The sequence below is a fragment of the Enterococcus gallinarum NBRC 100675 genome (assembly GCF_001544275.1).
Classification (GTDB): domain Bacteria; phylum Bacillota; class Bacilli; order Lactobacillales; family Enterococcaceae; genus Enterococcus_D; species Enterococcus_D gallinarum.
This window is the reverse complement of record NZ_BCQE01000027.1, coordinates 1-52,846: the sequence shown is the minus strand read 5'-3', so window position 1 is coordinate 52,846 and position 52,846 is coordinate 1. Positions and strand designations below refer to the sequence as shown.

General features: G+C 37.5%; 49 protein-coding genes. 31 read left to right on the top strand and 18 right to left on the bottom strand.

The genetic code is table 11. The features are described from left to right. Positions 1 to 332: 332 nt before the first annotated feature. The 4 genes from EG2_RS14205 to EG2_RS14190 all read right to left on the bottom strand — a co-directional run bounded on the left by EG2_RS14205 (position 333) and on the right by EG2_RS14190 (position 3,182). A complete protein-coding gene (locus EG2_RS14205) occupies positions 333 to 1,535 on the bottom strand; it encodes a tyrosine-type recombinase/integrase (protein WP_010729379.1) in 1,203 nt (400 codons plus the stop codon). Positions 1,536 to 1,537: 2 nt separating this feature from the next. Then, a complete protein-coding gene (locus EG2_RS14200; RefSeq protein WP_002351139.1) occupies positions 1,538 to 1,732 on the bottom strand; it encodes a DUF3173 domain-containing protein in 195 nt (64 codons plus the stop codon). A gap of 46 nt (positions 1,733 to 1,778) precedes the next feature. Continuing rightward, on the bottom strand, positions 1,779 to 2,627 hold the full coding sequence (locus EG2_RS14195) for a rolling circle replication-associated protein (RefSeq protein WP_010729378.1): 849 nt from the start codon (positions 2,625 to 2,627) through the stop codon (positions 1,779 to 1,781). 204 nt (positions 2,628 to 2,831) lie between these two features. After that, on the bottom strand, positions 2,832 to 3,182 hold the full coding sequence (locus EG2_RS14190) for a hypothetical protein (RefSeq protein WP_010729377.1): 351 nt from the start codon (positions 3,180 to 3,182) through the stop codon (positions 2,832 to 2,834). Positions 3,183 to 3,359: 177 nt separating this feature from the next. Here EG2_RS14190 and EG2_RS19750 point away from each other — a divergent pair, with 177 nt between their 5' ends. The 7 genes from EG2_RS19750 (at position 3,360) to EG2_RS14155 (ending at position 11,970) form a co-directional block, all read left to right on the top strand. Beyond that, a complete protein-coding gene (locus EG2_RS19750; protein ID WP_060815144.1) occupies positions 3,360 to 4,223 on the top strand; it encodes a helix-turn-helix domain-containing protein in 864 nt (287 codons plus the stop codon). A gap of 623 nt (positions 4,224 to 4,846) precedes the next feature. Then, a complete protein-coding gene (locus tag EG2_RS14180) occupies positions 4,847 to 5,839 on the top strand; it encodes an ABC transporter permease (protein ID WP_005233042.1) in 993 nt (330 codons plus the stop codon). A gap of 15 nt (positions 5,840 to 5,854) precedes the next feature. Next, complete coding sequence (locus tag EG2_RS14175) at positions 5,855 to 6,739, top strand: carbohydrate ABC transporter permease (protein ID WP_005230433.1); 885 nt, start codon at positions 5,855 to 5,857, stop codon at positions 6,737 to 6,739. A gap of 48 nt (positions 6,740 to 6,787) precedes the next feature. Then, positions 6,788 to 8,395 (top strand): ABC transporter substrate-binding protein, encoded by a 1,608-nt coding sequence (locus EG2_RS14170; protein WP_060815143.1) that lies wholly within the window; start codon positions 6,788 to 6,790, stop codon positions 8,393 to 8,395. Then, complete coding sequence (locus EG2_RS14165) at positions 8,396 to 9,880, top strand: glycoside hydrolase family 32 protein (protein ID WP_010729374.1); 1,485 nt, start codon at positions 8,396 to 8,398, stop codon at positions 9,878 to 9,880. Between the two features lie 176 nt (positions 9,881 to 10,056). Beyond that, positions 10,057 to 11,049 (top strand): LacI family DNA-binding transcriptional regulator, encoded by a 993-nt coding sequence (locus tag EG2_RS14160; protein WP_060815142.1) that lies wholly within the window; start codon positions 10,057 to 10,059, stop codon positions 11,047 to 11,049. A gap of 51 nt (positions 11,050 to 11,100) precedes the next feature. Then, positions 11,101 to 11,970 (top strand): ROK family protein, encoded by an 870-nt coding sequence (locus tag EG2_RS14155; protein ID WP_010729372.1) that lies wholly within the window; start codon positions 11,101 to 11,103, stop codon positions 11,968 to 11,970. Between the two features lie 512 nt (positions 11,971 to 12,482). Here EG2_RS14155 and EG2_RS14150 read toward each other — a convergent pair. The 8 genes from EG2_RS14150 to EG2_RS19745 form a co-directional block, all read right to left on the bottom strand. Beyond that, complete coding sequence (locus tag EG2_RS14150; RefSeq protein ID WP_010817835.1) at positions 12,483 to 13,685, bottom strand: tyrosine-type recombinase/integrase; 1,203 nt, start codon at positions 13,683 to 13,685, stop codon at positions 12,483 to 12,485. Beyond that, on the bottom strand, positions 13,678 to 13,899 hold the full coding sequence (locus EG2_RS14145; protein ID WP_029676951.1) for a DUF3173 domain-containing protein: 222 nt from the start codon (positions 13,897 to 13,899) through the stop codon (positions 13,678 to 13,680). Before EG2_RS14145 ends, EG2_RS14150 begins: the two co-directional genes overlap by 8 nt. Further along, positions 13,892 to 15,097: a Rep family protein gene (locus tag EG2_RS14140; protein WP_010817837.1), complete on the bottom strand. Its 1,206-nt coding sequence runs from the start codon at positions 15,095 to 15,097 to the stop codon at positions 13,892 to 13,894. The genes EG2_RS14145 and EG2_RS14140 overlap by 8 nt, the downstream gene beginning before the upstream one ends. Positions 15,098 to 15,370: 273 nt before the next feature. Continuing rightward, complete coding sequence (locus tag EG2_RS14135) at positions 15,371 to 16,003, bottom strand: hypothetical protein (protein ID WP_010817838.1); 633 nt, start codon at positions 16,001 to 16,003, stop codon at positions 15,371 to 15,373. Further along, positions 16,004 to 17,074 carry a P-loop NTPase family protein gene (locus EG2_RS14130; RefSeq protein ID WP_010817839.1) on the bottom strand — a complete coding sequence of 357 codons (1,071 nt, stop codon included), beginning with the start codon at positions 17,072 to 17,074 and terminating at the stop codon, positions 16,004 to 16,006. Beyond that, complete coding sequence (locus tag EG2_RS14125) at positions 17,074 to 17,391, bottom strand: hypothetical protein (protein WP_010817840.1); 318 nt, start codon at positions 17,389 to 17,391, stop codon at positions 17,074 to 17,076. The genes EG2_RS14130 and EG2_RS14125 overlap by 1 nt, the downstream gene beginning before the upstream one ends. A gap of 270 nt (positions 17,392 to 17,661) precedes the next feature. Continuing rightward, positions 17,662 to 18,189, bottom strand: a complete 528-nt coding sequence (locus EG2_RS14120) for a hypothetical protein (RefSeq protein WP_060815141.1) — start codon at positions 18,187 to 18,189, stop codon at positions 17,662 to 17,664. Continuing rightward, positions 18,146 to 19,048 carry a helix-turn-helix domain-containing protein gene (locus tag EG2_RS19745; RefSeq protein ID WP_249024300.1) on the bottom strand — a complete coding sequence of 301 codons (903 nt, stop codon included), beginning with the start codon at positions 19,046 to 19,048 and terminating at the stop codon, positions 18,146 to 18,148. Before EG2_RS19745 ends, EG2_RS14120 begins: the two co-directional genes overlap by 44 nt. A gap of 354 nt (positions 19,049 to 19,402) precedes the next feature. Here EG2_RS19745 and EG2_RS14110 point away from each other — a divergent pair, with 354 nt between their 5' ends. The 7 genes from EG2_RS14110 to EG2_RS14080 all read left to right on the top strand — a co-directional run bounded on the left by EG2_RS14110 (position 19,403) and on the right by EG2_RS14080 (position 26,584). Then, a complete protein-coding gene (locus tag EG2_RS14110; RefSeq protein ID WP_010817842.1) occupies positions 19,403 to 20,185 on the top strand; it encodes a helix-turn-helix transcriptional regulator in 783 nt (260 codons plus the stop codon). Positions 20,186 to 20,560: 375 nt separating this feature from the next. Beyond that, positions 20,561 to 22,714, top strand: a complete 2,154-nt coding sequence (locus EG2_RS14105; protein ID WP_010817843.1) for a peptide cleavage/export ABC transporter — start codon at positions 20,561 to 20,563, stop codon at positions 22,712 to 22,714. A 53-nt stretch (positions 22,715 to 22,767) separates the two neighbouring features. Continuing rightward, positions 22,768 to 22,929, top strand: a complete 162-nt coding sequence (locus EG2_RS18905) for a hypothetical protein (RefSeq protein ID WP_010817844.1) — start codon at positions 22,768 to 22,770, stop codon at positions 22,927 to 22,929. Continuing rightward, on the top strand, positions 22,929 to 24,242 hold the full coding sequence (locus EG2_RS14100; protein ID WP_010817845.1) for a GHKL domain-containing protein: 1,314 nt from the start codon (positions 22,929 to 22,931) through the stop codon (positions 24,240 to 24,242). The genes EG2_RS18905 and EG2_RS14100 overlap by 1 nt, the downstream gene beginning before the upstream one ends. Continuing rightward, a complete protein-coding gene (locus EG2_RS14095) occupies positions 24,242 to 24,991 on the top strand; it encodes a response regulator transcription factor (RefSeq protein ID WP_010817846.1) in 750 nt (249 codons plus the stop codon). Before EG2_RS14100 ends, EG2_RS14095 begins: the two co-directional genes overlap by 1 nt. Positions 24,992 to 25,643: 652 nt before the next feature. Further along, entirely contained in the window at positions 25,644 to 25,874 is a 231-nt protein-coding gene (locus tag EG2_RS14090; RefSeq protein WP_010817848.1) for a Blp family class II bacteriocin, read from the top strand. A 476-nt stretch (positions 25,875 to 26,350) separates the two neighbouring features. After that, a complete protein-coding gene (locus tag EG2_RS14080; protein WP_010817850.1) occupies positions 26,351 to 26,584 on the top strand; it encodes a hypothetical protein in 234 nt (77 codons plus the stop codon). Between the two features lie 1,475 nt (positions 26,585 to 28,059). Here EG2_RS14080 and guaA read toward each other — a convergent pair. Together guaA and coaA are read right to left on the bottom strand one after the other, a co-directional pair. After that, positions 28,060 to 29,625: a glutamine-hydrolyzing GMP synthase gene (gene guaA / locus EG2_RS14070; protein WP_003127931.1), complete on the bottom strand. Its 1,566-nt coding sequence runs from the start codon at positions 29,623 to 29,625 to the stop codon at positions 28,060 to 28,062. 81 nt (positions 29,626 to 29,706) lie between these two features. After that, positions 29,707 to 30,630 (bottom strand): type I pantothenate kinase, encoded by a 924-nt coding sequence (gene coaA, locus EG2_RS14065; RefSeq protein ID WP_003127932.1) that lies wholly within the window; start codon positions 30,628 to 30,630, stop codon positions 29,707 to 29,709. A 316-nt stretch (positions 30,631 to 30,946) separates the two neighbouring features. Between coaA and EG2_RS14060 the strand changes: the two genes are divergently transcribed. The 13 genes from EG2_RS14060 to EG2_RS14000 all read left to right on the top strand — a co-directional run bounded on the left by EG2_RS14060 (position 30,947) and on the right by EG2_RS14000 (position 44,731). Beyond that, on the top strand, positions 30,947 to 31,549 hold the full coding sequence (locus EG2_RS14060) for a class I SAM-dependent methyltransferase (protein ID WP_003127934.1): 603 nt from the start codon (positions 30,947 to 30,949) through the stop codon (positions 31,547 to 31,549). A 244-nt stretch (positions 31,550 to 31,793) separates the two neighbouring features. Next, a complete protein-coding gene (locus EG2_RS14055; RefSeq protein WP_003127935.1) occupies positions 31,794 to 32,813 on the top strand; it encodes a LacI family DNA-binding transcriptional regulator in 1,020 nt (339 codons plus the stop codon). Between the two features lie 123 nt (positions 32,814 to 32,936). Beyond that, entirely contained in the window at positions 32,937 to 34,238 is a 1,302-nt protein-coding gene (locus EG2_RS14050) for a pyrimidine-nucleoside phosphorylase (RefSeq protein WP_003127936.1), read from the top strand. Positions 34,239 to 34,250: 12 nt separating this feature from the next. After that, a complete protein-coding gene (gene deoC / locus EG2_RS14045; RefSeq protein WP_005470021.1) occupies positions 34,251 to 34,913 on the top strand; it encodes a deoxyribose-phosphate aldolase in 663 nt (220 codons plus the stop codon). Between the two features lie 21 nt (positions 34,914 to 34,934). After that, positions 34,935 to 35,333: a cytidine deaminase gene (locus tag EG2_RS14040; RefSeq protein WP_003127939.1), complete on the top strand. Its 399-nt coding sequence runs from the start codon at positions 34,935 to 34,937 to the stop codon at positions 35,331 to 35,333. Positions 35,334 to 35,399: 66 nt separating this feature from the next. Continuing rightward, positions 35,400 to 36,521: a BMP family lipoprotein gene (locus EG2_RS14035; RefSeq protein ID WP_003127940.1), complete on the top strand. Its 1,122-nt coding sequence runs from the start codon at positions 35,400 to 35,402 to the stop codon at positions 36,519 to 36,521. 267 nt (positions 36,522 to 36,788) lie between these two features. Beyond that, entirely contained in the window at positions 36,789 to 38,330 is a 1,542-nt protein-coding gene (locus tag EG2_RS14030; RefSeq protein ID WP_369915288.1) for an ABC transporter ATP-binding protein, read from the top strand. Beyond that, positions 38,323 to 39,474 (top strand): ABC transporter permease, encoded by a 1,152-nt coding sequence (locus EG2_RS14025; RefSeq protein ID WP_021150638.1) that lies wholly within the window; start codon positions 38,323 to 38,325, stop codon positions 39,472 to 39,474. Before EG2_RS14030 ends, EG2_RS14025 begins: the two co-directional genes overlap by 8 nt. Then, complete coding sequence (locus EG2_RS14020; protein WP_003127943.1) at positions 39,474 to 40,427, top strand: ABC transporter permease; 954 nt, start codon at positions 39,474 to 39,476, stop codon at positions 40,425 to 40,427. The genes EG2_RS14025 and EG2_RS14020 overlap by 1 nt, the downstream gene beginning before the upstream one ends. 171 nt (positions 40,428 to 40,598) lie before the next feature. Continuing rightward, positions 40,599 to 41,765: a phosphopentomutase gene (gene deoB / locus EG2_RS14015; RefSeq protein ID WP_005470022.1), complete on the top strand. Its 1,167-nt coding sequence runs from the start codon at positions 40,599 to 40,601 to the stop codon at positions 41,763 to 41,765. A 10-nt stretch (positions 41,766 to 41,775) separates the two neighbouring features. Beyond that, complete coding sequence (locus EG2_RS14010; RefSeq protein WP_005470023.1) at positions 41,776 to 42,594, top strand: purine-nucleoside phosphorylase; 819 nt, start codon at positions 41,776 to 41,778, stop codon at positions 42,592 to 42,594. A gap of 55 nt (positions 42,595 to 42,649) precedes the next feature. Continuing rightward, positions 42,650 to 43,354: a purine-nucleoside phosphorylase gene (deoD, locus tag EG2_RS14005; RefSeq protein WP_003127946.1), complete on the top strand. Its 705-nt coding sequence runs from the start codon at positions 42,650 to 42,652 to the stop codon at positions 43,352 to 43,354. A 189-nt stretch (positions 43,355 to 43,543) separates the two neighbouring features. Beyond that, a complete protein-coding gene (locus EG2_RS14000) occupies positions 43,544 to 44,731 on the top strand; it encodes an iron-containing alcohol dehydrogenase (RefSeq protein ID WP_003127948.1) in 1,188 nt (395 codons plus the stop codon). 87 nt (positions 44,732 to 44,818) lie between these two features. Here the strand turns inward: EG2_RS14000 and EG2_RS13995 are convergent, their stop codons facing one another. The 4 genes from EG2_RS13995 to rpiA all read right to left on the bottom strand — a co-directional run bounded on the left by EG2_RS13995 (position 44,819) and on the right by rpiA (position 47,934). Continuing rightward, the gene (locus EG2_RS13995) at positions 44,819 to 45,466 is read right to left on the bottom strand and encodes an SGNH/GDSL hydrolase family protein (protein ID WP_227173404.1); all 648 of its coding nucleotides are present in this window, start codon (positions 45,464 to 45,466) and stop codon (positions 44,819 to 44,821) included. A gap of 131 nt (positions 45,467 to 45,597) precedes the next feature. Further along, positions 45,598 to 46,284 carry a 2,3-diphosphoglycerate-dependent phosphoglycerate mutase gene (gpmA, locus tag EG2_RS13990; RefSeq protein ID WP_003127950.1) on the bottom strand — a complete coding sequence of 229 codons (687 nt, stop codon included), beginning with the start codon at positions 46,282 to 46,284 and terminating at the stop codon, positions 45,598 to 45,600. A 231-nt stretch (positions 46,285 to 46,515) separates the two neighbouring features. After that, positions 46,516 to 47,100 carry a recombinase family protein gene (locus EG2_RS13985; RefSeq protein WP_003127951.1) on the bottom strand — a complete coding sequence of 195 codons (585 nt, stop codon included), beginning with the start codon at positions 47,098 to 47,100 and terminating at the stop codon, positions 46,516 to 46,518. A 159-nt stretch (positions 47,101 to 47,259) separates the two neighbouring features. Next, positions 47,260 to 47,934 carry a ribose-5-phosphate isomerase RpiA gene (gene rpiA / locus EG2_RS13980; protein WP_003127952.1) on the bottom strand — a complete coding sequence of 225 codons (675 nt, stop codon included), beginning with the start codon at positions 47,932 to 47,934 and terminating at the stop codon, positions 47,260 to 47,262. A 328-nt stretch (positions 47,935 to 48,262) separates the two neighbouring features. Here rpiA and rpsL point away from each other — a divergent pair, with 328 nt between their 5' ends. The 4 genes from rpsL (at position 48,263) to tuf (ending at position 52,715) form a co-directional block, all read left to right on the top strand. Continuing rightward, entirely contained in the window at positions 48,263 to 48,676 is a 414-nt protein-coding gene (gene rpsL, locus EG2_RS13975) for a 30S ribosomal protein S12 (RefSeq protein ID WP_003127956.1), read from the top strand. 65 nt (positions 48,677 to 48,741) lie between these two features. After that, a complete protein-coding gene (gene rpsG, locus EG2_RS13970; RefSeq protein ID WP_003127957.1) occupies positions 48,742 to 49,212 on the top strand; it encodes a 30S ribosomal protein S7 in 471 nt (156 codons plus the stop codon). Between the two features lie 81 nt (positions 49,213 to 49,293). Then, a complete protein-coding gene (fusA, locus tag EG2_RS13965; protein WP_060815140.1) occupies positions 49,294 to 51,378 on the top strand; it encodes an elongation factor G in 2,085 nt (694 codons plus the stop codon). A 149-nt stretch (positions 51,379 to 51,527) separates the two neighbouring features. Further along, on the top strand, positions 51,528 to 52,715 hold the full coding sequence (gene tuf / locus EG2_RS13960; RefSeq protein ID WP_003127959.1) for an elongation factor Tu: 1,188 nt from the start codon (positions 51,528 to 51,530) through the stop codon (positions 52,713 to 52,715). The last annotated feature ends 131 nt before the right edge of the window (positions 52,716 to 52,846 follow it).

Below are 52,846 nucleotides of genomic sequence, written 5' to 3'. Positions count from 1 at the left end.
TTCTGAAAATTGCTAAAAAACATATTAGCTCTTTTGATTTTCTTTCATTTTATTAAGAATAGTATACAAAATTAATTTTTATTTAAAAAGCAGAAGTTGAACATGTAAAGTAATACGACTAATCTCAGACGATGATATGATAACTGTTTCTCTATAGTATCTTTTCTTCAGTAAAAGAACTTCAAAAGCAAAAAAGAACCGTGAATCCCTTTAGTATCAAAGGATTCACGGTTTCTTTTATTATTCCCACTCAATATGAGTAGCCTCGTAAAGAAGCTATTATATCAGTGCTTTTTCAGCCTATTCCTCATTTTGGTAGGGAAATGGTAGGGTTAGATTTTTACTGCTTGATTTCCATTAAAGTTTGCAACTTTAGATTTTGTTGCACAGGTAAATTTAATGTTTCCTGTCATTTGTTCTGCAATTCCTTCATCATTACGGCTCCATAGATGAGCGTAGTGCTTTAAAGTGATTTCAGGGCTAGAATGGCCTAACCGTTGCGACACGACCAGAATGTCTGCGTTAAACTCATTGATTAGGTAGCTAACATGAGAATGACGTAATCCTTTTCCTTGTATTAGGGGTACCTTAGCTAGTTTGGCATAACGCTGAATAATTCGTTGAACAGTTGAACGATAGAGTGGGAGGTCAGTGTAGCTAAGAATAAATTGTTCTACACCATGATTTTTTTGAATAACTTTCCACTTTTTTAGCACTTCAATTGTATCATCGTCCAGAGAAATGATCCGCAAGCCGCTTTCAGTTTTTGTGTAAGGTTTCCGAATAAAATCTTTTTGATTTGTCATTTCCAAGGTGTGATGAACCCTCAACTTTTTACGTTTGAAGTCCACGTCATTCCAATTAAGTGCTAATCCTTCGCTTACACGAACACCAGTCATGTAATATAGCCAAATCATTAAAAAACACATATGTTCGTAGAAATCATCTTTATAAATTTTTGCCAAAACTTCTTCAAATTCTTCTTTTGTCCAGTAAGGAACGATTGATTTTCCTTTTGGAATTGCTTTTGTTCTTTTGGAAATATTCTCATTCAGAAATTGCAGGGTGACCGCATAGTCTAATGATTTACGAAACATACCGTACATAAGTGAACTGTATGCTTGTGAGTATCCGCTATCGTTCAATAACCAAATTCGATAATTTTCACAATCTCGCACATTGATTTCACGAAGCTTCTTATCACCGAAAAATTCAGTAATCTGAATCAATCCACACTCACGAGAACTCCAAGTACTTTTTTGTACGCTAGCTTTGTAGTGTGGAACGTAAGACTGCTCCATAAATTCTTTGTAAGTTAAATCATAATTCGCAAATCCATTTACAACCATGTATTCATTTTTTATACGCATGACTTCTTTGTGTGCTTCACGAGCTGATGAGAATCGTTTTCCTAGAGAATCTTTTGTTCCTTTCTTCTGGATCCTCTTTCCAGTCACTTGATCTGTTCCTAACTCAACTAGATAAGAAAAGCGACCATTTTTATCTTGATACACACAAGGGTATTTTGTTTTCATAGTTATTCCTCCTGTGAAAGAGGAACACCTATAATTTCTTCAATTACTTGTCGGGGTACTACCCCAACTCTTTTATTATTATAATATGGATATCCCTGATTTACCATTCTTGTTTTTGCTTGTCGGATTATTGTGGTAGCTTGATGTGTTTTAAATCCTAGAGCCTCTAAATCTTTTCGACAAATTGTATTTTTCATTGTATAAACTCACTTTCAAAGAAAACACTATCATTGGGTAATAGTGTTATTTCTTTATTTTTGTATAATGAACGGTACTTTCTTGAAAATCCATCACTTGTTCAGGACTTCCCAACTCATTTAAAGCTAAAGCATTGTAAAAAAATGGACGTCTAACTATATATTCGCTTGTATATAGTATATCTTGATTCGTGGAATCATAGGGTTTCTTTACCATCTTTTTGGTGACAGTTGGTAGTTTGAGATTCCGGGACTTGAAAAAAGCTTTTTTCTTATGCTCTTTCAATTCCAGCTCTTTATCGAAATATTTGCTGATATAGCGCCCGCGATTTTCGATACTGTCTACATCGATCTTGTTGATCTTAACGAAACCCTGACCCCAAATCGTAGTTAACCGGTTAAATGAGATAAAGGGGAAATCAAACAAGATAATATGGTAGTGGATTGCACCGCGTTGTTGCTTTTCCCACGTGGCGAGATACTTTAAATTTGCTTTTTTAGTTTTATAGAGGTCATAATTCAGTCGTTTGATAAATTTTTTAAATTCATTATTTGCATACTCAATGTCTTGAATGTTTTCTTTGAAAGTGAGAGTTAAAAATTTCGTTTGATTGTCAAAATTCGTGTCTACAAGGCGGGCAATCTCAAATCGCATACTTTGATAATGTTTCTGTTTGCGTTTTAAACTGTCATATTGTCCTTGAGCGGATAATTCATCATAGTTTTTTCTTTTTTCAAGAGTAATATCATTTTCATAAATCCAAGCTAATTTTTGTTTTCGTTCCAGATTTACTTCGTTTTCGATCGTTTTACGTTTGGGAGTAATGATTGCTTCATAATCATAAATTTCAATATACGTGGGAGTTTCAATGATTTTCTGATTATAAGCTTGCAAAAATCATCACTCCTTGTTGCGTATTCGATTGTCAAAGAACCAGTCATTTTCTCCTGATGTTGATCTATAAATCAAGTTAAGGGGGAAGGCCTGCGTAGCAGCCCTTCTAGCCTATGGGGTGTTGGGCGGTCTTAACGGACAGAAACGGCTCTGTGGGCGCTGCCCCGCCGTTTCGTCCTAACCACCCAACACTCCATAGTATAGTTAGTTTTGTGTAGTGGTACCTTGTTTTCTGGGAATCAAAGTTGCCGTATCAGCGGTTGCCGATAACCCATAACTGACAAATTGTCCATTCGAGCGTCCCCAAGGTACAATCACCAAATTGGTAAATGTAATTATGGCTAAACCTTGTTGGGTAAGTTCTTCCGGCGTGATCACAGGATGTTCAGATTTGACTTTGACACTGATTTTTTCGTAGCGAAGTTTTGGTAGGATACATTCGTAGCTCCAACCTAGAATTTCGCCTTCCTTTTGCCAGCGAGTGACATTGACGACTTGGTATTCTTTTTCGAGTGTTTCTTTTGGTAAACTGAGATCGGTAATTTTTATTGGCATCACAATTCTCCTTTTTTATACGAAAGTTTATACGATTTGATTAAAAAATATAGATGGCCATCTACGACTTGTATTATATACGAGAACTTATACGTAGTCAAGAGATTTTCTAAAAAAATATATACGATTTTTTATACGAGTGTTATAATGAAAAAAATGATAAGGAGGAATTTGAATATGTTTGGTTTAGTACAACCTAATAAAGTGAAGGTGGGCCAACGAATCAAAGAAATAAAAGACGGAATGTCTCTCTCTTTTACAGAATTAGGGAATCGATTAGGTTTAAAAAAGCCGACGATCAGTTCCTACGTTCAAGGCTATGCGTTGGCTCCTAAGAGTGTGATCAACCAATTATCTAGTATCAGCGGAAAACCTGTCGGCTGGTTTTATTTTGGGCATGTGGAAGAATATATCCGAGAGTATTTGTTTCTCATTGGTCAGAAACAAATAGTGGACGATTATCCTGAAATCATTGAGAAAATAAAGCAAGAATTTTATACGGGCGAGTTCAAAAATCCTGCTTGGGAGAATGAGCTAGGCTATCCTTTGGAGGAATTTATCCAAGAATGTTTTGTAGAATATTCGAGTGAAATCATGAAGGACTATGTCGTACAGATTACGAAAGAGGTACTTGAAGAATCCAAAACGCTAAACAAACTATCATCAAAAGCAAAAGAAGAAGCTGTCACGATTCTTTCATCTGGGATCATTGACTATATCGAGATGAGTGGTGAGATCAAGTATGGAGAGAAAGATCGCATTGCGAAAATGGTGAAAGAATCAATAAAAACCTTTGATGTGAAACAAGACCTGACATTTAATGATTCCTATTTGATTGGAAAGTTGATCAATATTCTTGGTACAGATGAAGATACGGAGCTGTTTCTTTCTTCTTTATCAATGATATTTACTGATAAGCATTTTTCCACTCGATTTGGTGGGGAAGAATTAGTCGAAATATTTCAATCGATGCGACCAGCGTTAATCAAACTCTATCGGGAGAAAACACCAGATGAATTTTATGATTGGTTTGAGAAGTAAAATAAGAAAAGTGGCTTAGATTACAAGTTGGTGAAAAAATTTTTTTCAGCATAACATCAGTAATCTATAAAGGGGTTGTTGATTATACTGTAGAAGTTAAGTACTCAAGAGATTTTTTGTACGTAAACAAAGCAAAAAAGGGTGCAGTTTCACTAGAAAATGTACTCTTTTTTGTGATTTTTCTTAGTTATAGAGTTTTTTTGAAACTTTAAAAATGAGAAAACATATTGATTTTAAAGAGTGTAGACATAGCTTCTTTTGCTAAATAGATTAAACTTACTGGTGAGTGGTCTTGAACATACTTTTAAATCACATTTTACTGAGTTTTATTGGATTTTATAATTCATTGGAAACCTCGTACTTAATCTGTTTTTATCTATCGACTAGAATCTGTATATATTCCAGCTATCAATGAGGCCGCAGAAAAGGGTGCTTAAAAATAATCTATTGTTTAAAATATTATTATCAGAATACTTAGATACAAAATTCTGACACAAAGTAAAAAAAATATTGACTTAAAAAAATGGCTATGGTAATCTATAAACGAAAATATTGGTAACGTTTCCAAAATGCATCTTCGTTAAATTTTTATTTTTTTAAACGAAAATGGAAACGTTTCTAAAATGTATTGGGAGGAGATTGAATTGGAAAAGACATTGGGACCAGGTGGTGAGATAAGGGCGGTACAACGGGATAAAAAAAATATTTCGAAGTGGGAAAAATTAAAGAAACAGTTGCGGCGTGATAAGTGGATGTACTTGTTGCTCTTACCAGGTATCATCATGACGTTTATCTTTAAGTATGTGCCAATGTACGGTGCTGTGATTGCATTTAAAGACTATAATCCTATGCTAGGAATTTTGGAAAGTCCTTGGGTAGGACTAGATCACTTTAGGGAATTTATCAGTTCACCAAATTTTACGCTTTTGCTGAGCAACACATTAAAAATTAGTATTTATGGTTTATTGTTAGGTTTTTTTCCACCAATTATTTTAGCACTGAGCTTGAATCAAATTATCAATAAAAAAATAAAACAGAAAATCCAGTTGATTCTATATGCGCCGAATTTTATCTCAGTAGTTATTATTGTGGGGATGCTGTTTTTGTTCCTATCCGCAAATGGACCTATTAATGGGTTAGTAGAAAAGGTTACGGGGCAACCAATTATGTTCATGTCTAATCCAGCTTATTTCAGAACGATTTATATTTTATCGGGAATTTGGCAAGGAATCGGCTGGTCATCCATTCTTTACACCGCAACGCTGGCGGGAGTCAGTACCGATTTATATGAGGCAGCAAATATCGATGGGGCAAATATTTTACAAAAGATTTGGCATATCGATTTGCCTGCATTGAGGCCTGTGATGGTGATCAGCTTCATCTTGGCCGCCGGCGGTATTATGAATGTAGGATATGAAAAAGCCTACTTGATGCAAACTTCAATGAACATCCCTGCCTCAGAAATCATTTCCACTTATGTATACAAAGTCGGCTTGCAATCAGGTGATTATGCCTACTCTGCTGCTGTTGGTCTGTTCAATATGATTATTAATGTCGTTTTATTACTGATTGTCAACAATATAACCAAGCGGCTAAACGATGGTCAAGGCTTGTAATGAAAGGAGAAAATTATGAATAGTGCTTTATCAAAAATCGACCGTCAAATCTTATGGTTGAATCGAGTGATTGTAACTTTTTTAGTCGTCATCACCATTGTTCCGCTGATTTATGTACTGGTAGCTTCTTTTATGGACCCAGCTACTTTGATCAATAAAGGTATAAGCTTCAATCCGAAAGATTGGACAATACAGGGATATCAACGGGTATTTGCAGATGATTCCATTTTACGCGGTTTTGTAAATTCGTTGTTTTACTCTTTTAGCTTCAGCTTATTGACTGTATTTATTACGATGATCACTGCGTATCCTTTGTCTCGACCTAACTTGGCGGGGAAAAAGATTATTATGACTTTTTTTGTCATTACAATGTTCGTGGGTGGTGGCTTGATACCTACCTATTTATTGGTAAAGAACTTGGGCATGTTAGATAGTGTATGGGCGATTATCGTACCAGGTGCTATAAATGTGTGGAATATTATCTTAGCCCGTACCTATTTTAGTGCTTTGCCAAAAGAACTTTCTGAAGCTGCTACTATCGATGGCGCCAATGACTTGCAAATACTGTTCAAAGTCATGCTTCCATTAGCGAAACCAATTATGTTCGTATTGTTTTTATATGCCTTTGTTGGGCAATGGAACTCATACTTTGATGCCATGATTTACATCAAAGATCCCGACTTACAGCCGTTGCAACTCGTATTAAGAAATATTTTGATCCAAAACCAACCTTCACAAGACATGGTGGGAGCCAATACTGCCATGGCAGAAATGAAACAAATTGCTGAGTTGATCAAATACGCAACGATCGTCATTTCTAGTCTGCCATTAATCATAATGTATCCTTTCTTCCAAAAATATTTTGATAAAGGTGTTTTAGTTGGTTCTGTTAAAGGGTAAGTATTGTTCACTATTTGTATGAATAAAAATTATAAAGGAGATTTTAAGATGAAAGCAAAATGGATGCTGCCAATCGTTTTTACTTCCGTACTAATTTTGGGGGCTTGTGGAGGCTCAAAAGAAAAGAGTAAATCAAGCCCTGATTATGAACTAGAAAATGTCTCTTTTCCATTGAAAGAAAAAGTATCTTTAAAAATGATGTCTCAAAGTGCCCCTTTGGCTCCCAATGATCCTAATGACAAATTGATTTTCCAACGATTAGAAGAAGAGACCAATCTCCATATTGATTGGACAAACTACAGTAGTGATTTTGCCGAAAAAAGAAATTTGGATATCGCTAGTGGTGATTTACCAGATGCCATCTTCAACGCCGCTGCAGGTGACTATGATTTATTAAACTGGGCGGAAAGTGGCGTTATTGTACCGATTGAAGATTTGATCGAAGATTATATGCCAAATCTGAAGAAAATTTTTGATGAAAACCCCGAATACCGACAAATGTCTACTGCACCTGATGGTCACATTTACTCTATGCCTTGGATTGAAGAATTAGGCGAAGGAAAAGAGTCGATTCATACAGTAAATGGGATGGCTTGGATCAACAAGGAGTGGTTGGATAATTTGGGTCTTGAAATGCCGCAAACCACTGATCAGTTGATGACTGTGTTGGAGGCTTTCAAGACGCAAGATCCAAATGGTAATGGTGAAGCAGATGAAATTCCTTTTAGCTTTATTAACAATGGAGGAAACGAAGACTTAAAATTTTTAATGGGGGCATTCGGTCTAGGTGATAATGATGACCACTTAGTCGTTGATAACGATGGTCAGGTACAATTTACTGCTAACAAAGAAGGGTATAAAGAAGCCATCAAATATTTCAATAAAATGAATAATAAAGGTCTTATTGATAAAGAGGCTTTCGAACAAGATTGGAATACGTATGTTGCCAAAGGGAAAGAACATAAGTATGGCGTGTACTTTACTTGGGATAAAGCAAATATCACGGGTGCAGATGATAGTTATGACGTCTTGCCAGTCTTAGCGGGACCAGATGGAACGAAACATGTTACTCGTACGAATGGCATGGGTTTCTCAAGAGATCGTTTCGTAATTACTAGTGCGAATAAAAACTTGGAACTTACAGCTAGGTGGATAGATAAAATGTATGAACCGTTACAGTCTGTCCAAAATAACTGGGGAACCTACGGTGATGAAGCACAGGCGAATATTTTTGAATTAAAGGATGGTATGTTAAAACATTTGCCTTTAGAGGGGACAGCACCGGGGGAACTAAGACAAAAAACCGAAGCTGGAGGACCATTAGCAGTTCTTGATTCTTATTACGGCACAGTCACTACTATGCCAGATGATGCGAAGTGGCGTTTAGATTTGATGCATGACACGTATTTGCCATATATTACAGAAGACAATATCTATCCACGTGTCTTTTTAGAAAAAGAAGAAACAGATCGATTAGCAAAAATCGAAACGGATATGTGGGATTACATCTATCGCAAAAGAGCAGAGTGGATCACCGGCGGTAAAATCGATGAAGAATGGGAAGAATACCTTGCTGAATTGGAACGTGTAGGTTTGGAAGAATGGATTCAAATAAAACAAACTGGCTATGATAATTTTTTGAAGGGAGCACAATAAGTGTTAGTAGAAGAAACGGCGATTTTGGATAAAGCAAATCGATTTATTGAAATGATGCGAGGAAAAGTTAACCCTCAGTATCGACAAAACTATCATTTTTCCGCACCCATCGGGTGGATAAATGACCCCAATGGGTTTATATATTACAAAGGGCATTACCATCTCTTCTATCAATACTATCCTTACGATAGTCGATGGGGGCCCATGCATTGGGGGCATGCGCGCAGTAGTGATTTGGTCCATTGGGAAGATCTACCAGTAGCGTTAGCCCCAGATCAACCTTATGACAGCGGCGGGTGTTTCTCAGGAAGTGCAATTGAAAGAGACGGAAAACTATATTTATTTTATACAGGCTGTCAAGAAATTGATGGTATTAGCCATCAGCATCAATGTTTGGCGGTCTCTGAAGATGGTATTCATTTTAGCAAATACAGTGGTAATCCTGTGGTAGCAGAAAAACAGCTAGGTGAAAATGGGCTGATACAAGAATTTCGTGATCCTAAAGTAATTGTTCACAACGATGGTTACTATATGGTAGTAGCTACTAAATCTACACAGTCTACTGGTAGAATAGTGATGTTTCAATCGTCAGATTTGTATACTTGGCACTTTTACTCTGTGTTGCTAGAAGGGACTTCAGAGCAAGGAATAATGTGGGAATGTCCTGATTTATTCCATTTAGACGGACGAGATGTCTTAATCATGTCTCCGATACAAATCAAGAAGAACGGACTGGAATATCATAATATCAGTTCTACCATGGCTTGTATTGGTGAGGTAAACTGGGAAACAGGTCAGATGATAGTTGATAATTTCCATGAAATGGATTTTGGAATGGATTTTTATGCACCACAAACAACAAGAGATCCTAATGGTGGACGGGTGATGATTGCTTGGATGCAGATGTGGGATCGTACATTGCCTACACATGAGTTAGGCCATCTTTGGGCAGGCTCTATGAGTTTGCCCCGAGAGTTAAGAGTGAAAAAAAATCGATTGGTACAAAAACCCATCTCAACTGTATATAGTCATTTAGTTTATCAACAAGGCAGTGAAAATATTGCAGTGACTGACACATCAGTCGTATTTCGAAACGCGCTGTCTGATTCTTCATATTTACATCTAGTCGCAGATTTGGAGAAAGCTGAAGTTTTTACAATTGAATTACTGCGGTCTAAGACGGATTGTCTCAAACTAGCCTATGACACTGCTACACAGGTTTTTGAATTGGATCGTCAGAAACTAGGAAGAGAGCTTACAGGGGCGGAAGAAGACCCTCTGAATGTACGAAAAGTTGAAGTACCTTTGATTGATAATCAGCTCGTTCTTGAGATTTTTAGAGATACCTCATCAATTGAAGTCTTTATTAATGGGTTAGAAGTTATGACGGCTACTTTCTATGAGCTGGAAAAAGCTCGAGATATCTTGTTTCATTCGATCGGAGAAAGTCGTATTCAAGCTTTTGAAACAGCAAGTGTGAAATAAATGTTTGATTGCTTAGGCGATGAATCAATTATTTAATAGGTTTTGAAGGATAATGTTTTTAGAAAAGAACAGATAGCTAGATTTCCCATGGATTTGCTATTAGTATTTTGAAAAAATTAGTAATTTATGACAAAATTCATTATACTAAACTTGTGCAGAAATGTGAGGGATCAACTATGAAAGCAACAATGAAAGATGTCGCAAAATTAGCAGGTGTTGGAGTAGGAACTGTTTCCCGGGTATTGAATAACGGTTCTGTTAAAGCTTCTACTAGAGAAAAAGTTGAAGCAGCAATGACAGAGTTAAACTATCAACCAGATTTTTATGCCCGGGGGTTAAAGATGAAGCATACGAACACGGTTGCTTTGATTCTACCCACGGTATGGCATCCATTTTTTGGCGAATTTGCCTACCATGTAGAAACAGCATTAGAAAGACAAAACTACAAGCTTTATTTGTGTAACTCCAGTGGTAATAGTGAAAAAGAACAAGAATATATCCAGATGGTCAGCCAAAATAAAGTAGACGGCATCATTGGAATTACTTATTCAGATATCGATGAATACATTTCGAGTAATCTGCCTTTTGTTAGTATTGACCGTTATTTCACTGAAGAGGTGATTTATGTGACCGCTGACAATGCGGCCGGTGGACGTTTGGCTGCAAATGAACTTTATCGCCGAGGATGTCAGAATGTAGCATATATCGGTGGGTACCAAGAAACACCGAATGAAACGAAGAGTCGTCGAAAATATTTTGAAATCGAGTGCCGTCAACTGGGGATTTCCTATAAAGCGTTAGATATGTTAGAACCTTTAGACCATCTCTCAGAACGTGTAACAAATTTTTTGTTAGAGAATCCCGATATCGATGGGATTTTTACGATCAACGATCCAATGGCATTAGCTGTCATTGATATGCTTGAAAAAATAGGGAAAAACGTACCAGAGGATGTCCAAGTTATCGGATTTGATGGTCAAAAGATGACAGAAGGAGATCCTTATCTAGTCTCAACGATTGCCCAACCTACAAAGCAAATGGCGGAAGTGGCAGTGGCAAAATTAATTGCTGTCATTAATGGAGAGATAGTAGAAAAACGTACCGTATTGCCGATTGAATTTGGCGAAGGTGACACAACGAAACCTTTAGTGAGAAACGATTTTGCTTAGTGCAAATACGTTTCTTTTTTTGAAAATGAGTGAATGAAAGGTGTAGATAAAATGTTATATGGTGGAATAGAAGCCGGTGGAACAAAGTTTGTCTGTGGGATTGGTAATGAACAATTACAAGTGATAGAACGGAAAAGTTTTCCTACCACAACACCAGAAGAAACGATGGAGCAAGTGTTTGATTTCTTTGATAAGTACAAAGGGAATATCGCATCAATTGGTGTAGGAGCATTTGGGCCTATTGATATTCAAATCGAATCAAGAACTTACGGATATATCACCAACACACCGAAGTTAGCTTGGCAAAATTATCATTTTGTAGGAGCTTTGGAAAACGCCTTGTCGGTTCCCATCTATTGGACTACCGATGTAAATGCTGCTTGTTATGGAGAATATATGGCAGGGTATGGAAAAGGTAAAAATAGTGTTCTGTATTACACCGTTGGTACAGGTGTTGGTGGTGGTGCTGTAGTGGATGGGAAAATAGTCGCAGGTTTTAGTCATCCTGAAATGGGACATATGCTCTTACAACGTCATAATGAAGATCAATTTGAAGGAATCTGTCCTTTTCATCATGATTGTTTGGAAGGGTTAGCATCAGGACCTGCGATTGAAAAACGCTTTGGAAGAAAAGCCCAGACTATCTCATTTGATCATCCTTATTGGACGATTGAGGCAGATTATCTTGCTCAGTGTGTGTATAACACAACGTTACTATATGCACCGGAAGTAATAATTTTAGGCGGGGGTGTAATGAAACAGCCGCAACTACTCGAGTTGATTCGCCAATCGTTTAAAGAAAAAATGGGTTCCTACGTGGATACGCCTACTCTCGAAGAATATCTACTAACTCCAAGGCTTGCTGACAATGCGGGCTTGATTGGCTGCCTAGCTTTAGCAATAAAGAAACTCAATCATTAGAATAGTATTTATTAGAACTATTCATAACATACCGGAAGTTTAAAAGGGTATTCTGAAACTTAAATAGTCTCAATTCATTCTTCTTTCTTGAGAATCTGAGTAGAGACTTTTATTCTGTTTCAAATTAATATAATTACGAAATGATATTGAGTACAAGAAAGTTCTTTTTACCAGATCTTTTAAATCGAAAAATCTGATATATATATTTATAGTACTAAAAATCTGATTAGATAAAAAGCTAATTCAACAGGAAAATAAAGGTAGTGAATAAAAGCAAAGCCCTTGTTAGTAGTTAATCTAACAAGGGCTTTGGTAGGGAAAATGGTAGGAAACCATCTTATTTTTTACGAAAATCAGGAACTTTAGTAATTGAATAATGTTGATTTATAGGTATTCCTCATCCATATTATGTTGGCTCTTTATTCCCACTCCACGTAATAAGTAGTCTTTAAACGCTTATATAGCAAGGTTTATAGACTGTCTATTATGTGCTGGCAGGATTTTGGCAGGGGTTAATTTGTAACTGCTTGATTTCCATTAAATGCTATGCTTGATTCTTTTGCAAATGTAAATTGAACATTACCTGACATTTGTTCCGCTATGGTTTCGTCATTACGACTCCAAAGGTGTGCATAGTGTTTTAAAGTTATTTCAGGGCTGGAATGTCCTAATCGTCTTGAAATAACTAAAATATCAGCGTTAAATTCATTAATCAGATAACTGACATGTGAATGGCGCAATCCTTTTCCTTGTATGATGGGTACTTTCGCAAGTTTTGCGTATCGCTCAATAATTCGCTGAACGGTAGAACGATAAAGCGGTAAGTCTGTATAGCTAAGAATAAAACTTTCAATACCATGTTGCTGTTGTCTTTTTTTCCACTCTCGCAAAATTTCTACGGTATCATCATCTAAAGAAATAATACGCATACCGTTTTCTGTTTTTGTATAAGGTTTACGAACAAACTTTTTCTGATTAATCATGTCTAAAGTGTAATGAATACGCATTTTCTTGCGTTTTAAGTCCACATCATTCCAATTTAGTGCTAATCCTTCACTCACTCGAATCCCCGTCATATAGTACAGCCAAATCATGATAAAACACATATGTTCATAAAAATTTTCTTTGTAGATAAAAGAAAGAACAGTTTGAAAATCTTCTTTTGTCCAATAACTGACGGCTGACTTCCCTTTAGGTATTGCTTTTGTTCGTTTGGAAATATTTCTATCTAGGTATTGCATGTTTACAGCGTAATCTAATGTTTTTCTGAACATGCCATACAATAAAGAGGAATAGGCTTGTGAATAGCCACTCTCATTTAACAACCAGATTCGATATTGTTCACAATCTTCAATTGTAATATCACGAAGTTTCTTCTCGCCAAAACGATTGCCTAAACTTGTCAGTCCTGATTTTCTTGAAGTCCATGTGCTCCTTTCCACACTTGATTTGTAGTAAGGGATGTACGTGTGTTCCATGAATTGATTATAAGTTAAATCGTAATTGGAATAGCCATTCAATAGAAGGTATTCATTTTTTATTCGTGTCAATTCCTTATAGGCTTCACGAGCAGAGGAAAAAGGGCATCCATTTTGATCTTTTCTTCCCTTTTTCTGAATTCTTTTTCCTGTTACTTTATCAATTCCTAGTTCTGCTTGATAGAAAAACTTTCCGTTGTTATCGATATAAACGCCAGTGTAGCGTGTTTTAGGCATGTGTTTTCTCTCCTTCAAGAGATAAGCCTAGAATTTCTTCTACAACATTTCTTGGTACGTGCCCCAAACGTTTATTATTATAAAATGGATATCCTCTTTTTACCATAATTTGTTTTGCTTGTCTAATAATTGTTGAAGCAGTATGGGGTAAATAGCCTAATTGGAGTAAATCTGATTTAGAAATGGTATTTTTATGTGTGAGCAATTCATTCATGGTTTGTTTCACTTCCTTCCTTGTCATCAGGAAAAAAGTCACTAAACTCTTGATGAATTTTTTTATTGTCCAATGTGGCAGGATGTTTCGTACCATTAATTAAGGTGTTTTTCTTTCTACTATGTGGAACAGAAATATAGCTTCCTGAATAAATATCGTATTCCTGCATTTCAAAATAATCAGAACTCATAAATTGAACATAGCTAATTCTCCGTTGAAGCTGTTTAAATGAATCAATTGTCTTTTTTCGTTTAAAAATCTCATCATAAAATTGTTTTGGGCTATAGGGCGATGTTATGATAAATACATCAACCATTAATGATTTATCAAAGAATCGGCTCGGTGCTTTTGGATTTTCCCCGAACGGGTCAAGCATTTTTAATAAATCGTCATATGGAAATGTTTTCGGGCGTAGTTCGTCAAGAATAACAATATGTTCCCCTTGATAATACTGAAAGCTGTCTTTTGATGATCCAGTAATAAAATAGTTTTTCGCTTTTTTGGCAGCGTATTTTTTAGCAAGAAGTGACTTCCCTGTTTCTGATTGTCCGTATATCCAAATCACTGTGATTGGTTCGCCTTTTTCTTTCCGTTTTTCAAGCCAAATTTTCGCCTTATCTGCTTGTACTTGCTCATGAACGTCTTGAATGTGCTTTTTTGCTTTGGCGAACTGTGAACCTGTTAGATTGGATATAACTTCCTCGCGCGTCAATTCTCCTGCACCCAAGCGATCAAGTAGTTGCTTGATAATCTCGTTATCTCTCTGTTTGTTTGATTTATTTATTTTTTTAGAAATACTTTTCATTAATTCGGGATAATCGAAATTCGCTTTGACTTCCTCTAAAGAGTAGAGATATTTTTCTTGTGCGTCAGTTGTTCGGTGGACAAGGTAAGAATACGCATTATTTATATTTCCATGCCATTTTTGAAACGCTGAGACTTGAGGTTCTTTGATCAACCGTGCGAGATTCTCTAAACTTCGTGCATGTTGAAACTGTAAGACCACATGCACATGTTTTTCTACGGGGACACCCTCGTCATTGACGTCTTTATCATGAATGATGCCTGCAATTTTTTCAGGTTTCAAACACTCTGTTAATTGTTTGATAATACTATTTAAAGTTCTTCTTTTGATTGTTGGTGGTAAATGGTGCAGTTGTTGCTCATACATCACATTTACGGCTTTCGTTGTACTCATGCTTGGCAATCTCCTTTCACGCGTAATTTCACTTGATGTATTGCTGTTTTTGTCAAATTTTGGCAAGAGTTTATTTTTACTAAAAATCGCTGTTTTGCTTGGTAGTGCTCACTTTTTTTGAAAAATTGGCAATATTGGTTGCGGTGGTATAACAAGCCCTACCACCGCGTAAAATAAGGAGTTTGTGTAAAAAATGGCAATGAATTTGAAAAAATAGTTGTTGTGGCGCTTTTTTGTTTTCTTTCAGAACAAAAGCGCCACGGGTCGGTATCATTAGCTTCGTTTAGTGCCAATCAACCATAATCCGAATTTTTTTCTCTCAAAGGTAGAGATGAGATACGCTGGGTACAGACTTGCCACATGTTCTTTAATTTGTTCTTCATGTTCTTTTAGGATTTTTTGCGCTTGTGCTTCTTTGGGTACTTTGATAAATAACCGTAGTTGTTCGTTGGTGAGTTCAAGCACGGATTTATGAATAGCGCGATTAAAATGTGAGATAGTCTTGTTTTCTGCTGTTTTTGGGTGTTCCAATATGGCTTGTACAAGGGAGATATTTTCGGTTAGTGTCGACTCAGATTGTTTTAAAAATCCTCTAAATCGCAAGGTTCCAATAAAGGAAATGCCTAAATTTATTAGTGAATCGTTTTTTAGTCGCCGAATACATTCGGGAAGTAATAAGCCTATGACACTAAACGGAAGCATGCGCACAATATACGTAGAAATAATTATACATTGTCCGAAAAGTGTATTCCTGGCATTTGTTATTCCGCTGTTATCTGGATTACTTATGAAGTGTTCTTGTGCAAACAGAAGCAGTAGTGTGAAGATACATACAAGTAGAAACAACATGCCTAAAAATAACAAAGGATTATAGATTCTCATAAAGTATGATTTTTTCATGTTCATTTATAAAATGCCTCTTTCTGTATAAAATGTTGGTGTGAGCAAGGGGAGAACTTGATATGGGTGTTCACTGTCAATTACTTGTATCAAGCCCGTTCCTTTTCCAATTGGAATGACAATTCCCTCCGGATTCAAGTCAGGAAATAAAAATTGGGTTGTTTTACTACTGATGTTTCCAATTTGAACTAACACATTTGCTTGTTCCCGTACACTGACAGGTACGGCGTTAAAATCAAATCGTTGTGACACTAAGACAAGGTGACAGCGGGTTGCCCGACCTAATAAGGCAATTGAACTAAGCAAGGACATAAAGGATTCTTTGATTTGTTTGTTCACACCCTCAGAAAGTGCCAATACTTCATCAATCACGACTGTGACATGCTCAAATTGGTGTGAGGGATCAAGATATAATACTTCCTGGCGTTCATAAATTGTTTTTAATACAGTATTTAATGCGTCGTTTACTTGACTAACAAAATCACTTTTTGACCGATTATTTTCAGGGTGTATCACAGAAATATCATGACTTCTTGCCCATCGTGACGGACTGTCAAATTTTGGGTCAATAATGATTAACTTTGATAATGGACGCAAACATTCAAGAAGATAGGTCAAGAAATAAGATTTTCCACTTCCTGAATTGCCTGCAATCAAAAGACTAGTTACTTTTCGATAATCAATGACTAGATTTTTCATGAGTGGTATCTGATTTTTTGGCAATTGCTTGATATGATCTGAAAGATTCGGAATGATCAAGCGTTCACTAATCCCTTTGAACCATGGAAAGAATAATGCTCGTTGTGTGTGGATATCCTCTGTATTAAGAGGTAGAAAATATGCCGAGTTTTGTTTCAATAGCGTGTAACGAGGATATAGGCTTGCATTTGCAATAATAAAAATTTTATGATACAAGTCATTGTCTATCAGATATCCCGCAGGAGTGCGGGGAACGAATAAAAATCCGTTCGCCCGAACCTCTACGAAAAAAGAATTTGTGTAGGTTGATTCTCCATTCATAGATAACGCCATGTTCAAACCTTGGTTTAAATAGCGTTCAAGGTCTTTTCCATCCATTATTTCACAACCTTGAAACCGTCAGCTTTGAAATAAACGTTGTTTCTGATTTCGATTCCTTGTAAGTTGTCAAATTCTACAATGGATAAAAACGGGGGTAAGGTTGGCTCTTTCTCAAATTTAACCGTAAAGGGATTTAAGCCCTCCTGTACAAACCATAGCTTATAACCTGTGATATTATCTGTACGCTGTCTGTCCACATATTCATATTGGGTTTCAATAAATGATGTGGTACATTGTGTTGGGACATTTGATTTGATAAATTTTTGTGCCGTTGCTTCTGAATAACCGTTTATTTGTGTAAAGGTTGTTTTCATAAGTGTAAATCTCCTAATCTTTTTAGTATTGTTTTTAGGTGAAAAGTCCGAACCTGCAAATTCTGCTTTTCGTGGTGGATAACTTGCAGATTATCCAATGATTTATCAAAGAGTTATGCGCTGTTCCTTGATGCTTTCATAATAACGGAATAAATCTAAAAATGGTTGTTAGCCTAGTTGTTAATTTTTAGTCAGTTTAACAACCAAATGAACAACTAGATATTAGGCACAAAAAAAGAAAAAGCTGAAAAGCTCTTTCTTTTGTCTTTCTTATTTTGCGAAGGCCAGTAAATCTTCTTCTTTTAAAAATAGTAATAGATTATTTTGTGTATGAATGATTGATTCGATTATAATTTGAATATTGTTATTTAAATATTCCTGCAATGTATTCCCGATTTGACTATTATTGGTAAAATATCCTGGAATAGTTTGGTTGTTGAAATGGGTATCTTCATACCACCGTGTAAAAAGATCATCTATTATTTTATCAGAGATATTATTTGGTACTTCAAAAATGGGAGAGCCTGTTTCAAGTATTGGTCCGTGATTCTTTGTTCGTCCGTTATACTTTGAAGAAGTCGCTCGACCGATAACACTATTAATGTTTTCTTCCCTAATATATTCCTCTTGTGGTATTTCCTCAATAAGGATATCATATTTTTCAAATTCAGCTAACAGCTCAGTGTCTGGTCGTTCATTATTTGCAATCATATCCATGGCTATTTCGAATAGCCTTGCTTGCTCTTTTAGTTCATTATCTGATAATTTTTTTTTTGTTTTTTCTTGAACGACGGCCAATAATAATCTGTGCGCCCGCATTTCTTGTTGTCTTAATTGGAACAGTTTTTTGAAAGGATTCAGGTAAATCTTCGATAATAAAATCTTGCAGTAATTGTTTTGATAATAACCCTAGTTTAAAAATACTATTACTTTTCATTTTTTCAACAACGCTTGGGACAATATCCTCATAAAAACTTTTAGTAATCCACAAACTAACGGCAGAGTTAATGGTTGAGTAAGTAAAATCTTCAAAAAGAGGAGATATCACGTTAGTTTTAAAGGAGCGAATCATTTTCTCTTTACACATCAACCATAGTTTTTCCTCCATATCTAGAAAATCGATAACTGTATCTTCATTTATAGGTGTACTTCTAAAATCTCTCTCTCGATTGAAAAAAATACCTCCCACACTTAAATATGTATCCATTTTTTTGTTTATTGTATCCATAGCTACTTCACCAGACTTGAGAAAATTATAACGTTGAAAGTTATACTCCGCGAACATTTCAGCCATAGATAGAACGGCTTTTTGAGAGATAACTGATACTCTATCTACATTTCTATATAAGTTAGCATCAGTTACTAAATCTTTTTTAAGAATTAAAGAGAATAGTTGATCAAATAGCCAGTATAATGTGTTCTCTAATTCTTCTGAGTCTCCAAAAATAAGTTCTTCGGAGCTTAGATCAAACATATTTACATAATCAGTGAGCACGGTTTGGGTAATAAAATTCCCACTTTTTGGGCAGGTGCCTTTCTCAATCCGGCTAATTACTGATTTGTCGGAAATTTGTTCCATCTTTAGTCCGTAACTTTCACGTAGTTCTTTACAACGTTTTGAAATATTTGGAATTAACGTTTCTTCTAAATTTATCATTTATTATCACCTCTATTTTTTTTATTCATCAAGAATTATCTTAGCATATTAATTATAATTTAGTATTTAATTTTAATAGAATATACTAGAATTGGTTAGGAAAAATAAATTTATAGGACGAAGATGTATGTAATCGATATTTTCTGGCTTATAGTAGAAAGTGGACAGGTTAATTATGTAATGAAATTTTAGTTGAAAATGAGTTTAAATCTTTACGGAAAAGCAGTATCTAAATATAATTGATGAATGTAGAATTTTTGTTTAAAATCACTATTACTGGTCAATGCACGTGATAAGTGCGTGAAAATGGGCTTGTTTTTGCATAAAATATTTTGTAGAAAGGACGTGTATAAAATGACATTAGCAAATAACATTATAAAATTTAGAAAGGAAAACAATTTTACTCAAGAAGATTTAGGAAAAGAATTAGGAATTTCTCGACAGTCTATTTCTAAGTGGGAAAATGGAGAAACACTACCAAGTATAGATAATTTAATTATGCTAAGTGGTTTATTAAATATATCTTTAGATGAGCTAATAACAGGGGAACCGTATTTAAATTTCCCGTTTCATTTTGGAAAACCACAAAGTAGAGTTCCAGTATTTTTATTGGTTGGTGTGATATTACTAGGAATGATTTTATTCACTATGATGGGAAGAAATTTTATTGAAAAGATAATTCTGTTCGTTCTATCAGGAGGGTTTCTTTATGCTCTTTCTAGTTGTACTAGTGTTTTTGACTATAAACAATATTATCAATATTGGACTATAACTAAGGAAGGTATTACTTATGTAGATGAAGCTAAAAAAGGAAAAAGTGGTTTTTTGGATGAGTTATTATTACCGTTAAAGGTAATAGGAAGAAAGAAACATTTAAATTGTGTTTATTACAAAAATATTTCTCTAATGGAAATTAAATTTATTCCATACAAATTTAATCCTAGTGAATTAGTTACTATAAGTTGGGCATCCCCAAGAGTAACACATATATTCAGAGAAAATTTTATTTTAAAAATAACGACCAAAGTAGGAGAGGAGATATTTTTGGATTTAAGTAGTAGCTTTATTAAGGGATCTAAGGAATGTATTATGCTGCCAACAATAATATCTTTTTTTAAAAGGAAAAATTTTGAATAAAAAGATGAACAAAATATAGAAAAACTAAGGAAGAGTAATCCCTCTAACTGGATATCACAATTATATAATAAAAAAAAGTAGAAGATGATTTAGTTATCATCTTCTACTTTTTTAGTATACTTTTGATAATGTTTTGTTGAAAATATGACAATTCGTCATTTATTTCGTAATTGATAGCTATATAAATTTAGTACATATAAGCGTATAGTCTTAGTTGCTTGTAAAAAGTAAGTTCTAATTATATACCAAATACATTTCAGGCACAAAAATAGACATTTCAAGCACACATACTCATTGAAACTTTTAAATTTGCTATAGTATCGACATACAAATAATCAGTATCAATTTACTATAGAAATAAAATTAGGAGGTTTTATGAGATTTAAGAAATGTCATTATCGGTCGCAAGTAGATATGAAAGACTGTGGTGTGGCTACTCTCGCAATGATACTTGAATATTATGGTTCGTATTATTCTTTGGCAACATTAAGAGAAATGGCAAAAACAACACAAGACGGAACTACTGCATTAGGACTTGTTAAAGTAGCGGAAGCCCTACATTTTAATACACAAGCTATTCAAGCAGATATGTCGCTATTTGATGTAGAAAATCTATCATTTCCTTTTATTGCACATGTAATAAAGAATGAAACACTTTTACATTATTATACGGTAATAGGCTGTGATAAAAAGAATATTCATATTGCTGATCCAGATTCTTCTGTAAGAATAACGAAAATGTCTCGTAAACAGTTTGAGAAAGAATGGACAGGCGTTACATTATTTTTTACACCGTCTAATTGTTATAAGCCATATAATGAAAAGAAAGTTGGCTTATGGTCTTTTGTACCTGTTTTGAAGAAACAAAAACTACTGATTAGTCAGATTATTGGGGCTACTTTATTTATAACTTTTATCAATATTAGTGGTTCTTATTACTTACAAGCTATTATTGATAATTATATTCCAAATCAAATGTTTCATGTATTAGGAATTATTTCTATAGGATTAATCATTGGTTATACGATACAACAGTTAGTGTCATATGTTCAGTCACAATTGTTAATGATATTAGGACAACGCCTATCTATTGAAATTATTTTGTCTTATATCAAGCATGTTTTATATTTACCACTCTCTTTTTTTTCAACACGAAGAACTGGAGAAATTGTTTCTAGATTTACAGACGCAAATGCAATCATAGAGGCTTTAGCGAGTACAGTATTATCTGTCTTTTTAGATGTTTCTGTTGCTATAATTGTAGCAGTTATTTTATGTTTACAACATCCTCTATTATTTTTGATTAGTATTCTATCACTGCCGATTTATACTTTAATTGTCTTTCTATTCATGAAGCCATTTGAAAGAATGAATCAAGAGGTCATGGAAACTAATGCAAAATTATCTTCTTCTATTATTGAAGATATAAATGGAATAGAAACTCTTAAAGCATTATCAAGTGAAGATACAAGCTATCAAAAAATAGATAAAGAATTTACCGTGCATTTAAAGAAATCATTCACTTACTATCGAAGTGAAAACATACAGAAAGCAATAAAAACTTTACTGCATTTATTATTGAATGTATTTGTTTTATGGACAGGATCAAAACTTGTTATGAGTAATCAAATGACTTTAGGACAATTGATTACATTCAATACCATGTTAGTATATTTTACAAATCCCTTAGAGAATATTGTGAATTTACAAACAAAACTACAAAAAGCACATGTGGCAAATGCACGATTAAATGAAGTTTATCAAATTAAATCAGAGTTTTTATCCCAACAGCCGATGATTGATTTCAAAGAGTGGAAAGAGACAATTACATTTACAGAGGTTAGTTTTCGATATGGATATGGTGCAGAGGTTTTAAGTAAAATTGATTTTACGATTCAAAAAGGAAGTAAAGTAGCTTTTGTTGGTATATCGGGGTCTGGTAAAACCACTTTGGCAAAGCTATTAGTAAATTTTTATGAACCTACTCATGGAGAAATAACATTAGATCATATAAACTTAAAGAAAATAGATAAGAAAAGCTTACGACATTTGATTACTTATCTTCCTCAACAGCCGTATATATTTAATGGAACCATTTTAGAAAATTTACTATTAGGTGCACCAAAAGATACAACGCAAAATGATATTATAGAAGTATTAAATTTTGTTGAATTGAATACAGATATCTCTCGATTGCCTATGCAATTACAGACAGAATTAACCTCTGACGGTACAGAATTATCTGGTGGACAAAAACAAAGAATTGCTTTAGCCAGAGCATTGCTTACAAAATCACCCATATTAATTTTAGATGAAGCAACAAGTAGTTTAGATGTATTAACCGAGAAAAAAATAATTGACAATCTATTAGCATTAGATAAAACAATTATATTTATTGCTCACCGTTTAACAATTGCGGAACGAGCAGATCGTATCATTGTGTTAGATAAAGGACAACTCATTGAAGATGGTCCGCATGAAACACTGCTAAAAAAAGGAGCTTTCTATACTCATTTAATAAATAGTTAATCTTAAATTTTTATATTGTATTTTGTATTTCTAAAAAATCGAGGAGAACAATTATGAAAACAAAAAATAAGAGTACAAAAAATATTAAAAAATACAAATCATTATCTAATGAACAGTTAGGAGACATTATCGGAGGAGGTTCTCGTTCCCCTTCTATATTTGAGAAATTGTGTAACTGGATAGGAATGTGCAATAATAAGGATATGAGAAAGTGATGGTTGGTGATTTATTTGGACTTATTTTTGCTCTTGTAGGGGTTACTTTGCCTAGAATTATCATAGGTAGTCAAATTGATGCAATATTTCTTCAAAAGAGAAATTGGCTATATTTATTTTTATGGCATTTGATTGTTACAAGAATTAACATGGCGTTTAGTGGAATTGGAATAATTATTTTTTATTACATGATTTTCATCATTCGCCTAAAAAAAGATAAAATAATAGCCTTGTTTTACTCTTTATATTTATTCTTAGCTTATGAATCCATTCGGTTCTTTTTTGCGAGTGTATTTTATCGTGTGATTTCAACCAGGGATATGCCGATCTTTTTTTCAGAAGGATTAGATTTACTATTAACAGTATTCTGTTTATTGATAGCTACATTAATCTTTAAATATATAAGACTAGATAAAGAACTACTAGAATCTAAATGTTTTTCGGTATCTATTAATTATACTTTATGGATATTTTTGATTTTAAGTGTTTTGAGGATTACATCTTCGGTATTAACGAAAATCAAAAATCCATTTATTTATGAATTTGATACAACGGTATCTTTGTTTATTTTTATTAGTTATCTATTAACTGTTTTATATCTTCGTGAAAAACAACTAAGCTACTTCCATCGAGAAAATATTAAGAAAAAAGAACAAGAGAATCGAGATTTAAACGAATTGGTTATAGAGTTAGGTTCACTTTATGAAGAAATACGAGGATTTAGGCATGATTTTGGTGGTATTATCGCCTGCTTAGAACCAGCAATAGAAAAACAAAATGTTAATGAAATTAAGCATATCTATCAGCATGTGTGCCTTAAAATGAATCAACGTTTGATAAAAGCAGATTATACAGCTTTTAATTTAAAGCAAATAGAAGATATTGCCTTTAGAAATGTATTGACACAAAAAATGCTTCAAGCAAAAGCTCAAAAAATTCCTTTTTATTTAGAAGTATCGAACAATATTCCTATTGTAGAAGTGCCTATGTTGGATACAGTTCGTTTATTAAGTATTTTATTGGATAATGCATTAGAAGGAACAGAAAAAGCACTGTATCCACAAATTACAGTCGCAATTATTCATGATACTACTACAACTTCTGTTTTAATTCAGAATACAAGAGAATCTGTCGTGATTGATAAGCGAAAAATTTGGGAAAAAGGATATTCTACAAAGGGAAAAAATAGAGGAATTGGACTATCTTCTTTGTTGGATTTGATTTACAAATTAGAAAATGTTGATATTGAAACGATTATTGAAGAAGAATCTTTTACTCAAAAATTAATTTTTAGAAAGCGAGGTACTTATTAATGATCAATATTGCGATAGTAGAAGATAATCTTCATCATCTTATGCGATTAGAAAGCATATTGTATGATCTTTCAAAAGAAATGCATATAAAAATAAATATAGTCAGTTCGGCGAGTATAGAAGAATATCAAGCACAATTATCTGAAAAAACGGTATATGATTTGTATTTTCTTGACTTAGAAATTGATAATAATAAAAATAAGGGATTTGAATTAGCCAAACATATCAGAAGCTATAATCCCTATGGAACAATTGTGTTTATTACAACATTATCTGAGGCAATGCCTTTAGTTTTTAGAAATCATGTATCAGCTTTAGATTTTATAACAAAGGATAATAGTGAATCTATTTTTAGAGAACGTGTCAAAGAGTGTCTAAAGTACGTATTGTCTAAAAATCAAAGACAAAAAGTAGAAGAAATTTTAAGTTATTCTTATCAAGGAAGAACAGGTATTCATATCCCCTTTTCGGATATTTTATTCATTCAAACAGCCCCTACTTCCCATAAATTAATTCTTTTTGGCGTTAATTTTAGAAAAGAGTTTTATGGAACTATAGCAGATATTTTAAAGTTAGATATAAATCACTGTTTTCAACAAGTAGATCGATCAACAATTATAAATATTGACAATGTAATTGAAGTAAATTCACGTGAGCGTGAGGTATTATTTTATGAAGGAACAAGCTGTTCTATTTCCAGATTGAGAATCAAAGCACTAATAGAAAAACTAAAAGAAAAAGAGGAATAACATTTTTATACTTTAAACAGTTACCAAACAATGAAAAGGAGTGTAGTGTAGGATGTGTAAAGGGATACGAGGGAGTGATTGGTTCATAGCTATTACAAATATAGGATTATTTTTTATGATTTCAAAAATTTGGGATGGTAATAATTTATTATTTAAAGCTATATTTTTAATTTTTATACTTTCTATAAATATTTATTTATTATGGCGTTCAAAAAATAAAGGTTACTAATATATTTTATGAGCTATTAACTATACTCAATAAGTTAATAATCAAAGTCTTATTAAAAATACTGAAAATAAAAAGAGGAATAACTCAAATAGGGTTAGTTCTCTTTTTCTCTATTGATCAATAAAAAAGACATTTCAGGCACAAAAACGATACATTTTAGGCACACATGCTCCATTACGTTTATAAAATGCTAGACTATGAACAAGAAATGATTGAAGGAGATGATAAAAGATGATTTATTTTTCAATACCGCCTTAAATAATATCTATGTTAACAACCGTATTATTTCTAGTTTTCTAAAAATGGAGATATGTAACTCGTACAAGTTTTACATTTCCATACTTATATAGTTGACATTAAAGAAATTGTTGTTAAATTAAGGAATAAAATTATAAAAATATTATTGATTAAAAGGAGAAAAATATGAATACACAAGTGATTGATAAATTTGAAGTTTTAGATAAAGAGACTCTTTTAAGAGTTGAAGGTGGTGGATGGCTTAAATGTGGATTAGGAACAGTAGGAGGTGCTCTAACAGGAGGAGTTGCAGGAGCAGCAGTTGGTACAGTTACATTACCAATTATTGGGACGGTATCTGGAAGTGCAGCAGGATTCTGGGGAGGAGCGGCTACAGGTGCAGCCACATTCTGTTAATTAAAAAATATATTTATTAAAAGGAATGATTAGATGAAGAAAAGGATAGTATCTTTTATTATTACAATAGGATTTCTTATAGTTTCAATATGCAATTTTTTTAAAGAATTAAGTTTATTACTTCTTGTTTTAAACTCTTTAGGATTCTTTATATTTATTGTTATTTTAATTGAAAATATGAAGTATGTAATTTTTAATAGAGATAAATATTAAGAAATCTGCTAATATCCCTTTTAATAATGATTTAATGATAAAAATATATTCTTCTGTTTCATTCAATAAAACAGAAGAATATATTTGGTCAGAATTTTTTTCTTTCCAACAATTAGGAAATAATCTTTTTATACTTTAAATAGATATCAAATAACAAAAAGATATAAGTATAAGATATATAAAGGAATTAAAACTAGTGATTGGTTTATAAATAGATAAAGTATATTTAAAAATATTAATGAAGTTAAGGAAAGGTGATTATAATGAAAATCAATGATTTTAAAACATTAAACTTAAATGAATTAGGAGTAGTTATTGGAGGTGGAAAATGGACTAAAGATAGTTATTTAAATACTTGTATCGTTGGGGCTTATGGAGCAGCTCTTTCAGGAGCAGCTAAACATTGGAAGACTGGTCCGGGCGCATTAATAGGTGCTTTAGGATCAGAAATTAGTTATATGGCTAAAAATGGTTGCTTTAATAAGAACGGAGCTTAAATTTATCAGCTTTCAGTAAAAAATAAATTGGTTGCTATAATTAGCTATAGTTACGGGAGACATTTTGATATTGAAAGTATTTACAAGAAACTTAAATATAGTTCTAGTCGATAGATTGCTTAAGTAATATGGAGTAAATAAGCAATAATTATTTGCAAGGGAAATTTCATTCTTTTCAGAAAGAGATTCGGTAACGGTTTGGCTAGATGTTAAATCAATATTAAAGGTATGATAATTAGCTATAATATAGTTATACTTTCTATTGTTTAGGATAAATTATTTTAGGTTGTCTGGTACCATATCTTGTGATAAATTGATTCTTATATTTTTGATTAACCTGTTTTTTTAAAAGAAACTCGCATAATTTGTCGAAGTAACAGCGAGACAATCTAATATTTGTTTCGTTCATTGCTTTTTTCTTCTTTTTGGGGATGTAATTAAATTTTTTCTAACTTATTTTATTTTTTGAGCAAGAATAGTGATGCTTATATAGCGTAATCGATTGTAAATTTATTATGGAGGCTAATATGAATAAATTGAAAATAAAGCAGATGTATTCCGAAGGAAAAGATTTTCTTTTGAATTTTTTTTCAGTAGTCGGCATAATATATTTATTCAGTAATTGGACGGGGTACCCTTGGGAACAAAAATATATACTTTTATTTTCGTTTGTAGTGAGTATTATTACCTTATTGGTGGACGAAAATATTAGAAATTAAGATATAGGGAACATAAATGGCCACATTTAAAGAGTTAAAAAGAACTACAATTCTTTTTAACTCTTTATTTTACGTATATGAATATTGATGTATAAAGATTTAGGAGTATTATCTGTAGATTATTTTCATCGAAGAAATTCTCAAAGTATTAATCATTTGAAATTGTTGTGAATTTGTTCGCATACGAAAATAATATAGGATGAAGATTTTATTTGGTATTAAGTGCTAATCAATTGCTATTTTGGAAACCGTTTTCTCATTTCGAGGAAGTGGTTTTATGTTGTGAGAATGACATAGTTTTTTTGTTATAAATTCTGAATTTATCAGAATTCAACACTTTAATTTCAGTTTCCGTCTTATTATAATTTGAATATTTTTATGCTTGTAAGCGAGCTATGAATGTCTCTAATAGAGTATCTTGTTTGGTTAGATTGTTTTGAGTAATTCAGCATCTTAATTTATTCGTCAATCTCAATAGTTATTATCAGTTATATTAACAGACATTTGTAAATATCGTGTTTCCTACTTAATTATGTCAATGGCGGCGATAAAATTTTTATTTATTCCGCCATTGACAAATATACAGTTTTAAAATCTATTGTATTATTTTTTGATCTATATGAAAACCCCCTACAAAGAAAAAATCTTGGCAGGAAGTTTGGCAGGGAACTATGTTGTTTTTAGTAGTTTTTATCCATTTTTAATTTCAAGAAATGCGATAAAATAGGCTTTCTCAACTCAAATTTAGTTAGCTCTTTATTCCCACTCCACAGTTGCAGGTGGCTTACTCGTAATATCATACACGATTCGATTGACGTGTGCGACTTCGTTCACGATACGGACGCTGATTTTTTGTAAGACTTCCCATGGGATGCGGGCAAAGTCAGCGGTCATGCCATCGATGGAAGTGACTGCACGGATGCCAACAGTGTAATCGTACGTACGGCCATCACCCATTACACCTACAGAGCGGATACCTGGTAGGACAGTGAAGTATTGCCAAATGTCGCGATCCAATCCAGCATTGGCGATTTCTTCTCGCAAGATGGCATCTGAATCACGGACGATCTCTAATTTTTCTTCAGTCAATTCGCCAAGAACACGGATACCTAGACCTGGTCCTGGGAATGGTTGACGCCATACGATGCTGTCGGGCATGCCTAATTGGGTTCCTAATTCACGAACTTCGTCTTTGAACAATGTGTTCAATGGTTCGATCAATTTGAATTGCATATCTTCAGGCAGACCGCCTACGTTGTGGTGAGATTTGATCGTTTGTGCTGTTTCTGTTCCTGATTCGATCACATCGGTATAAAGGGTCCCTTGTGCAAGGAAAGACACGCCTTCTTCACCGGCCAGCTTGGTTGCTTCGTCATCAAAGACATAAACGAATTCATTCCCAATGATCTTGCGTTTTTCTTCTGGATCAGAAACACCAGCCAATTTGGATAGGAAACGCTCTTTGGCATCAACTTTGATAATATTCAAGCCGAATTTTCCGCCAAGACTTTCCATGACTTGTTCGGCTTCTCCTTTACGCAATAGACCATGATCAACAAAGATACACGTTAATTGGTCACCAATCGCTTTTTGTAAGAGAACACCAACGACAGAAGAATCAACACCGCCGGATAGACCTAATAAGACTTTCTTATCACCCACTTGTTCGCGGATCTTAGCGATCTCCATATCAATGAAGTTGTCCATTGTCCAGTCGCCTGTACATTGGCAAACATCGATTGCAAAGTGACGCAACAAATCATTGCCATATTCGGAATGACGGACTTCGGCATGGAATTGGATACCATACATTTTGCGCTCTGCATGTTGGATAGAAGCAATTGGACAGTCTTTGCTGGTGGCAACGACGTCAAAACCTGCTGGCGCTTGGGTAACTAAATCGCCATGACTCATCCAAACTGTTTGTTTCACAGGTGTATTTTGGAAAAGAGCAGCATCGGCAGAAGTGACTTCCAATTCTGCTTTACCGTATTCGCGGTTTTTGGCTGGTTCAACTTTTCCGCCTAATTTATAAGTAATCAACTGCATACCGTAACAGATTCCTAACACGGGGATCCCCAAATCAAAAATCTTTTCATCAATACCAAATGCCTTCTCATCATACACACTGTTTGGACCGCCAGAAAGGATGATCCCTTTAGGATTCATTGCCTTTACTTCTTCAGCAGTAATGCGGTGGCTCAATAACTCTGAGAAAACACCGAACTCACGAATACGTCGGGTGATCAGTTGATTGTACTGACTACCGTAATCGAGTACGATAATTTTTTCAACGTTTGGCATGTTGTCAACGTTTGTCACAATAAATTACCTCTATTCTTTTAGTTTTATTGAAAAAAGGAAGATTCCTTTTCAACAGCATAAGGGTGAATAATGAAGCAGTCAATATTTTCGCAAGAATACTTCATCGATTGAATGGTGCTTTGTTTTATGGAGAATTATATCGGCTCTGCTGCGTGTAGGCAAGATATACTCGTGTAAATTCTTTAAATTCACATTTTTCCATACTTCTTTTGCCATTTTGATTGCTTCACCGCGGTCGCCAATCGCATACTGATAGTAATAATTGTTTGGTTTTTGAAAAGCCGTATCCAAAAGAGATTCAAAACGCTCTAAATACCACTTTTCGATCAGATCGGGCTGCGCATCCACGAAAATCGAAAAGTCGAAGAAATCACTGACATAAATCTGCTGGTTTGCGGGCAGCTGTAATGTATTGATTCCTTCAACGATCAAAATATCTGGCTGATTGATGATTTCAAACGTATCCGGAATAATATTATAAACTTCATGAGAGTAAACGGGGATCTTGATTTCAGATTCTCCAGACTTCACCGCGTTCAAAAAATTGATCAATGCTTCCATGTCATAACTTTCAGGGAATCCTTTTCGATCCAAGATCCCTCGTGCTTCTAGAACCTCGTTTGGGTACAAAAAGCCATCAGTAGTAATCAGTTGCACGGTGCGCCGAGGGAAAAGCCGGCTCAACAGGTTTTGAACCAAACGCGCCGTTGTGCTTTTACCAACAGCGACACTGCCGGCAATGCCAATAATGAATGGCGGCATTTTGACATAACGATGCAAGAAAAGTCCTTTACTTAACGTGAGAGATTCAAATTCTTTCATATAAAGGTGGATCAGATGGCACAGTGGCACGTAAACATCTTCGACATCTTGGACCGAGATGCGGTCATTCAAACTTTTGATATTGTCTAATTCTTCTTGAGTGAAAGGCATCATGCCATTGGTGTAAAAGCCTTGCCATTGCTCCCGAGGAATTTGATAAAAATTCATGGTTTCTTGCATGTTCGACTCCTTCATATAGAACCTGTCTATCTTTGCAGACCGGTACTTGGCCTTCAGAAAAGGCTGATTTTCTGTATCTGGTTGCTGCTCGGAAATATTTTACCATAGAAATGGCAGGAACTTATAAAAAAACCAGGAAAAATCGTTGGCAAAGAAACGAAAATTATCTAAGATTCATTGAGGAAACGATTATCGGGAGTTTACTTCTGCAGGAATTTCGGTATCATGGAAAAGAGTCAGCAAATGAAATGCTTTTGATTGTCAAACAGATAAAGCGAGAACTATCGCTAGTTAAAAGAAAAAAGGGTGAACAAAGATGGGAAATCACTATTATACAGAAAATCCGGAAACCGCACATGATTTTGAACAATGGTCTTTTGAGTTAAAAGGAAAGAAATTTCAGTTTGTGACAGATAGTGGGGTATTTTCCCGGGAGACCGTCGATTATGGCTCTCGCGTACTGATTGATGCCTTTGAATGGGCGGATTTACCAGAGGGAACGATTTTGGATGTGGGGTGTGGCTATGGACCGATCGGGTTGTCATTGGCTTATGCATCCCAGCGTCCAGTGGAAATGATCGATATCAACCAGCGGGCGGTTGATCTTGCCCAAGGCAATGCGAAACGAAATGGCATCGAGAATGCCGACATTCATGCCTCAAACATTTACGAAACCTTGCATCAAGGCGAATACGCAGCAATTCTTAGCAATCCACCTATTCGGGCAGGCAAAGAGGTTGTTCATGAGATCTTGACAGGGGCTCTGCCGCTATTGAAAACGGGCGGCACATTAACGATCGTGATTCAAAAGAAACAAGGTGCCCCCAGTGCCCAAAAGAAAATGCAACAAACCTTTGGTAATGCCGAAATCATCAAAAAAGACAAAGGGTATTATATTATTCAAAGCTACAAAGAATAAGCGCGCAAAGCAGACGTTTTTCACGTTCACAACAGGTTTACCTGTTTTTTAAAGACCACGATCATTTGCTAGGAGCTGCCTAGAATCGCTGGTCTTTTATTTTTTGTTTTCTTTTGTCGATTTTTTTAAGGAATGGAGCTGTTTTTTAACCCTTGTAAAAAGAAAATTTTGGAAGAAAGCAAGGGGTGCTATTTTTTTTAGAAAAAATTTGCTACACTTTAGGCAAGAAAGAGGTGAGAAGTAAATGAAACTGACAATCAAGCAGATTGCTGAAATGGCAGGGGTATCTGTAACTACTGTTTCGCAAATTCTGAACAATAAAGGTAGCCGTTTCAGTGAAGAAACCCGCAAACGGGTACTGGATATCGTTAATAAGCACCATTATAAGCCAGATTTTTTTGCTTCGAATCTAATCAATCGCCACTCAAAAACGATCGGTATGATTGTCCCTGACGTTACGGATTTTTTCTTTTCTAAAATCATTGAAGGAGCAGAAAGTTATTTCAATCCATTGGGGTATATGCTGGTATTGTGTAACTCCCGACATAGCCAAGAAAAAGAAATACAATATTTGAGAGAGCTGTCTCATCGATCAGTGGATGGTATTCTTTTGGCAACACCGCATCAGCTGCCTGACGAGTATTCATTGAAGAGCGGTTTTTTTGATGACCGACCAATTATTCTCGTCGATCGGGGAATCAATCAAAGAGACAATGGCCGTTTGATTGTGAAAGAATACGAAGGCGCTTATCAAGCAGTCAGCTATCTGATCAATAATGGCCATCAAAACATCGGTATGCTAAAAGAAAGTACTGGTTATTATCAATTGGAAGAACGTTTCAATGGTTATCGTCATGCGTTGAAAGATCATCAGATCCCGTTTAAAGGGCGTTACGTGGAGTCGGCTGAGTTAACAGTGACCGGCGGATACGATGCCTGCAAGAAATTATTGAAATACCGCGAGCTTACGGCTATTTTTTGTGGGAATGATGCTATGGCGATCGGCTGTTATCAAGCAATCTATGAAGCAGGGAAAAAAGTGCCCGAGGATATTTCTGTGATTGGTTTTGACGCATTGAAGCTAACGGAATACATCACACCACCATTGACCACGGTGATGCAGCCAACCTTTGAGATTGGCTTTACGGCAGCGAAATTTTTGGTAGACGCCATCGAGTTTCCTTCTCGAAGAATTCCAAATAAGATTTTTGATACAAAATTAATTCTTCGTGAGAGCGTGAAGGCATTGACAATTGCGAAATAGTGCGGTATATTTCCAATTGTAAGTGTTTTCATAGTTTTGTTTTATATAGTAAACCGTTTTACTAAAGTGGTTTACCTACAAGAAAAATATTGTATAATGTCAGAGGAAGCGAGGGTCATTTTGATGCGAATGGTGGATTTAATTGAAAAAAAGCGTGACGGTAAGTCATTGACAAAGGAAGAGATCGACTACATTGTAACTGCGTATACTGAAGGAAGTATTCCAGATTATCAGATGAGTGCTTTGTTGATGGCTATTTTTTATGTGGATATGTCCGATGAAGAAATCACAAACCTAACTTTAGCTATGGCAAATTCTGGTGAAGTCATTGATCTTTCTTCAATCGAAGGCATCAAAGTAGATAAACATTCAACAGGGGGTGTCGGTGATACTACCACGTTGATTCTAGCACCACTAGTAGCAAGTGTTGGTGTGCCAGTTGCCAAGATGTCTGGTCGTGGACTTGGTTACACAGGCGGTACGCTGGATAAATTAGAATCAATTCCCGGGTTTCAGATTGAGATTGCAGAAGAAGAGTTTATTCGCCTCGTAAACGAAAGCAAAGTGGCGGTTATCGGTCAGTCGGGGGATTTGGCCCCTGCAGACAAAAAATTATATGCGTTGCGGGATGTCACAGCGACCGTAAGCTCGATTCCATTGATCGCTAGCTCGATCATGAGTAAGAAAATCGCAGCAGGTGCGGATGCCATCGTGTTAGATGTGACGACTGGTGACGGTGCTTTCATGAAGAAAATTGAGGATGCCAAACGCTTAGCACAAACGATGGTTCGGATTGGCAAATTAGCGAACCGTCAGACAATGGCTGTGATCTCAGATATGTCACAGCCATTAGGCGAAGCCATTGGAAATAGTTTGGAAGTAGTGGAAGCTATTGAAACATTGCAAGGAAACGGTCCAGCTGATTTAGAAGAAATGTGCTATGCATTAGGCAGCCAAATGGTTGTTTTAGCCCAAAAAGCAGAATCGTTGGAAGAAGCACGCGCATTATTGGAAGAGGCACTGCACTCTGGTAAAGCGTTGGCTAAATTTCGTGAAATGATCCGTAATCAAGGTGGCGATGATTCAGTGATCGATGATCCAAGCCAAATCTTGACTGCCAATTACCAAAGAGCATTACCAGCAAAAACTTCTGGCGTCGTAACTAAGATCGTTGCCAATGAACTAGGCATCGCAGCTATGATGTTAGGTGCCGGCCGCAAAACCAAAGAAGAAGACATCGATCACGCAGTAGGAATCAAACTGCATAAAAAAGTGGGAGAGTCTGTTGAGCAAGGTGAAGCACTGTTAACGATCTACAGCAACACAGAAGCCATCGATGATGTCATCGAATTGATCTATCAAAATATTGAAATCGGAGAAAGCGGCGGTGAGCCACCGTTGATCCATGAAATCATTACAGAATAAGGAGCGAGTGGAATGGAATTAAATCGCATGATCGACCACACTATTTTAAAGGCAGATGCAACAAAAGAAGATGTCTTGCGCATCATTGAAGAGGCAAAAACCTATCACTTTTATTCTGTCTGTATCAATCCTACTTGGGTAGCTTTGGCAGCAGAAGAATTAAAAGGTGAACCGACGGCTGTTTGTACCGTGATCGGCTTTCCTTTAGGTGCCAATACATCAGAAGTCAAAGCTTATGAAACGGCAGATGCCATCAAGAATGGTGCCGATGAAGTGGATATGGTCATTAATATTGGTGCCTTGAAATCAAAACAGTTCAAAAAAGTTCAAGCGGATATCGAAGCGGTTGTTGCAGCAGCTAAAGACAAAGCATTAGTGAAAGTCATTATTGAAACAGCACTTTTAGACAATGAAGAAATCGTAAAGGCCTGTGAATTAGCGAAAGCAGCAGGAGCTGATTTTGTCAAAACATCGACAGGATTCTCTACTGGCGGAGCGGTTGTTGCTGATGTCAAACTGATGCGTGAAACAGTGGGCCCTGAAATGGGTGTGAAAGCATCTGGCGGCATCCATAACGAAGCAGAAGCAGCAGCAATGGTCGAAGCAGGAGCAAATCGTTTAGGAACCAGTGCAAGTGTAGCAATCGTTACAGGGTCAACGGGGGCTGGCTACTAATTCAATAAAGTGAGGTTCATCATGACAAAAGCGAAAAAAGAGTGGATCGAAACGGCAGTTGCCGCATTAGACAAAGCTTACGTTCCTTATTCTAAATTTCCAGTTGGGGCCTGCTTGGTCACCAAAAAAGGAACCATCTATCAAGGCATCAATATCGAAAATGCTTCGTTTGGCTTAACGAATTGCGCGGAACGCACCGCATTTTTCAAAGCAATTTCAGAAGGCGAAAAAGACTTTCAACACTTAGTTGTTGCTGGTCATACGCCAGAGCCTATCTCACCTTGTGGCGCCTGCCGCCAAGTAATGGTTGAGTTCTGTCAGCCGGATATGCCAGTCACTCTTGTGGGAGACGATGGTATAATCAAAGAGACAACTGTCGAAGGGTTGCTGCCATATTATTTTACGAACAAAGATCTATAAACCATGTTCATTCAGTCGAAGCGGCTGTTGAAAAATAAAAACTATTTTATAGGGGGCTTTACAGCAATGAAAAAAGCAAAATTATTTAGTTTAGGAATTGTTGCAGTGGCTGGGTTGACACTACTTGGTGCATGTGGCAATGGAGGAAAGTCAGGTTCGACTGATTCAACAGGCGGCGGTTCTGCAGACGGCAAAACAGATGCAGCACACAGTGTAGCAATCGTTACCGATATCGGTGGTGTAGATGACCGTTCATTCAACCAATCTGCTTGGGAAGGTTTGGAAGCTTGGGGGAAAGAACATAACATCGCTCGCGGTGTTGGTGGATATGACTACGTTCAATCAAATGAAGCTTCAGAATATACAACAAACGTAAATGGTGCTGTCCAAAACGGATTCAAAACGATTTTTGGTGTCGGTTACCTATTGAAAGATTCAATTGAAGCAGCTGCAGCACAAAACCCTGATACTCAATTTGGGATTATCGATGATGTCATCGAAGGCAAAGACAATGTTGTTTCTGCAACCTTCAAAGACAACGAAGCAGCTTACTTAGCTGGTTTTGCAGCAGCTTATACAACAAAAACAAACAAAGTTGGCTTTATCGGCGGTGAAGAAGGTGTCGTAATCGACCGTTTTGAAGCTGGTTTTATCAAAGGTGTCGAAGATGCTTCTAAAGCATTAGGCAAAGAGATTAAAATTGATTCTCAATATGCAGCATCATTTGGTGACCCTGCAAAAGGGAAAGCCCTAGCAGCTTCAATGTACCAAGGCGGCGTTGACGTAATCTTCCATGCTTCAGGTGGTACTGGTGCTGGTGTCTTCCAAGAAGCAAAAGCAATCAATGAACAATTGAACGAAGCTGACCTTGCAGACAAAAAAGTTTGGGTTATCGGTGTAGATAGCGACCAACAAGACGAAGGTGCATACAAAACAAAAGACGGCAAAGAAGACAACTTCACATTGGCTTCAACACTTAAAGGTGTAGGCGCAGCCGTACAAGATATTTCAACACGTGCATTAGAAGATAACTTCCCTGGCGGCGAACACATCGTTTATGGTTTGAAAGACGGCGGTGTAGATATCACTGAAGGTTTCTTATCAGATGATGCAAAAGCAGCGATCGAAACAGCAAAACAAGATGTGATCGATGGCAAAGTTGAAGTGCCAGAAAAACCAGAAAAATAAGCAAGTTTTTTTAAACAATGAAAAAAAAAGACAAGAAATTCTGAACGATAGTAGAGTTGAGCGATTCGCTATCGTTCAGATGCTCGTCTTGCTAATACATCTTTAGTGGTTAATGTCTTGATGAAAGCTGTTGAGTTTTCATGAGGATAATAATCATCCTAAGCAATAGCATTTATTTGTATTAAAAATTGTTGTGTCACTGAGTGTGAGAGCGAATTAGAAAGTAAGGATGTGAGAAACTTGGCTGAAGAAAAATATGTTGTAGAAATGCGCCATATCACCAAAGAGTTTGGAACCTTCAAAGCCAATGACGATGTCAACTTACAAGTAAGGCCGGGAGAAATCCACGCATTGCTTGGGGAAAACGGAGCTGGCAAGTCGACCTTGATGAATATGCTGTCAGGTTTGTTAGAACCGACATCAGGCGATATCTTGATGAATGGGGAGAAAGTGAATATTACTAGCCCTACAGCAGCTAATAAACTTGGCATTGGTATGGTCCATCAGCATTTTATGCTGGTTGACGCGTTTACTGTCACGGAAAATATCATTTTAGGAAGCGAACCAAATAAATTGGGTGTGTTGGACCGTAAAAAAGCCCGCAAAGAAATCAAACGGGTTTCTGAGCAATATGGCTTATCGGTTGACCCAGATGCTTATGTGCGAGACATCTCAGTCGGGATGGAACAGCGTGTGGAGATTCTAAAAACATTATACCGGGGTGCAGATGTACTGATTTTTGATGAACCAACTGCAGTACTGACACCACAAGAAATCGAAGAATTGATTGTCATTATGAGAGGACTTGTTCGGGAAGGAAAATCCATCATTTTGATTACTCATAAGTTGGATGAAATCAAAGCAGTAGCGGACCGTTGTACAGTGATTCGCCGAGGCAAAGGAATAGGTACAGTCAATGTCAAAGACGTAACGTCACAGCAATTGGCAGATATGATGGTTGGTCGTTCTGTTTCCTTCAAAACACCGAAAAAACCTGCAGAACCAAAAGAAGTCGTCCTGTCTATCGAAAACTTAGTTGTAAAAGAAAATCGCGGCCTAGAGGCTGTTAAAGGCTTAAGTTTGGAAGTGCGGGCTGGGGAAGTTCTGGGGATTGCCGGAATCGATGGCAACGGACAGTCGGAATTGCTACAGGCAATCACAGGATTAAGAAAATCCGAAAGCGGCAAAGTCTTATTGAATGGTGACGACATTACAAATTTCAAACCTCGTAAAGTAACGGAGGCAGGTGTCGGGCATGTGCCGGAAGACCGTCATAAATATGGATTGGTTCTAGACATGATGCTTTCAGAAAACATTGCTTTACAAACGTATTATCAAAAACCGCTGAGCAATTATGGCGTGCTGGACTACGGGGAAATGAATGAATTTGCCCGTGGATTGATCCAAGAGTTTGATGTCCGTACAGTCAATGAGATTGTTCCTGCTCGTGCCCTCTCTGGCGGGAATCAGCAAAAGGCGATTATTGCACGGGAAATCAGCCGTGATCCGGATCTTTTGATCGTAGCGAACCCAACACGGGGCTTAGACGTAGGCGCAATTGAGTTTATCCATAAACGTTTGATCGAACAGCGGGACAAATTCAAAGCTGTCTTGTTAGTCAGCTTCGAATTAGATGAGATTTTGAACGTATCAGACCGAATCGCCGTTATCCATGCTGGTGAGATTGTTGGCGTCGTTGATCCGAAAGAGACATCAGAAAAAGAACTCGGATTACTAATGGCGGGTTATTCATTAGAAGAAGCCCGACGCGAGCTACAAATGGAGGAAGTAGGTGGTTCTGTTGAATAACCGCAAAGAAAAAATTCGGAACCTGCTTGTGCCGATCATTGCTGTTCTGCTTGGTTTTATCCTTGGTGGAATCATCATGGCGGCATTTGGCTACAGCCCAATCGATGGGTATCTTCAAATGTTCCGTACCGTATTTATCAATGGTCAAAACGGCGGATTGAATGCTAGAAATATTGGTGAGATTTTCGTTACAGCTGGTCCACTGATTTTTACAGCTTTGGGATTCGCAGTAGCGAATTCTGCAGGATTCTTTAATATCGGTCTTTCTGGACAAGCATTAGCAGGATGGGTAGCAAGTATCTGGGTCGCATTGTCTATGCCAGATGCTCCTCGAATCATTGTGTTGCCTACCGCTATTCTTGTAGGGGCAGCCTGTGGTGCAATTGCTGCAGCTATTCCAGGTATCTTACGTGCCTTCTTTGGTACGAGTGAAGTTATCGTAACTATTATGATGAATTATATTTTATTGTATACAGGAAATCATATCGTCAATAACGTCATGAATGAATCCATGATCACAACAAAAGGTGTGACCAAAATGGTAGGCGACAATGCCTCTTTACAAACACCTTTCTTAGCAAATTTGACCAACAATTCCCGGTTAAACATTGGTATTTTCATGGCACTGATCTTCCTCGTGTTGATTTGGTTCATGATGAAGAAAACAACGTTAGGTTATGAGATTCGAGCAGTTGGTTTGAATCCAACCGCATCTGAGTATGCTGGGATGAGCAGCAAACGGACAATCATTATTTCAATGATCATCTCTGGAACATTAGCTGGATTAGGTGGCGTCGTTCAAGGTTTGGGAACTTTTGAAAACTTCTTCGTTCAAGGTTCGTCATTGAGTATTGGTTTTGATGGGATGGCAGTCTCATTATTAGGCAGCGGGTCTTCGATTGGGATTTTACTTTCTGCATTGCTGTTCAGTGTTCTTAAACTGGGCGGACAAGGAATGCAGTTTGCAGGGATTCCTTCAGAACTTGTTGATGTCGACATTGCGATCATCATCTTCTTCGTTGCGATCAGCTACGTGATTCGTTTTGTATTAGCTAAAATCTTTGATGGCAAAAAGGAAGTCGCTGTTGTCCAAGAAATTGAAGCAAAGCCAAATAATCAAGATCAGGAAGGAGGAACCATCTAATGAATATCAGTTTAATTTCTTCGATCGTCACACAAACGTTGATTTATGCTGCACCATTGATCCTGACTGCACTGGGCGGCGTTTTCTCAGAGCGAAGCGGGATCGTTAACGTAGGTCTTGAAGGAATCATGGTGATGGGTGCCTTCAGTTCGATCGTTTTCAATATTGAATTTGCGTCACAATTTGGTGCATGGACACCTTGGTTAGGAATGCTAGTCGGCGGGTTAGTAGGAATGGCCTTCTCACTGCTGCATGCTGTAGCCACCATCAACTTTAGAGCAGATCACATTATCAGTGGTACCGTAATGAATTTGATGGCGCCAGCGCTGGCTGTCTTCTTAGTTAAAGCCATCTACAACAAAGGGCAAACAGACAATATTCAACAAACATTAGGGTATTTCAATTTTCCTGTGTTGCGTGATATTCCTGTGATTGGTCCAGTCTTCTTTAACCAAACGTTTTTACCTGCTTACTTTGCGATCTTGATTTCTGTGATTGCTTGGTTTGTCATCTTTAAAACACGATTTGGCTTACGGCTACGTTCCGTGGGTGAACACCCTCAGGCAGCAGATACCTTAGGAATCAATGTCTATGTGATGCGCTATTCTGGCGTGTTGATCTCCGGTTTCCTAGGCGGAATGGGTGGCGCGTTATTTGCCCAATCAATCGCTGGACGTTTTGCTGTAACAACGATTGCCGGTCAAGGGTTTATCTCAATGGCAGCAATGATCTTTGGTAAATGGAATCCGTTAGGTGCGATGGGCGCTGCAATTTTCTTCGGCTTTGCGCAAAACATCAGTATCGTTGGCGGACAATTGCCAATCATTTCCTCCATTCCAGCGGTTTATCTACAAGCAGCACCATATGCGTTAACAATTATTGTTCTAGTGCTGTTCCTTGGGAAAGCGGCAGGACCTAAAGCTAACGGTAAGAACTACATCAAATCTAAATAATTTTTTCTGTATGAAAGGGTGGGGCTATGGGACATGTTTGTGTTGCTGTGCCCTGCCCTTTTTTTTGTGTAGCAGCAAGAAACCCAATATCTCAAACATCCTTAAAGGCAAATCTTTCTTATTTCTAGTATGATAAGAAAAGAATAACAATAAAAGAAAGTAGGGAAAAGAATGTTTAAACGTGTACATTTGATCGTAATGGATTCTGTAGGTATCGGTGAAGCGCCCGATGCAGAAAAATTTGGTGACGTTGGTTCTGATACATTAGGACATATCGCCAAAGAAGCTGGATTGACGATTCCTCATTTGGAACAGTTAGGTCTTGGTACGATCCGACCGCTGGATGGTGTCAAAAATGTAGCAGACCATGACGGCTATGCAACGAAACTAGAAGAAATCTCTGTCGGAAAAGATACCATGACTGGACACTGGGAAATCATGGGTTTGAATATTCAAAAACCGTTTCGTGTGTTTCCTGACGGATTTCCTCAAGAATTGCTGCAACAAATCGAAGAATTTTCTGGACGTAAAATCGTCTGCAACAAACCTTATTCCGGTACAGCAGTCATTGATGATTACGGTGAACACCAAATGAAAACAGGCGATTTGATCGTTTATACGTCTGCCGATCCAGTCTTGCAAATTGCAGCTCATGAAGAAATCATTCCGTTGGAAGAATTGTACCGCATTTGCCAATATGTGCGTGATATTACCAAAGATGAACCATATATGATCGGCCGCATCATTGCTCGCCCTTATGTTGGTGAACCAGGAAACTTCACCCGGACAAGCAACCGGCATGACTATGCACTGGATCCTTTTGGACACACAGTGTTGGATTCGTTGAAAGATGCTGGCAAAGACGTCATCGCTGTCGGAAAGATCAATGACATCTTCAATGGTCAAGGAATCACTGATTCAGTAAGAACAAAGAGCAATATGGATGGTGTGGATCAGCTATTGAATGTGATGAAGCAAGACTTTACCGGCCTAAGTTTTACTAATTTAGTTGATTTCGATGCGCTTTACGGCCATCGCCGGGATGTTGTCGGTTATGCTCATGCCATTGAAGATTTCGATTTAAGAATCCCAGAGATTCTGGATGCCATGGCTGACGATGATTTATTAATGATCACAGCCGATCACGGAAATGATCCAACCTTTACTGGGACTGATCATACAAGAGAATATGTACCATTATTGGTTTACAGCAAACAATTTAAAGGACAAGGCCAACTACCCCAAGGCCATTATGCCGATATTTCAGCAACAATTGCAGAAAACTTTGCAGTACCGGCAACAGAAAATGGGGAAAGCTTCTTAAATCATTTAAATTAGAGGTGGAGAAATGACAACATTACATGAGAAATTGCAGGAAACAACGACATTCATCAAGGAAAAAGGGGTAGGATCTATTGATTTTGGTTTGATCTTAGGTTCAGGATTAGGTGAATTAGCAGATGAGATTGAAAATCCAATTGTGCTGCCTTATAACGATATCCCTCATTTTCCAGTTTCAACAGTCGTCGGGCATGCCGGACAACTAGTTTATGGTACATTATCTGGAAAAAAAGTATTGGCGATGCAAGGTCGTTTCCATTACTATGAAGGACATTCCATGCAGACAGTTACTTACCCTGTTCGAGTAATGGCGGCCCTTGAAGCACATTCACTTGTTGTGACGAACGCATGCGGCGGAGTGAATGAAAGTTTCCAACCTGGTGATTTGATGTTGATCACGGATCAAATCAATTTCATGGGGGACAATCCATTGATTGGGGCTAACGAAGAAGAAATGGGACCACGATTCCCTGATATGAGCCAGGCTTATCATCCAAGCTACCGGGAAACAGCAAAACAAATTGCAGAAACAAAAGGTCTCCACTTAAAAGAAGGAGTTTACATGGGCTTTTCTGGGCCGACTTATGAAACACCTGCTGAAATTCGATTTGCTCGTACGATCGGTGCAGATGCTGTGGGTATGTCGACGGTTCCTGAGGTAATCGTAGCTGTTCATAGTGGCTTGAAAGTGTTGGGCGTTTCATGTATCACCAATCTAGCTGCTGGTATGCAAGCAAGCCTGAACCATGAAGAAGTCGTAGAGACAACAGAACGGGTCAAAGCCGAATTTAAAGCGCTGATCAAAGAAACTTTAGCGAATCTGTAAAACAAGCAAACCCTAAAAAAAGAGCATAAAAGAGAAGTAGAAAAGGAGCGAAAAGATGAGCGTTCATATTGAAGCAAAAGCTGGCGAGATTGCTGATAAGATTTTATTACCTGGCGATCCTCTACGCGCAAAATACATTGCAGAAACATTTTTAGAAGACCCGATCTGTTATAACAATGTCCGAGGGATGCTCGGTTATACCGGTGTCTACAAAGGTGAGCGAGTATCAGTACAAGGAACTGGTATGGGGATGCCTTCTGCGACCATTTATGCCCATGAATTGATCAATTCTTATGGCGTAAAAAAATTGATTCGTGTCGGCACTTGTGGCGCGATTTCTAAAGATGTTCATGTTCGGGACTTAGTGATCGCCCAAGCTGCAGCGACAAGTTCTTCCATGGTAGCAAAGAACTTTCAAAGTTTTCATTTTCCGCCAATCGCAGATTTCGACTTGTTGCGTAAAGCGTATGATACAGCGATTGCATCCGGCTTTACCACCCACGTTGGGAACATTTTATCGGAAGATACTTTCTATAAAGATGATATGGCAGAAACAGTGGAATTGGCTGATCTTGGTGTATTAGGTGTTGAGATGGAGGCCGCTGCGCTTTACTATTTAGGAGCAAAATTCCACGTACAGACCTTAGCGATCTGCACAGTCAGTGATCATATCATCACTGGAGAAGAAACAACAGCGGAAGAGAGACAAACAACATTCAATGATATGATCAAAGTTGGCTTAGAAACAGCTATCTCCTAATCCTTTTTCTTATCCTACAGCCTACAAAAAATTTTTTATTCCTGTATCGCTTTCTGATTGACTCCTTAGACAATGGGAGCCAGTCAGAAAGTGATTTTTTGTTAAATGATTGATTGAATCTTTCTAGCTAGTTGGAATAGTTGCACTTTTGGACGAAAATGGTTTAATTAAAGAAAAGGAGGTTGGAGCATGAATAATTTTACTTTTCAGGTGACAACGGATATACGTTTTGGGAAAGATCGGTTAAATGAGTTGCCGGAAGTATTGAATACTTTCGGAAAAAATGTCCTATTGGTCTATGGCGGCGGCAGTATCAAAAAAAGCGGACTTTATGATCAAGTCATGGCGCAATTGCAAAACAATGACAATCAAGTAACAGAATTAGCAGGAGTTGAACCAAACCCTCGGATTGAAACAGTAGCAAAAGGGGCAGAACTCTGCCGCACTGAAAAAATTGATGTGATTCTTGCAGTCGGAGGCGGCTCCGTGATTGATTGCAGCAAAGTGATCGCAGGTGCTGCTTGCAGTGAGGAAGATCCTTGGACTTTAGTGACTAAACGCAGCTACCAAGGGCCAGCATTGCCATTAGTTACGGTTTTGACATTAGCTGCAACTGGTAGTGAAATGAATCGGGGAGCAGTTATCACGAACCTTACAGCGAAACAAAAATTAGGGGTCCACGGTCCTAATTTCTTGCCGAAGGTTTCTTTCTTAGATCCCACCTGGACCTTTAGCGTCAATCGCTATCAAACAGCGGCTGGTTCTGCAGATATTATGAGTCATCTGATCGAAAACTACTTTAGTACAACAGAGAATACGGATGTACAAGACGGCATCGCAGAAGGGCTGTTGAAAGCGGTAATCACAAACTTGCCGATTGCTTTGGATACCCCAGATGACTATGATGCTCGGGCAAACTTGATGTGGGCAAGTACATTGGCGTTAAATGGGTTGACAGGTAGTGGGAAAGCCGGTGCGTGGTCGTGCCATCCAATGGAACATGAGTTGAGTGCTTTTTATGATATTACTCATGGGATCGGCTTAGCCATCTTGACGCCCCGCTGGATGCTTCATGTGTTGAATGAGACAACAGCACCTAAGTTGGCTCGCTTTGCCCGTGAAGTATTCCAAGTAGAAGAAGCGGTCCCAGAAATGGCAGCTCGGATGGGGATTCAAAAGTTATACGATTTCTTCCTTGCTTGTGGGATCCCAATGACTTTACCAGAAGTGGGGATCGAAGATGATCGTCATTTTGAAGAAATGGCCAAACAAGCAGTAGCATTTAGTTCAATTGCGACAAATGCCTACGTACCGTTGACAGAATCTGATGTCATTGCCATTTATCAAGAGGCTTTGACCCCTTCAGAGTATCTCTAAATGAAGAAATCCTGACAGAATAGACAAATAATCGGTAGGGTAATTGGTATCCTACCGATTATTTGTCTGCGTACTTCTATCAAAGAATTATCTTGAATAATGGATACGGCGCAAGATCTCTTGTGCGATCACACCATGTCCGGCGATTGTTGGATGGACACCATCTTCCCCAGTATAATAAGATGAATGTTTTTTGACAGTACGTTCAGCGAATAAGCCGTCTAAAGGAAGGTAGTCACAACCAAATTCAGCAGCTAGTTCACGAATGGAATGGATCTTGGGATCCAAATCCTTCCGCCATTGTTTGCGATCTGCTGGATAAGGAAGAACAAATGGCTCTAAAAGCAGGATTTTCTTGATCCCACTTTCGGTCACTTGCTGCAAAAATTGCCGATAATCACTAGCAAATGTCGCAGTTGCTTCGGGTGTGCCGAAAGAGGAGGTGCCAATATTGCGCCAGGTATCATTGATACCGATCAAGAAAATCAGTAGATCTGGCTTTAAATCAATGCAGTCTTCCTCGATGCGATTTAAGATATCGCGAATTTTATTCCCGCTAATGCCGCGGTTAACAAATGACAAGTTTGCATCTGGGTATTCTGCAGCTAGATGGGCTGCCACAAAGGCGGGAAATCCTTTTCCCAGATCCGTAGCATCGAGTCGATCACGGCCGCAGTCGGTGATGCTATCTCCAAGAAATAGTAGCGTATCATTTTTACAGAGTGTGGTCATCATTCCAAGCTCCTTTCGTATGCGGTTTCAATTATAACGAATATTTCTCAGGAAACCAATCAAAAAAAGACTGTGCCGTCAGTCAGGAAGAATACTCTTGCTCTGACTTGCAGCACAGCCTTGGCTGTTAATGATTATAAGTAATATTTTTTCGCAACTGTTAGATCATCGTTCAATTCATAAACAAGTGGTTGACCTGTTGGAATTTCAAGATCCATGATGTCTTCATCAGAGATACCTTCGATGTGTTTTGCTAACGCACGTAGAGAGTTTCCGTGAGCGGCAACTAAAACAGTTTTGTTGTCTTTCAATGCAGGTGCGATTTCATCTTGCCAGAAAGGTAATGCACGTTCTAGCGTTACTTTCAAGTTTTCGCCGCCAGGTACGTCGCGAGGATCAAGCATTGCATAACGACGATCGTTTGCTGCAGAACCTTCATCAGATGCATCCATCAATGGAGGCAATACATCGTAGGAACGACGCCAGATGTGAACTTGTTCGTCTCCGTATTTTTCAGCAGTTTCTTTTTTGTTCAATCCTTGTAGTTTACCGTAGTGACGTTCGTTCAAACGCCAAGATTTGATTGTTGGCACCCATAGTTGATCAGAATATTCTAAAATGTAGTTACAAGTTTTGATGGCACGAGTTAATACAGATGTGTAGGCAACATCGAATTCGATGCCGGCTTCTTTGATTTTACGTCCGCCCTCGATTGCTTCTTCGACACCTTCTGGCGCTAAATCTACATCGGCCCAACCAGTAAATTGGTTCAATTTATTCCATTCGCTTAGTCCGTGACGAGAAAATACTAATTTTGGCATGTAAAACTCTCCTTTTAGATATTAGATATTTTTCTGAAATTTTCAATTCCCTGTTTATTGTACACTTTTTCGCAAAGAATTTCTACGTATTTAGCGTAAAACCTTGTTTCTTAAAAAAAGAAACAGAAAAAAACGTCTTTCTTCAAGACGTTCTTTTTTATTTCTGAATCATTTTGTCTGACAGGATCGGCGCACAGAAAAAAAGATGAAGCACCGGATTCAGACAAGTGATTAATGACTGTATACTTTATCCAATTCTTCTTCTGAAAGTTTTATGTATTTATAGCAGGTTCCGACAGAAACACCGCATTTTGTGGAGATGAATTGAATCGTCTCTTTTTTATCGTAATAAAGCTGGCGAATTTTTTTGATGGTTTTTGGATCGATTTTTGGACGTCCGCCAATTTTGCCGTTCTTTCGGGCATTGTTCAATCCGACTAATGTCCGTTCTTTGATTAAGGCTTGTTCCATCGCTGCCAAACCTTCCATTAAATTGAAATAAATCGCCCCCATGGGTTCTCTCGTATCGATGTTTTCTGCTAGAGAAACTAGGTGAAGGTTTCTTTTTCTTAGAAGATCTGTCAATTCAGTTAATTGCCGGGTTGTTTTACCTAAACGATGAAGTTCAGAAACAACCAGCGTTTCCCCAGACTGCATACGAGCAATCACAGATTCTAATGAGTGGTTATCACAGTTTTCTTCGTAGGCATAGGTTTCGTGGAACAATTCTGTACAACCAAATTCTTTTAGTTTGTTTAATTGTTCACTTGATTCTTTATCAATAATTGTTGTGCGAGCATAACCGATGACTTTCATAGCCGCTCCTTCCTATTCTTTTTTATTTGAATGTAGCATAAATGAGGCATAAATGATAGAGAAAACTTGCACAAAAATGAATTTAACTCTAGAAAAATGAAGAAAAATACGTAGAACCTCGAACAAAAGGAGCACTTGCTCCTTTTGTTGCTAGAGGCATCAGCGAACGCTGCGGGTCTCAGGTCCATCTTCTTGTCCAATGATGATCGTATGGACCATATCCAAGAAGAGCCCGTGCTCTACAACACCGACGGTTTGATCTAGTTCATGAGCCAATGCAACTGGTTCATTGATGGTTTGTAGATGAAGATCAATGATGTAATGACCGCAATCAGTTTTTAGCGGGGTGCCATCTTCGGCTAGGCGAAGGACAGGGTGATAGTTTTTTTCTGTAAACAATCGCATCAATTGCTGACTGCCATAGGGAATCACTTCTACAGGTAATGGGAATGCGCCTAATTTTTCAACGATCTTTGATTTATCAACAATCCAAAGAACTTTTTTAGAGTAGGTTGCGACGATTTTTTCAAAAAGCAGTGCGGCACCGCCACCTTTGATTCCATGATAGTCTCCGCTGATCTCATCTGCACCATCGATCGTTAAATCGACACTTGCCACTTCATCGATCGTTTTGACCGGGATCCCTAACGATTCTGCTTGTTTTTTTGATGCCCAGGATGTTGGTACACCAACGATCGACAAGTTTTCTTCTTTCACTCTGCGCCCCAATTCTTCGATCATGTAATACGCAGTTGAACCAGTTCCTAAACCGACGACCATACCGTCAGTGACATAGCTGGCCGCTTCAATACCGACCATCTCTTTTAGATTCATTATTGACCCACCTCTAATAAAATACTATTTTCATCTTTATTATATAGTAAGAAGAAGTAAAAAGGAGGCGCAAGGGAGAGTTTTTTTATAAAATTTTGGCAGTTACTCCTTTCATAAAAAATCATTGGAGAGATGGTTGACAGAGTCTTTTTATCATGGTATTCTATCAAAGGTGCTTTATCTACAGGTCTCTCGTTGGAGACGTGCTGACTGTTTATCAAAGCATATTTGATAAGAATGCAGAGAATGCATTATTTTTTATCGCAAAAAAAGAACCACCTGGATGTGTGGAACTATAAAGCGAATCAAGGAAGGAGGAAAACTAGGGATGCCTACAATTAATCAATTAGTACGTAAACCTCGTAAATCCAAGGTTGAAAAATCAAATTCACCAGCATTGAACAAAGGATACAACAGTTTCAAAAAAGCTCAAACGAATGTTAACTCACCTCAAAAGCGTGGGGTAGCTACTCGTGTGGGAACTATGACACCGAAAAAACCGAACTCAGCTCTACGTAAATATGCGCGTGTTCGTTTGTCAAACTTGATTGAAGTGACAGCTTATATTCCAGGTATCGGTCACAACTTGCAAGAACACAGTGTGGTATTGCTACGCGGTGGACGTGTAAAAGACTTACCAGGGGTACGTTACCATATCGTTCGTGGTGCATTGGATACTGCCGGTGTTAACGATCGTAAACAATCTCGTTCTAAATATGGAACAAAACGTCCTAAAGCTTAATTTTGATTCAAACTACAAATGAAACTATTTAATCAGAACTGATATTTCGGAAGGAGGAGTTACGGATGCCTCGTAAAGGTCCTGTTGCAAAACGTGATGTTTTACCAGATCCTATTTATAACTCAAAATTAGTAACTCGTTTGATCAACCGTGTAATGGTTGATGGTAAACGCGGTGTTGCTGCAAATATTATCTACAATGCTTTTGGCATTATCAAAGAATCTACAGGAAATGATCCATTGGAAGTTTTCGAACAAGCAATGAAGAACATTATGCCTGTATTGGAAGTTAAAGCTCGCCGTGTCGGTGGTTCTAACTACCAAGTCCCAGTTGAAGTTCGTCCAGAACGTCGTACAACTCTAGGTCTTCGTTGGGTGGTAAACTACGCTCGTTTGCGTGGCGAACACACAATGGAAGAACGTCTTGCGAAAGAAATCATGGATGCAGCAAACAACACTGGTGCTTCTGTGAAGAAACGCGAAGACACACACAAAATGGCGGAAGCCAACCGCGCATTTGCTCACTATCGTTGGTAAGATCCTCACTGCTTTTTATTGGAAGGTACTGAGACAACCTTAGCTTAGGTTTAAGTAAGAATGAGAGGGGAACAACCTAGAATGGCAAGAGAATTTTCGCTAGAAAAAACTCGTAATATCGGGATCATGGCCCACGTTGACGCTGGTAAAACAACGACAACTGAACGTATCCTTTATTACACAGGTAAAATCCATAAAATTGGGGAAACACATGAAGGTGCTTCTCAAATGGACTGGATGGAACAAGAACAAGAACGTGGGATCACGATCACTTCTGCTGCGACAACTGCGCAATGGAAAGAAAACCGCGTAAATATCATCGACACTCCTGGACACGTGGACTTCACAATTGAAGTACAACGTTCACTACGGGTTCTTGACGGTGCTGTAACAGTATTGGACTCACAATCTGGTGTAGAACCACAAACTGAAACAGTTTGGCGTCAAGCGACAGATTACCGCGTACCACGTATCGTATTCTGTAACAAAATGGATAAAATCGGTGCAGACTTCTTATACTCTGTATCTACTTTACATGATCGCTTGCAAGCAAATGCTCATCCAATCCAATTACCAATTGGTGCGGAAGATGACTTTACTGGTATCATCGATCTAGTAAAAATGAAAGCTGAGATCTATACAAACGATTTAGGAACAGAGATTCAAGAAACTGAAATTCCTGAAGAGTACAAAGAATTAGCTGAAGAATGGCGCGAAAAATTAGTTGAAGCTGTTGCAGATACTGACGAAGAGCTAATGATGAAATTCTTGGAAGGTGAAGAAATCACTGAAGAAGAATTGAAAGCTGGTATCCGTCAAGCGACATTGACTGTTGAATTTTTCCCAGTTCTTTGTGGTTCAGCCTTCAAAAACAAAGGGGTTCAATTGATGTTGGATGCAGTCATCGACTACCTTCCTTCACCACTTGATGTTCCTGCAATCAAAGGGATCAATCCTAAAACTGACGAAGAAACTGATCGTCCTGCTGACGATGAAGCGCCTTTTGCTTCACTAGCATTTAAAGTAATGACTGACCCATTCGTAGGTCGTTTGACATTCTTCCGTGTGTATTCAGGTGTCTTGAACTCTGGATCATATGTCTTGAATGCTTCAAAAGACAAACGCGAACGTATCGGTCGTATCCTGCAAATGCACGCGAACACTCGTGCAGAAATCCAAACAGTTTATTCAGGCGATATCGCTGCAGCTGTTGGTTTGAAAGATACAACAACAGGGGATACATTGTGTGACGAAAAATCACCAGTTATCCTTGAATCAATCGAATTCCCAGAACCAGTTATCGAAGTAGCTGTTGAACCTAAATCAAAAGCTGACCAAGATAAAATGGGTGTGGCTTTACAAAAACTTGCTGAAGAAGATCCTTCATTCCGTGTAGAAACAAACGCTGAAACTGGCGAAACTGTTATCGCAGGGATGGGTGAACTTCACTTGGACGTCCTTGTTGACCGTATGCGTCGCGAATTTAAAGTTGAAGCAAACGTTGGTGCGCCTCAAGTTTCTTACCGCGAAACATTCCGTGCTTCTACGCAAGCCGAAGGTAAATTTGTACGTCAGTCTGGTGGTAAAGGTCAATACGGTCACGTATGGATCGAATTTACACCAAACGAAGAAGGTAAAGGCTTCGAATTCGAAAACGCAATTGTCGGTGGTGTGGTTCCACGTGAATACATCCCAGCAGTTGAAAAAGGACTTGAAGACTCAATGGCTAACGGTGTTCTAGCTGGTTATCCATTGGTTGACATCAAAGCCAAGCTTTACGATGGTTCATACCATGATGTCGATTCAAGTGAAACAGCCTTCCGTGTGGCAGCTTCAATGGCTTTACGTGCTGCAGCGAAGAAAGCTAATCCAGTGATTCTTGAACCAATGATGAAAGTTGTTATCACTGTTCCTGAAGATTACTTAGGTGATATTATGGGACACGTAACTGCTCGTCGTGGACGTGTTGAAGGTATGGAAGCGCATGGTAACTCACAAATCGTTAACGCGATTGTTCCATTGGCTGAAATGTTCGGATATGCAACAACACTTCGTTCATCTACTCAAGGACGCGGTACTTTCATGATGACATTTGATCACTATGAAGATGTACCTAAGTCTGTTCAAGAAGAAATCATCAAGAAAAACGGCGGCAAAGCTGAATAATTGATGCACAAATGCGAAATTCAGTAAAAAGCTATATTTTTTATGAAGTTTCGTGTACAATATTATCGATGATAAGGGATGGGGGGCTTCGCGCCCTCTACCTATCAAATATAAAAAATAAACTGTATTTTTAGGAGGAACATTTTAAAATGGCAAAAGAAAAATTTGACCGTTCTAAACCCCACGTAAACATTGGTACGATCGGACACGTTGACCATGGTAAAACTACACTTACAGCTGCTATCACAACTGTATTATCTAAAAAAGGTTTGGCACAAGCTTCTGCTTACGACCAAATCGATGGTGCTCCAGAAGAACGCGAACGCGGAATCACTATCTCAACTGCTCACGTTGAGTATGAAACTGAAGCTCGCCACTACGCTCACGTAGACTGCCCAGGACACGCGGACTATGTTAAAAACATGATCACTGGTGCTGCGCAAATGGACGGTGCGATCTTAGTAGTATCTGCTGCTGACGGTCCTATGCCTCAAACTCGTGAACACATCTTGTTATCACGTAACGTTGGCGTACCATACATCGTTGTTTTCTTGAACAAAATGGATATGGTTGATGACGAAGAATTGCTAGAATTAGTTGAAATGGAAGTTCGTGACCTATTGTCTGAATATGACTTCCCAGGCGACGATGTTCCTGTAATCGCCGGTTCTGCTTTGAAAGCTCTTGAAGGAGATCCTTCATACGAAGAAAAAATCATGGAATTGATGGCTGCAGTTGACGAATACGTTCCAACTCCAGAACGTGATACTGACAAACCATTCATGATGCCAGTCGAAGACGTATTCTCAATCACTGGACGTGGTACTGTTGCTACAGGCCGTGTTGAACGTGGACAAGTTCGCGTTGGTGATGAAGTAGAAATCGTTGGTATTGCTGACGAAACTGCTAAAACAACTGTAACAGGTGTTGAAATGTTCCGTAAATTGTTAGACTATGCTGAAGCAGGGGATAACATTGGTGCATTGCTACGTGGGGTTGCTCGTGAAGACATCCAACGTGGACAAGTATTGGCTAAAGCTGGTACAATCACACCTCATACAAAATTCAAAGCTGAAGTTTATGTTTTGACAAAAGAAGAAGGTGGACGTCACACTCCATTCTTCACTAACTACCGTCCTCAGTTCTACTTCCGTACAACTGACGTAACTGGTGTTGTTGAATTACCAGAAGGAACTGAAATGGTTATGCCTGGCGATAACGTAACAATCGACGTTGAATTGATCCACCCAATCGCTATCGAAGACGGAACTCGTTTCTCAATTCGTGAAGGCGGACGTACTGTTGGTTCAGGCGTTGTAACTGAAATCAAAGCTTAATTGACTTGATAAATGCAAAAAGCAGAAGCGCTAGCGCTTCTGCTTTTTTTGCTTGAAAATTTTTATTTGATCAATTTTTGATCTTTTAGAAACTGATCAAAGCCTTGGTCAGGGACACGGCCGTAGAAATT

Excerpts from the sequence above, each read along its gene's own strand:
- fusA (WP_060815140.1), top strand. The coding sequence starts at position 49,294 with ATGGCAAGAGAATTTTCGCTAGAAAAAACTCGTAATATCGGGATCATG.
- rpsL (WP_003127956.1), top strand. The coding sequence starts at position 48,263 with ATGCCTACAATTAATCAATTAGTACGTAAACCTCGTAAATCCAAGGTT.
- EG2_RS14125 (WP_010817840.1), bottom strand. The coding sequence starts at position 17,391 with ATGAAAACAACCTTTACACAAATAAACGGTTATTCAGAAGCAACGGCA.
- gpmA (WP_003127950.1), bottom strand. The coding sequence starts at position 46,284 with ATGCCAAAATTAGTATTTTCTCGTCACGGACTAAGCGAATGGAATAAA.
- EG2_RS14020 (WP_003127943.1), top strand. The coding sequence starts at position 39,474 with ATGAATATCAGTTTAATTTCTTCGATCGTCACACAAACGTTGATTTAT.
- EG2_RS14170 (WP_060815143.1), top strand. The coding sequence starts at position 6,788 with ATGAAAGCAAAATGGATGCTGCCAATCGTTTTTACTTCCGTACTAATT.
- EG2_RS14010 (WP_005470023.1), top strand. The coding sequence starts at position 41,776 with ATGACAACATTACATGAGAAATTGCAGGAAACAACGACATTCATCAAG.
- EG2_RS14140 (WP_010817837.1), bottom strand. The coding sequence starts at position 15,097 with ATGAGTACAACGAAAGCCGTAAATGTGATGTATGAGCAACAACTGCAC.
- rpsG (WP_003127957.1), top strand. The coding sequence starts at position 48,742 with ATGCCTCGTAAAGGTCCTGTTGCAAAACGTGATGTTTTACCAGATCCT.
- EG2_RS14190 (WP_010729377.1), bottom strand. The coding sequence starts at position 3,182 with ATGCCAATAAAAATTACCGATCTCAGTTTACCAAAAGAAACACTCGAA.
- EG2_RS14090 (WP_010817848.1), top strand. The coding sequence starts at position 25,644 with ATGAATACACAAGTGATTGATAAATTTGAAGTTTTAGATAAAGAGACT.
- EG2_RS18905 (WP_010817844.1), top strand. The coding sequence starts at position 22,768 with ATGAAAACAAAAAATAAGAGTACAAAAAATATTAAAAAATACAAATCA.
- EG2_RS19750 (WP_060815144.1), top strand. The coding sequence starts at position 3,360 with ATGTTTGGTTTAGTACAACCTAATAAAGTGAAGGTGGGCCAACGAATC.
- EG2_RS14060 (WP_003127934.1), top strand. The coding sequence starts at position 30,947 with ATGGGAAATCACTATTATACAGAAAATCCGGAAACCGCACATGATTTT.
- EG2_RS14055 (WP_003127935.1), top strand. The coding sequence starts at position 31,794 with ATGAAACTGACAATCAAGCAGATTGCTGAAATGGCAGGGGTATCTGTA.
- EG2_RS14030 (WP_369915288.1), top strand. The coding sequence starts at position 36,789 with ATGCGCCATATCACCAAAGAGTTTGGAACCTTCAAAGCCAATGACGAT.
- EG2_RS14200 (WP_002351139.1), bottom strand. The coding sequence starts at position 1,732 with ATGAAAAATACAATTTGTCGAAAAGATTTAGAGGCTCTAGGATTTAAA.
- rpiA (WP_003127952.1), bottom strand. The coding sequence starts at position 47,934 with ATGAATCTAAAAGAGATGGTCGGTATTGAAGCGGCCAGCTATGTCACT.
- EG2_RS14175 (WP_005230433.1), top strand. The coding sequence starts at position 5,855 with ATGAATAGTGCTTTATCAAAAATCGACCGTCAAATCTTATGGTTGAAT.
- EG2_RS13985 (WP_003127951.1), bottom strand. The coding sequence starts at position 47,100 with ATGAAAGTCATCGGTTATGCTCGCACAACAATTATTGATAAAGAATCA.
- tuf (WP_003127959.1), top strand. The coding sequence starts at position 51,528 with ATGGCAAAAGAAAAATTTGACCGTTCTAAACCCCACGTAAACATTGGT.
- EG2_RS13995 (WP_227173404.1), bottom strand. The coding sequence starts at position 45,466 with ATGATGACCACACTCTGTAAAAATGATACGCTACTATTTCTTGGAGAT.
- deoD (WP_003127946.1), top strand. The coding sequence starts at position 42,650 with ATGAGCGTTCATATTGAAGCAAAAGCTGGCGAGATTGCTGATAAGATT.
- EG2_RS14080 (WP_010817850.1), top strand. The coding sequence starts at position 26,351 with ATGAAAATCAATGATTTTAAAACATTAAACTTAAATGAATTAGGAGTA.
- EG2_RS14050 (WP_003127936.1), top strand. The coding sequence starts at position 32,937 with ATGCGAATGGTGGATTTAATTGAAAAAAAGCGTGACGGTAAGTCATTG.
- EG2_RS14160 (WP_060815142.1), top strand. The coding sequence starts at position 10,057 with ATGAAAGCAACAATGAAAGATGTCGCAAAATTAGCAGGTGTTGGAGTA.
- EG2_RS14100 (WP_010817845.1), top strand. The coding sequence starts at position 22,929 with ATGGTTGGTGATTTATTTGGACTTATTTTTGCTCTTGTAGGGGTTACT.
- deoC (WP_005470021.1), top strand. The coding sequence starts at position 34,251 with ATGGAATTAAATCGCATGATCGACCACACTATTTTAAAGGCAGATGCA.
- EG2_RS14135 (WP_010817838.1), bottom strand. The coding sequence starts at position 16,003 with ATGAACATGAAAAAATCATACTTTATGAGAATCTATAATCCTTTGTTA.
- EG2_RS14130 (WP_010817839.1), bottom strand. The coding sequence starts at position 17,074 with ATGGATGGAAAAGACCTTGAACGCTATTTAAACCAAGGTTTGAACATG.
- EG2_RS14205 (WP_010729379.1), bottom strand. The coding sequence starts at position 1,535 with ATGAAAACAAAATACCCTTGTGTGTATCAAGATAAAAATGGTCGCTTT.
- EG2_RS14105 (WP_010817843.1), top strand. The coding sequence starts at position 20,561 with ATGAGATTTAAGAAATGTCATTATCGGTCGCAAGTAGATATGAAAGAC.
- coaA (WP_003127932.1), bottom strand. The coding sequence starts at position 30,630 with ATGCAAGAAACCATGAATTTTTATCAAATTCCTCGGGAGCAATGGCAA.
- EG2_RS14035 (WP_003127940.1), top strand. The coding sequence starts at position 35,400 with ATGAAAAAAGCAAAATTATTTAGTTTAGGAATTGTTGCAGTGGCTGGG.
- EG2_RS14180 (WP_005233042.1), top strand. The coding sequence starts at position 4,847 with ATGTATTGGGAGGAGATTGAATTGGAAAAGACATTGGGACCAGGTGGT.
- EG2_RS14145 (WP_029676951.1), bottom strand. The coding sequence starts at position 13,899 with ATGAATGAATTGCTCACACATAAAAATACCATTTCTAAATCAGATTTA.
- EG2_RS14040 (WP_003127939.1), top strand. The coding sequence starts at position 34,935 with ATGACAAAAGCGAAAAAAGAGTGGATCGAAACGGCAGTTGCCGCATTA.
- deoB (WP_005470022.1), top strand. The coding sequence starts at position 40,599 with ATGTTTAAACGTGTACATTTGATCGTAATGGATTCTGTAGGTATCGGT.
- EG2_RS14000 (WP_003127948.1), top strand. The coding sequence starts at position 43,544 with ATGAATAATTTTACTTTTCAGGTGACAACGGATATACGTTTTGGGAAA.
- EG2_RS14155 (WP_010729372.1), top strand. The coding sequence starts at position 11,101 with ATGTTATATGGTGGAATAGAAGCCGGTGGAACAAAGTTTGTCTGTGGG.
- EG2_RS14110 (WP_010817842.1), top strand. The coding sequence starts at position 19,403 with ATGACATTAGCAAATAACATTATAAAATTTAGAAAGGAAAACAATTTT.
- EG2_RS19745 (WP_249024300.1), bottom strand. The coding sequence starts at position 19,048 with ATGATAAATTTAGAAGAAACGTTAATTCCAAATATTTCAAAACGTTGT.
- EG2_RS14095 (WP_010817846.1), top strand. The coding sequence starts at position 24,242 with ATGATCAATATTGCGATAGTAGAAGATAATCTTCATCATCTTATGCGA.
- EG2_RS14150 (WP_010817835.1), bottom strand. The coding sequence starts at position 13,685 with ATGCCTAAAACACGCTACACTGGCGTTTATATCGATAACAACGGAAAG.